Raw genomic sequence first — 54794 nt, forward strand, 5'->3', positions numbered from 1 at the left:
TTGCGTAAAATGCGTCAGGGCCAGCGCTTCAAAGCGCGGCTCAACGAAAGGCCCAGCGGCCAAATCCATTGCAGCCAACTTTTGCAACAAAATCGGCCCTTTGCTGACCTGCGGCACGCAGCCGGTCGAGGACCGCTTCTGACCCAAAGCAGACTCAAATTAACGCTCACTTCGTGCCCGGTTCATCGGATCTGAAGCTTTTACGCAATCGCCGCAACCAAAGCTAAACCAAACACGTAAGCGAGAAATTCACCCGCTACTTCTACCCAAGGTCGCGGGAAAGGCGGGAGATCGCCATCAACATCGGACTTTGGGTAAACGCCTCTTCGCGTTTTTCAGCGCGAGGCAATGCCTGAGGCAATGCCTGATGTACTTCCTCACTGCCTGCTTGATCGTAGGAGCCCTGAGTGCCCACGTATCGTCTCGTGGTCCTGGAACTTGTTGCAGGACTTTCGGTTGGCCAGCGCTACTCAGCGGCTCGCGGCGCGGCGGCGTGCGCTTTGCCGGTGCTCTGCTTGGGATTTTTTCTGCTGCTGATGCTTCTATTAGGTCGCGTTCTAGGTTCGCAATTTACTGCCGTCACAGCGGACTGTTTGGTATTACTCGTTTCGATTTTTGCCGGGTTGTTTATCGGCGTATTTGGTGTCATCGCCGCGACGGACCGTCGTTGATATGATCCCGCAAAATCGCGCAGGCGAATGAAAGCTCATTAATGGGCACCATTTCCGCGATGCTGGTGATCACTACGTTCGTTCTAGGGTTTGTCGCAACCGTCCTGTGGGGGCCAGATTTCGAATGGCTTGGGCGGGATGTCGAGGATGCCTACATCTTCAAGATGGTTGGCATCGGACTGGTCGTGTTCTTCTTAATCGCAATCACCTTCCACCTCATCTGAGGTCCTACAAACTGGACGGTGTTGCGCCTCAACGTCAGCTTCTGGCCGATTTCGTTGCAAAAGTCGGCTGTGAGCGATGGATGGTTCGGCGATTTCGCTAAGGACGACCGGCTTGATGCGCCGGCCCTGACGCTCTCTACGCAACTGGAACGCTACGCAGTGCACAGAGCCCGAGCGGGTGGCGGACGAGCGCCCAGCGACGCCAGCCGCCGCAGGTTCTGGGCGATGCTGCCTTGGAAACCTCAGGAAGCAGACCTCGCGACACTCTGAGCCAATGGAGGACTCCGCACGGTTTTCCCATGCTGACCGACACGACATAGGTTCAGGCGGCTCCTCGGCTAGGCGATCAAATAGAAGGTGGTTGCCAGCGCCGCGGCGAGGACCGCGAGGACGCGAAGGCGTGTCTGAATCTCAAAAATGCGACTGGAAGATTGGCGCTACTCCCTCATACTCCGTCATTGCGAGCGCAGCGGAAGCAATCCAGTCTGCCGCCGCGCGGGGATTCTGGATTGCTTCCGCCTTCGCTAAAGCTTCGGCGGACAAGTCGCTGCGCTCGCAATGACGACGTGGAGAGAACGTGCCTCACGCTCCGCTCTCGTGCCCCGGACGCAGCGCAGCGTCCCTTCGACGGTGCGCTGCAGAGCCGGGGCCCATCTCGCCGCATTACGCCGTGTCGCCCCTGGGTCCCGGCTCTGCGCAGCAACGCTGCGCGCTGCAGCGCGTCCGGGACACGATTGGCTCACGATGACCAGGAGCAACCGAACTCTAAGCTTTCAATATCACCGTCCCGCGGGTGCAGACATCGCGCAGTTGGAATAGCGCGACCAGTCGGGCCCGGTCGGCTGCGACGGCCAGAGCGCGGCGTTGGAGTCGCGCACCGACTGGGTGATGGGATGGGGCTGCGCCTTGCGGACATGACGGCGGTCGTTCGCCGCGGCGGTCTGGATGGTGGCGGCGGCAATCAGCGTCGCGCCGAGAATGATGAAAGTCCTTTGCATTGTTTCTTTCTCCCGTGACGACGCCCGGCTGTGAGATGTGTGTTTTGTGTGGTCGCCGTCGCGGCTGACATGGCGACGCGCCCAGCCGATATCAGCGCTCGCGACATCACATTGGGGCGAGCCAATTTTCTAGCCTCGGCTAAATATTCGGCAATCGCGCCCGTAGCCCCGATGGACTTGACCTGCGCAATCCGGTTCAATGGACCAAATCTGGTTTCAGGCGACAATGATGTCGAAATATCTGCTGGTCTTTCTGCTGATCGCCTCGCCGGCCGTGGCGCAGGTCAAGCTGACCCCAAAAACATCGGCGGCGCATCCGGACCCCTGCGCGCCGATCGGGCGGACCGCGGACGGCAAGCTGGTCTACTCCATGAAATGCGAAAATCTGCCGGTGCCGCCTCCGCCGCCGCAGGCGGAACTGAGGGAGGCGCCGCAGCCCGCCGCCGAGCCGGAGCCGGAGACGCGGCGGAGTGGCGTTTTCGGCTGGTCCTACGACCGCAGGTAAGGGGCCGCGCCCCTTGCGCGAAGCCCGACGGAGTGCTCTTTGCCTGAAAATTCCCCGTGGGGCCACCGCCCCCGATCCAGAGAGATGAGATGACCAAACTCGTTATCCGCGCCGGCGACTTCACCTTCGATGCCCGTTTCGAGGAGCAAGCGGCGCCCAAGACTGTCGCCGCGTTCCGCAAGGCGCTGCCGTTCGAAAGCCACATCATCCACGTGCGCTGGAGCGGCGAGGGCGTGTGGATGCCGCTCGGCGACCTCGATTTCGGCGTCGGCTACGAGAACCACACCAGCTATCCCGCACCCGGCCAGATCATCCTCTATCCCGGCGGCATCAGCGAGACCGAGATCCTGATGGCCTATGGCGGCGTGCACTTCGCGAGCAAGATGGGCCAGCTCGCCGGCAACCATTTCATCACGCTGACCTCCGGCCTGGAGAATCTGGCAACGCTCGGCAAGAGCGTGCTGTGGAAGGGCGCGCTGCCGATCCGCTTCGAGGAAGTCTGAGTGACTGGTACCCGCTACCCGCGCGATCTCCGCGGTTACGGCCGCAACCCGCCGCACCCGCAATGGCCCGGCAACGCGCGGGTCGCGGTGCAGTTCGTCGTCAATTTCGAGGAGGGCAGCGAAAACAACATCCTGCATGGCGACCCTGCCTCGGAAGCGTTCCTGTCCGACGTGCTCGGCGCGCAGCCTTGGCCCGGCCAGCGCCATGCCAACATCGAATCGATGTTCGAATATGGCTCGCGGGCCGGCTTTTGGCGGCTGTGGCGGATATTCAGCGAGCGGAAGTGGCCAACCACCGTGTTCGGTGTCGCCACAGCGCTGAAGCGCAATCCGGAAATCGTTGCTGCCATGAAGGAGGCGGGCTGGGATATCGCCAGCCACAGCCTGAAGTGGATCGAGCACAAGGACATGACCGAGGCGCAGGAGCGCGCGGAAATCGCGGAAGCGATCCGCGTCCACACCGCAGCGACCGGCTCGCGGCCGCTTGGCTGGTATACCGGACGCTCCTCGATCAACACCAACCGTCTGTTGATGGAGGAGGGCGGCTTCCTCTATCTCAGCGATTCCTATGCCGATGATCTGCCGTATTGGGTCAAGGGCGCGAGCAGCAAGCAGCTCGTCATTCCCTATACGCTTGACGCCAACGACATGCGCTTCATCAATCCGCAAGGCTTTGCCGAAGGCCAGCAGTTCTTCACCTATCTGAAGGATGCCTTCGACGTGCTCTATGCCGAAGGCGAGAGCGCGCCGAAGATGATGTCGGTCGGCCTGCACTGTCGTCTCGCCGGCCGCCCCGGCCGCGCGGCGGGGCTGATCCGCTTCCTCGACTACGTCGGCAAGCACGAGCGCGTCTGGGTGCCGACGCGGTTGCAGATCGCACAGCATTGGCACGACAAGCACGCGGGCCTTGCCGACGATGCTTTCGAGATCGGATAGGGAAGCAATGTCACAGATCGCCTTGTCTGATCTCAATGCCGCGAGCTTCGATGATTTCGTGGCCGTACTTGAAAACGTGGTCGAGTACTCGCCTTGGATTGCCCAAGAAGCCGCGGCGCGCCGTCCGTTTGCCGGCATCAATTCACTGCTCGACGCGATCAAGGCGGCGATCGCTAGCGCTGAGCCCGAGGTGCAGCTGGCGTTGATACGCGCGCATCCCGACCTCGCGAACAAGTCCCAGCGCGCAGCGGGACTTACGCCTGACTCGACTGCCGAGCAGAGCAGCGCTGGTCTAGACCGTCTGTCGGACACCGAATATGCGGCCTTCGAGCGGGCGAACAATGCGTATCGCGAAAAATTTGGTATCCCCTATATCGTCTGCGCGCGCCGGCACACCAAGGATTCCATTCTGCGTGACTTCGAGTCGCGACTGCAGAACATTGCCAAGACCGAGACACGCCGTGCGCTCGAGGAAATCTCCCGTATCGCTGCGCTGCGGCTGGACCAGCTCGTCAGTGCTGACGACAAGCTGAAAGTGCACGGCTGGCTCTCGACGCATGTGCTGGACAATCACGCCGGCAAGCCCGCGCCGGGCATTCGTGTCGAACTCGTCGAGCTCGCCAAGCTTGGCGAAAGCCGCGTGATCGCGCGCGCCGTCACCAACGCGGATGGCCGCACCGACCAGCCGCTGATCGGCGGGCGTCCGCTGCCGATCGGCCGCTACGAGCTCCGGTTTAGCGTCGCCAAATATTACGCCGAGCGCAACGTGCAGCTCACCGACCCGCCGTTCCTCGACGAGATCCCGCTGCGGTTCGCGATCAGCGAGCCGGAAAGCCATTACCACGTGCCGCTGCTCGTCACGCCCTGGAGCTATTCGACCTACCGCGGCAGTTAAACATGTTGCGCGGATGAGACGACTGCTGCTGCATCCGCTTCCGCCGCAGCACCGCCGCTCAACCCGTTGAAGAAGGCGTTGAGCAGCACCGAGACGATCGCACACAGCAGGATGCCGGACTCCAGCAGCGGCTGGAGATCGTGCGGCAAATTCCTGAAGAAACCGGGTGCGGCGAGCGGGATCAGCCCGAAGCCGATCGAGATCGCGACGATGAAGAGATTGTAGCGATTGTTGCGGAAGTCGACCGAGGTGAGGATGCGTGCGCCTGTCGCGGCGACCATGCCGAACATCACGAGGCCGGCGCCGCCTAGCACGACCAGCGGCACGGCCTCGACCAGCGCGGCGAGCTTCGGCAACAGGCCGAGCACGAGCATGATGCCGCCGCCCGTGACCGTCACCCAGCGCGAGCGCACGCCGGTGACCGAGACGAGGCCGACATTCTGCGAGAACGACGTGTATGGGAAGGTGTTGAAGATGCCGCCGAGCAGCGTGCCGACGCCGTCGGCGCGCAGGCCTCGGCTCAGGGCTTCGCGGTCGACCGTCTTGCCGGTGATGTCGCCGAGCGCCAGGAACATGCCCAGTGATTCGATCATCACCACGACCATGACGACGCACATGGTGATAACTGGTACCAGGTGGAATTGCGGCATGCCGAAGCGGAACGGGATCACGAGCGCGCCCCAGGACGCCGCAGCGACCTTGTCGAAATGCATCACGCCCAGGATGGTCGCGAGCACGGCGCCGGCGATGATGCCAAGCAGCACGGAGACGTTGGCGAGGAAGCCGGTGCCCCATTTGATCAGGCCGAGAATGAACAGCAGGACGAACAGCGAGATGCCGAGCCCCTGCAACTGTCCGTAGGCCGGATTGGGAAAACTACCGACGACGCCGTCGACCACCTTCGTCAGCGTCGGCAGGCCGCCGCCGGCCCAGTTGATGCCGACCCGCATCAAGGAGATTCCAATGACGAGAATGATGCTGCCGGTGACGACGGGCGGGAACAACGGCAGCAGCCGGCTTACGAACGGCGCCGCGACAATGCCGAACAGGCCGGCCGCGATCACCGAACCGTAGATGCCGAGCAATCCGATATCCGGCGCACTCGCCATCGACAGCATCGGACCCACGGATGCGAAGGTCACGCCCATCATCACGGGCAGGCGGATGCCGACGCCAGCAAAACCGAGGCATTGCACCAGCGTCGCAAGTCCGCAGGCGAACAGGTCGGCGCTGATCAGGAAAGCGACATCCTCCGGCGGCAGCTTCAGCGCGCGCCCGATGATCAGGGGCACCGCGACCGCGCCGGCATACATCACCAGCACATGCTGAAGCCCGAGCGCGAGCAGACGTGGAACCGGCAGGACTTCGTCGACGGGATGGGCTTCGCTGCTCATGGATCAATCCCCCGAAATATGCCTATCCGAACTTATCGTGCAGCGCCGGAAACAGCCGGTCCGGCTTGAAGGGCGGCGCCGTGAAGCGGATGCCGGTGGCGTCCGCGATCGCGTTGCCGAGGGCGGCGGCGACCGGATTGTACGGACTCTCGCTCATCGACTTCGCGCCCAACGGTCCGATCGTGTCGGATGTCTCGGCGAAGAAGACCTCGGTGCGGGGCACGTCGGCGAAAGAGGGCAGGTGGTAGTCGCGGAATTTGGGGTTGGCGACGCGGCCGTCCGCGTCGATCACCATCTCCTCGTAGAGCGCGGCACCGAGAGCCTGCGCGACGCCACCTTCGACCTGACCGCGGCACTGCATGGGATTGGCGACGACGCCGGCGTCCGCCGCATGCACGCTCCTGAGAATCCGGAGCTCGCCGGTGCCCTTGTTTACGGCGACGCGAAAGCCTTGCACGTTGAAGCCGACCGAACGCGGCGTGCCGCCGGAATTGCCGGCGCCTGCGAACGGCTGTCCGCGTTCGCGCGCGAGCTTGGCCAGCTCCACAAAGGACATCCGCCGCACGCCACTGACGACGGCTTCGCCCTCGAGCGTGCAGCTGCCGACGTCGCAGAGCCATGCGCCGGCGGCGGCCGCCTTCAGCTCGGCCGCAAGCTGCATGGCTGCGGCATGCGTCGCCTTGCCGGCGACGAACATGCCGGCGCTGCCATAGGCGCCGGTGTCGTGGCCGCCATGGGCGGTATCGGACTGGCGCAGGCGGATGCGGTCGACGGTGGTCGCAAGCGTGGTTGCCGCGATCTGCCGGTGCACGGTGCTGGTGCCGTTGCCGAATTCGGCGGTGCCGACGGTGAGGTCGAAGCCGGCGTCGTCGTTGAGCGCGATCCTCGCATCTGCAAGATGGCCCGCCGGGGGCACCGTATCGATCATGGTCAGCGCGACGCCATCGCCGATCAGCCACTCCGGCGACAGGTCCGGCTGCGGGCCATCAGTCTGCATCGCGCGCTCAACGAGGTCGAGGCACTGGTCGAGCCCGTAGGAGCCGTAGTGCACGTCGTAAAATTCCGACGGCGGTGGCGACACCATGAGGTCGCCGGGCGTGACGACGTTGCGCCGCCGCATCTCGTAAGGGCTGATGCCGAGCTGCTTGGCCAGTTCGTCGATCGCGGCCTCGACCGCGATCAGTGTTTGCGGCAAGCCATAACCGCGAAACGCGCCTGCCGGCACCGTGTTGGTGTAGACCGCGTAGCCGTCGACCCGCTTGTTCGGGCAATTGTATACGCTGATGGATTCGGCCAGCGAGTGGAACATCACGGGGCCGGCGTGATTGCCGTAGGCGCCGGTGTTGGAGAGCACGTCGAGCTGAAGCGCGGTGAGCTTGCCGTCCGCGTCTGCACCGGCCTTGACGTGGACCCGCATCGGATGCCGCGTCGAGGTCGCGATGAACTGCTCCTCGCGGGTGAGCTCCAGCTTCACCGGCCGTCCGGTCTTGAGCGCGGCGAGCGCCAGAATGTCCTCGACGAACATCTCCTGCTTGCCGCCAAAGCCGCCGCCGACGCGCTCGCAGAAGACGCGAACCTTGTCCATGGGAAGCTCGAAGATATCGGACAGCGCGCGCCGGGTCAGGAACGGCACCTGGGTCGAGGTGCGGACATTGAGCACGCCGGAAGCATCGAGCCAGGCGAGGCCGCCATGGGTCTCCAAAGCGGCATGCTGCACACGATGGCTATGGAAGGTGCCCTCGAAGGTGACGGCGGATGTCGCGAGCGCAGCCGCCACGTCGCCGAATTCGCCATGCGTCTCCGCGGCGAGGTTGCGCTGGGCGTCGGCAACGCGGTTCGCGGTGGTGCGATCGGGATGAATGACGGGTGCATCCGGCGCCATCGCCTGCTCCGGATCGACCAGCGCGGGCAAAATCTCGTAGCTGACCTTCAGCCGGCGGCACCCTTCCTCGGCGGCGGCTTCGCTGTCTGCGACGACGGCGGCGACCTTCTGGCCGATGAAGCGGACGATGTCGTCGAGGACACGGGTGTCCTCGGGATCCATCCAGTCCTTCTCATGCCGCGCGGTCGACATCAGAGTGGTTGGCGCATCCTCATGCGTCAGCACGGCGTGCACGCCGGGAACGCTCAGCGCTTCCGACGTGTCGATCGCGACGATCCCCGCGTGGGCGTGCGGTGAACGGAGCAGCTTGATATGCAGCAAGCCGTCGATCTGCGTGTCGAACGTGTAGCGCGCCTTGCCGCGCACGACATCGGGGCCTGCTGGCGCCGGCAGGTTGCGGCCGAATGCGGCGCCGGCCTCGACGCTCTCCTCAATATTGGTCTTGCCGAGCAACGCATCCTCGATCGAATGATACCCGGTGCAGCGGCAGATATTGCCCTTCAGCGCCACGCCGAGATCGGTGCGCTGCGCCTGGTTCAGCGAGGCGCAGGTCAGGATCATGCCGGCGGTGCAGAAGCCGCATTGAAAGCCCTGTGCATCGAGGAAAGCCTGCTGCATCGGATGCGTGCCGCCGTCTCCGCCGAGACCTTCGATCGTGGTGACGGCGCGGCCTTCGGCACGGAACGCCGGGATCAGGCAGCTATGCACCGGCTCGCCGTCCAGCAGCACGGTGCAGGCGCCGCAATCGCCGGCGTCGCAACCCTTCTTCACGCCGAAATGGCCCAGCTCGCGCAGGAATGTGCGCAGGCACTGGCCCGCGCGAGGGCTCTGCGAAAACGGCTTGCCGTTGACCTCGAAGCTCATGACGGCGGTGCTCCGAGGAGTTCGTCGCGGATCTCCTCGGCAAGCCGCAGTGTCATGTGCTTGCGCCAGAGCGGCTTGCCGTGGATGTCGGTGTGGTACAGATCGTCGGTGATCTGCTGCGCGATGGCGTCGCGAAGCGCTTTCGCGTCGGGGGCCTTGCGAAAGGACAGCCGGATCGGCCGCACCGTCGACGCGGTGACCGTGAGCGCCAGCGTGCCATCGGCATCCAGACTGCCGATCAGGAGTGCCGCCGAGCGGCCGACCGGCGCCAGCGAGATCTGGCGGAAGGCCGTACGACGCTTCAGCGCGGCGATCGGAATATCGATCTGTCGGAGCAGGTCCCCCGGCGCCAGAAGGTTGCGCTGGTTGCCGGTGACGAAGTCGACGACGGGCATCATCTGTTCGCCGCCGCCGGCCTTCCAGATGGTGCAGATGCCCTCCAGCGCAGCCGTGAGCGAGATCATCGGTCCCGCCGGCAGCGACATGCAGAGATTGCCGCCGACGGTCGCCGTCTTCCAGATCTTGAACGAAGCAAGGAAGGCGCGACAGCACTGGTTGATCAGCGGCGCCGCGAACCAGTCTGGTGGGCAGGCGAATCCATCGAGCTGCGCAACGGTGCAGGTGGCCGCGATGCTGAAATGGCTCTCGGTGACCGTCAGTGCCGGCCACTTGAGGTCGGTGAGATCGATCAGCCGAGTCAGGTGAACTTGCGGCTCCGAGAACAACCAGGTGCCGCCCGCGAGCCAAGCATCACCTGGCGTCCAAACGGGCAGCTGCGTGCGCGTTTGCGGATGGGCGACCGCTGTGATGGTATTCAAGTCCATGGCGACGCCAACGCTTCCAACGAGTGAATCGAGCCAGGAGAAAGTCTTGCAAGACGAGCGCCAAGTCGCAACAACAAGTCGCAGCAAAAGCGCCATCAGGCCGGTACCTGCCTTGCAGGCCTGTCGTCAGCGGATGTGAGGAGGAGCAGGTTCATGAACGACGCAAAGCCGATCTGGATCAGGGATCCCCTGGCTATCCTCGCCGATGGCGCCGAGCGCGGGATCGTGGTGAAAGGCGGCCAGATCATCGAGCTGGTGCCGGCCGGCGCTGCGCCCGCAACCGCTGACGTCGCGGTGTTCGATGCCGGCGACCACGTCGTGCTGCCGGGCCTCATCAACACCCACCACCATTTCTACCAGACGCTGACGCGGGCGCTGCCGGCGGCGATGGACCGCGAGCTGTTTCCCTGGCTCCAGGCGCTCTATCCGGTGTGGGCGAAGCTGACGCCAGATGCGCTCGATCTCGGTGTCACGGTGGCGATGTCCGAACTGCTGCTGTCGGGCTGCACCACCACGACGGATCATCACTACGTATTTCCGGCAGGGCTCGAAGACGCCGTCGATATCGAGGTGGCGGTGGCCAGGCGGCTCGGCGTGCGCGTGCTCCTCACGCGCGGCTCGATGAACCTATCGCAGCGCGACGGCGGTCTGCCGCCCGATAGCGTCGTGCAGGATGAGGACACCATCCTCGCGGACAGCGCGCGCGTGGTCGGCAAGCACCACCAGCGCGGCGCGGATGCGATGGTGCAGATCGCGCTCGCACCTTGCTCGCCCTTCTCGGTGTCGACGTCCCTGATGCGCGCCACCGCCGATCTCGCCGACAAGCTCGACGTGCGCCTGCATACACATCTTGCCGAGACCGAGGACGAGAACAGGTTCTGTCAGGAGATGTATGGCTGCCGTCCGCTCGACTATCTCGAACAATGCGGTTGGCTCAATGCGCGGACGTGGCTCGCCCACGGCATCTTCTTCAATGCAGACGAGATGAAGCGGCTCGGAAGAGCGAAGACGACGATCAGTCATTGCGCCTGCAGCAATCAGCTCCTGGCCTCCGGCTGCTGCCCGGTCTGCGAGATGGAGGAGGCCGGTGTCGGCATCGGCATCGGCGTCGATGGCTCGGCCTCGAACGACGGATCGAACCTGATGCAGGAGGTACGGGCCGCGTTTCTGCTGCAGCGGGCGCGCTACGGCGTCACGAAGGTCAGTCACAGGGATGCGCTGCGCTGGGCCACCAAGGGCTCGGCAGCCTGCGTCGGTCGGCCGGAACTCGGCGAGATCGCGGTCGGCAAGGCGGCCGATCTCGCGCTGTTCAGGCTGGACGAGCTGCGCTTCTCCGGTCACGGCGATCCCCTGGCCGCACTGGTGCTGTGCGGAGCGCATCGGGCCGACAGGGTGATGGTGGCCGGAAAATGGGCCGTGATCGACGGCGCGATCCCCGGCCTTGATGTGGCAGACCTCATCCAGCGCCACAGTTCGGCGGCGCGGGCCATGCAGGCCGGATAATATCCACGCAAAATAAAAAATACAAAGAGGGGGCGACCACAAGTGCCGGGTGCTTCTGGCCACCCCCTCCGAACCTGTTCCGGGAGGAGCAGGTGATCTAGGCAAAGCAAGAAGCGTGCTACTTGCCCGGCAGCTTGTCGTCGATGCCTTTGACATAGAAATTCATGCCGAGGATCTGGCCGTCGTCGAGATTGGCGCCGCCCTTGCACTCGACAGGTTTGCCGTCCTGCCCAAGGACCGGGCACTTGAACGGATGCAGCTTGCCCGCGGTGATCGCGGCCTGGGCATCCTCGGCGATCTTCTTCACGTCGTCAGGCATGTTGGTGTAGGGCGCCATCGCGAACATGTGGCTGTCGAGGCCGCCCCAGCTGTCCTCGGATTTCCAAGTTCCACCGAGCTCGGCCTTGACGCGGGCGATGTAATAGGGACCCCAGGTGTCGAGGATCGAGGTCAGCTGGGTCTTCGGCCCGAACTTGATCATCTCGGAATCCTGGCCGAAGGCGAGCTTGCCGCGTTCGCTGGCGATCTGCATTGCCGCCGGCGAATCCGTGTGCTGCATGATGACGTCGGCACCCTGGTCGATCAGCGCCTTGGCGGCGTCGGCCTCCTTGCCCGGGTCGAACCAGGTGTTGGCCCAGATGATCTTGACCTTGATGTTCGGGTTGATGGTCTGCGCGGCGAGGATCGTTGCGTTGATGCCGGAGACGACCTCGGGAATCGGGAACGAGCCGATATAGCCGAGCACGCCCGACTTCGACATCTTGGCCGCGATCAGGCCCTGGATGTAGCGGCCCTGGTACCATTTGGCCGAATAGGTCGACATGTTCGGATTGCGCTTGTATCCGGTCGCGTGCTCGAAATGCACGTTCGGATATTTCTTCGCGACCTTCAGCGTCGGATCCATGTAGCCGAACGAGGTGGTGAAGATCAGCTTGTTGCCGGCGCGGACGAGCTGCTCGATGGAGCGCTCGGCGTCCGGGCCTTCAGGCACGTTTTCGAGAAAGGTGGTCTCGATCTTGTCGCCGAGTTCCTTCACCAGGGCCTGTCGTGCCTGCTCATGCTGATAGGTCCAGCCGAGGTCGCCGACCGGGCCGAGGTAGATAAAACCGACTTTCAGCTTGTCGGCGGCGGAGGCTGCACTGACGCTCCCGGCAAGCAAGAGCCCGGCAGCCAGCGCAAGAAGTGATTTCCTCATCATCAATCTCCAAACATCAGGGGAAAGCCACGATCCGCAACGTGTGCGCCCCATCGCACACGGCGCGGAAATGAAACGTTAGCGGTCAGGCACGAACACGGTGCCGAGCGCAGCCGGTGCGGTCGATCCGCCCGTGCGCGCACGGGAGAGCAGGACCAGAACGATGACGGTCGCAAGGTAAGGCAGCGCCGACATCAACTGCGAGGGAATGCCGACGCCCCAGCCCTGCGCGTGCAGCTGCAGGATCGTCACCGCGCCGAACAGGTAGGCGCCGACCACGAGGCGGCCTGGCCGCCAGGACGAGAACACCACCAGCGCCAGTGCGATCCAGCCGCGACCCGCGGTCATGCCCGGAATGAAGAAGGGCGTATAGGCGAGCGGCAGATAAGCGCCGGCAAGCCCGGCGCAGGCGCCGCCGAACATCACGGCGATGGTTCGGATCCGCAGTACGGGGTAGCCGAGTGCATGCGCAGAAACGTGGTTGTCGCCGCAGGCGCGCAGGATCAATCCTGGCCGTGTGCGGTACAGGAACCACCAGACGCCGACGACCAGCGCCAGCGAGAAATAGACGAAGGCGTCCTCGCCGAACAGCACGCGACCGATAAGCGGAATATCCGTGAGACCGGGAATGTTGAGATGCATCGCCGGCGTGATGCGCTCGCCGACGAAACCGGCGCCGATCAGGCCCGAGAGTCCGACGCCCAGGATGGTCAGCGCCAGCCCTGTCGCAACCTGGTTGACCGCAAGCCCGAGCGCCATCAACGCGAAGACCAAAGACATCAACGTGCCGGCGACGATGCCGAACAGTGCGCCGATGAAGATCGAGCCGGTCAGCCACGCACCTGCAAAGCCAGACGCGGCGCCGATGATCATCATGCCCTCGACGCCGAGATTGAGCACGCCGGAGCGCTCGGTTACGAGCTCGCCGGTCGCCGCAATCAGGAGCGGCGTCGAGGCGGCGAGCACTGCGAGAATGATCGCTTCAATGAGTTCCACGAGCCACCTGTCGGTTCGGGAAGACCAGCTTGAAGCGATAGAGAATGAGGGAATCGCAGGCGAGCACGTAGAACAGCAGGATGCCTTGAAATACCTTGGTGACGTCCAACGGAATCTTCATCGCGATCTGCGCCTGCTCGCCGCCGATAAAGGTCAACGCGAGAAAAAGGCCTGCAATTAATATCCCAAGGGGGTTCAACCGGCCGAGAAAGGCGACGATGATCGCCGTAAAACCGTAACCCGGCGAGATGCCGGGCTGGAGATGCCCGACCGGACCCGCAACCTCGATGATGCCGGCGAGGCCCGCCAGCGCGCCCGAGACGGCGAAGGTCAGGATGATCAACTGGTTGGAATTGAAGCCGCCGAACCGCGCGGCGCGGGGCGCCGCACCGACCACGCGAATCTCGAATCCCTTGATGGTGCGCCCGAGCAGGATCGCCACCGCGGCGACGACGAGAAGGGCGATGATGGAGCCGAGATGCAGCCGGCCGCCTTCGATCAGCAGCGGCACCGTTGCCACCGGATCGAACTCGGCCGTGGTCGGGAAGTTGAAGCCGTGCGGATCGCGCCAGGGGCCGCGCACGAGATAGTCGAGGAAGAGATCGGCGACATAGACCAGCATCAGGCTGGTCAGGATCTCGCTGGCGCCGAACTTCACCTTGCAGATTGCCGGGATCAGCGCGTAGAGCGCGCCTGCGGCGGCGGCGAGCACCAGCATGACCGGCAGCACCCAGGCGCCGGCGTCGGTGCCCTGCGTCTTCACCGCAATCCAGCTTCCGGCGACTGCACCGATCAGGAACTGCCCTTCGGCGCCGATGTTCCAGGCATTGGCGAGATAGCAGAGCGACAGCCCGATCGCGATCATCACCAGCGGTGTCGCCTTCACCGCGATTTCCTGGAGCGAATAGCTGTCGGTCAAAGGCGCGATGAAATACGCGTGCAGGGCGAGCAGCGGATTCTTGCCGAGGATCGCGAACAGGATGACCATGGTCACGATCGTGAGGCCGATCGCGATCAGAGGAGAGATCAGGGCGATCGTGTTGGAACGCTCGGCGCGCTTCTCAAGCACCAACTGCATGCGCGGCCTCCTTCGGTTCCAGCGTGCTGCCGCCCATCAACAAGCCGAGTCTTTCGCGCGTCGCCTCGCTGGTGGGGAGCGGCGCAGATAGATGGCCATGGAACATCACGGCGATGCGGTCGGCGATTTCCGCGAGCTCGTCGAGGTCCTGGCTGGTCACGAGCACGGCGGCGCCTGCCGTCGCGAGATCAAGCAGCGCCTGGCGGATGACGGCGGCCGCGCCGGCGTCGACGCCCCAAGTCGGCTGGCTCACCACCAGCACTGCGGGATTGCGCAGGATCTCGCGTCCCACGATGAATTTTTGCAAATTGCCGCCGGAGAGGGATGCTGCTTCCGGATCGCGCTTGGCCTTGCGGACGTCAAACGTCTTGGTTGCGCGGTCGACAGTCTTCAGAGTGGCCGCAGTATCGATGAAGCCGTGATGAACCATGCCGCTGGCGGCGTGGCCGGTGAGCAGCGCGTTCTCCGAAAGCTTCATGCGCGGCGCCGTGCCGTGGCCGAGCCGCTCCTCCGGAACGAAGGCCGCGCCGAGTTTGCGGCGCTGCGTGATCGAGAGATGGCCGGCAGCAAGGCCTTCGATCACGATCGTGCCGGGATCCTTCGAGAGGCGTTCGCCGGACAGCGCGGCGAACAGATCGTCCTGGCCGTTGCCGGCGACCCCGGCGATGCCGAGGATCTCGCCGCCTTTCAGCTCGAACGAGATGTGCTCGAGCCGCACGCCATGCGCCTCGCCGGGGGCGAGCGAGAGGTCGTTGACGACGAGGCGCGGCACGGTGGTCTGCCGGCCGGCGGCCGCCTTCACCTCCTTGATCTCGCCGCCGACCATCATGCGCGCGAGCGAAGCGGCGGTCTCAAGCCTGGGATTGCAGGTCTCCACCTTCTTGCCGCCGCGCAGGATCGTTGCCGTGTCGCACAGGCGCTTCACCTCTTCGAGCTTGTGGCTGATGTAGAGGATGGCGCGACCTTCGACCTTGAGCCGCTCCAGCACGACGAAGAGCTGGTCGGCTTCCTGTGGCGTCAGCACTGCGGTGGGCTCGTCAAGGATCAGGAATTGCGGATCCTGCATCAGCGCGCGAACGATTTCGATGCGCTGGCGCTCGCCGACCGACAATTGCCAGACCTCGCGTTTGGGATCGAGCGGCAATCCATAAGTCTTCGACACCTGCTCAAGCCGCGCCGACATGTCCTTGAAGGATTCTTTCCCGTCGAGGCCGAGTGCGACGTTCTCGGCGACGGTGAGATTGTCGAACAGGGAGAAATGCTGGAACACCATGCCGATGCCGCGGCTGCGCGCTTCCGAGGGACCGGACTGCACGATCGGCTGGCCCTGCCAGCAAATCTGGCCGGCGCTGGGCTGGATCAACCCGTAGATCGCCTTGACCAGCGTCGACTTGCCGGCGCCGTTCTCGCCGAGCAGCGCGTGGATTTCCGTTGGCCAGATGTCGATGTCGATGGAATCGTTGGCGAGGAAATCGCCATAGCGCTTGGTGAGCCCGATCGTCCTGAGGAGCGGGGACTCGCCGGAATGCAGGCTGTTAGCCGTGGGATCCAACATTCGCTTATGCGCTTGCATGGGATGAAGTGCCTCAATACTGAGCTAGTTTGAACCGTCGCGTAAGGTGTGAAAAAGCGTCATCCCTTGCTCAACGCTTCGGCAGCCAGGTGGTGTCGGCGAGTCGCGGCTCTCGCAGGCGGCGATCGTCCTCAAAGGCCCCCCGAACAGCCTTTGCAGTGCCGGCTTGCGCGTGACGCCTGTTGCAAATTTGTGACGGATCAAACCAAATCGGAACCCGCTATGCAGGCTTGATGTGAAGTTGAGCAGAGACGCGCCATCACGCGTATGCATTTGCGAACACCGCGACAGTCGCTTCCGCCCATTCTGTCTGCCTTGCCCGATCGACATGAAAAGCCGAGCGAAATCAAATGGGATTATCCGGCAATGGCCGCTCTCGCCTGACCGCGTGGCGGTGAGGTTGGCCTTCCAAATCCGCCGGTGAAGCGCAGTGCTCTGTGCAAACAAGCGGCATGCCTTGAAACAAGTTGAGGCTTCTCACTCCTGGAGATCGGCGCAAGTGTCGCACCCAAGGGACGTTCATTTTTACGTGTCCAAACTTGGGGGTATTCGGATGTCGTTTCGTATGAAGGCAATTGCGGCGGCGGCGCTGTCACTTGCTACGCTCGCTACCGGTGGCCTGGCTCAGGCAGCCGACTTGCCGGTCAAGGCTGCCAAGAAGGCGGCGGATCTTCCGTTCTTCCTGGTGATCGACGACCGCGTCACCTTCTCCTATATCTTCAATGCGTCGCAGCCCGGTGCGTTCACCAACACCAACGGCGTGATCAACCCCAAGACGACGAAGCAGGTCTACTCCTTTACCCACTTCGATGCCTGGACTTACGGCACCAACTTCTTCACCATCTCGATGTTCAAGTCGGACCACAACGATCCGGCAGGCCCGTGTACCGCCACAGGCGTGGTCGTGTCGCCGGCTGCAGGCTTCGCAGCGACGCCGACGAGCTGTGCCGGCGCGACAGAAATCTACGGTCTTTTCCGTTCGACCTTCGGCTGGAACGAGATCTTCAACACCAAGGCCTTCACCCAAGGCCCGCTGCATAACATCTCGTTCGAGGTTGGCATGGATGCCAACACGGAGAACCGGTATTTCGGCGCCGCCAAGCGCGACGTTGTCGCCGGTCTGCAGTTTGCCTTCGATCTTCCCTACAAGGGCTACTTCAACGTCGCGCCGCTGGTGTACTGGGAGTTCGCCAACCACAACTCCTTCTCGCAGTGCGGCGCCGGTTGGTCCGCGCCGTGTATTGCCGACGGCAACACGTCGTTCAAGCCGACCTGGGCGATCGAAACCAACTACTATATGGACCTCGGCTTCCTGCCGCAGAACATGCAGTATTTCTCGATCAGCGGCCGCGCGGCGTGGTACGGCAAGAAGGGCACCGACACCGAGCCGCTTCCCGCCAGCGTTGCCAACAACGTCTATCCGACTAAGGTCGAGTTCAATTCCGAGCCGATCCGCCTGACCCTCGATGCCTCGAAGGCGATTTGGGGTGAGAAGTACTCGCACTTCGTCGACGTCTGGGTCGCCTATCGCTACTGGCAGAACAAGTTCGGCCTCGATCACAACAATGCCTTTGCGTGCACCACTTTCGTTGGTGGTACGAAGGTGAGCACCGGATCCTGCACCGAGTCCTCGCTCTACTCGGGTATCACGGTGAAGTTCTAACCACCTGACATTCTTCAGGTGAATGACGATGACACCGCGTTAAACCTCCGCGGCGTCATCTTCGTTTGTGGGATGGGCTGGGTACCTTCCGGCGGCCCTTCGGTGAGCGGCGCAAGGCCCGCTCGGCGGCCGTCTACTTCGTCCACACGCCGTCGTGCAGCGCTTCGGCCTCGTCTTCGAGCAGCGGCCCCGCAACGTCTGTCGGCCGCTGGCCCCTGGTAAAGACCTCGCGACAGGGCAGGTTGAGCGTCGGGTTCTCCGGATGATCGCCGGTGATGTCGCGCAGGCGGTGCTCGCTGAGGCCATAGACGACACGGCCGAAGCCGGCCCAGTAGATCGCGCCGGCGCACATCGCACAGGGCTCGGCGGAGGAATAGAGCGTGGCCCTCGCCAGAACCTCGCGGCCGAGCGTGCGGCAGGCCTGCGTGGCGGCGAGGCGCTCGGCATGCGCGGTGCCGTCGTGATCCGGCCTGTAGCCGTTCTCGGCTTCGATCAGGACCTTGCCTTCGGCATCGACGACGATGCAGCCGAAGGGATGGTTGCCGTGGGTGAGGGAACGGCGGGCGACCGCAAAGGAAAGGCGGAGGAAGTGCTCGTCGCGCTCGGACCCGCCGCTCATCGATCTTCCCTGGTCAATGCCCCGCCATATGCCGGCCGACCACGGTGAGATCGGCTTCGCTGGTCCGTGCTTCATACACGAATTCGCCGTGGAACATCACCACCAGCCGATCGGAGAGTTCAAGGAGTTCGTCGAGGTCCTCGCTGACCAGCAGCACCGCGGCGCCGCGGTTGCGTGCGGCCATGATCTCGGCATGGATTTGCGCCACCGCTGCGAAATCGAGCCCGAAACAGGGATTGGCCGCGATTAGCACCTCGACGTCGCCGCCGAGCTCGCGGGCCAGCACGGCGCGCTGCACGTTGCCGCCCGACAACGCCGAGATCGGCGTGTCGGGCGTGCGGGTCTTGATCTTGTACTGGGCGATCTTCTTCCTGGCGTCGACGCGGAAGGCGCCGCGGTTGAGCCACCAGCCGAGGCTTGCAAAGGGCGCGCGGTCGAACTCGCGGAAGGCGATGTTGTCGGCGACGCTCATGCCGCCGACACAAGCGTTCTTCAGCGGCTCCTCGGGCAGGAGTGACATATTGTGCCGCCGCATCTCCTCGCGGCTGGCGTGATAGGGATCGCCGGCGACGCGGATCTCGCCACTCTCGGCTGCGCGCTGCCCGGCCAGCACCTCGACGAGCTGGCGCTGGCCGTTGCCGGAGACGCCGGCGATACCGACGATCTCGCCGGCACGGACCGTGAGGGAGACGTCGTGCACGGCGATGGCGCCGGCGTCGTCGAGCGCGCGCATCTTCGCCAGCTCCAGCCTCGCCTTGCCGGCTTCACCGGTGCGCGGCGGCTGTACCGTCAGCTCCTCCGCGCCGATCATGGTGCGCGCCATCGCGTCCGGCGTCAGTTCGGAAACCTTGCCGGCGCCGGCGAGCTTGCCGCGGCGCAGGATCGTGACGTCGTCGGCGAAGGCCATGACCTCACGGAACTTGTGCGTGATCATCAGGATGGTCAGCTCGCCCTTGACGACCATGTCACGGAGCATGCCGAGCACCTCGTCGGCTTCCGCCGGCGTCAGCACTGATGTCGGTTCGTCCAGGATCAGGAAGCGGCGCTTCAGGTAGAGTTGCTTGAGGATTTCGCACTTCTGGCGCTCGCCTGCGGAGATGTCGGAGACCTTTGCGCTGAGCGGCACCTTGAATGGCATCCGCGCGAGAAAGGCCTCGAGGTCCTTCAGCTCGCGGGACCAATTCACCACGGCCGGCACGTCATCGCGGGCCAGCACCAGATTCTCGGCGACTGTCATCGCCGGCACTAGCGTAAAGTGCTGGTAGACCATGCCGAGGCCGAGCGCGTGGGCGTCCTTCGGATTGCCGATCGCCTGCTCGCGCCCGCCGACCAGAATGTCGCCTTCGGTGGCGTGATAGTAGCCCATGATGCATTTGACGAGGGTCGACTTGCCGGCGCCGTTCTCGCCCAGCAGCGCATGGAACGAACCCGGCCGCACTTTCAGCGCGACATTGTCCAGCGCCAGGAAATCACCGAAGCGCATGGTCATGGCAATGGCATCGACGCCGAAGGCGCCCGATGGCGGCGGCGTTTCGCCGACAATCACGAAATCGCTCCGATGAAAGCGTCGGACGTCGAGACCGCGCCGAACACGCCGCCCTGCATCTTGATCATCTTCAGCGCGTGCTCGTGGTTGCTCTTGTCGGTCGCACCGCAGCAATCGTGCAGCAGTACGCATTCGAAGCCGCGGTCGTTGGCCTCCCGCATGGTGGTGTGAACGCAGACGTCGGTGGTGATCCCCGTGAGCACGATGTTCTCGATGCCGCGGACGCGCAGGATCAGCTCTAGATCGGTGGCGCAGAACGAGCCCTTGCCGGGCTTGTCGATGATGGGTTCGCCGGGCAGCGGCGCCAGTTCCGGAATGATGTCCCACCCGGGCTCGCCGCGCACCAGGATGCGGCCGCACGGGCCGGGATCGCCGATGCCGGCGCCGATCTGCCGCGAACGCCAGCGCTTGTTGGCGGGCAAATCCGAGAGATCGGGACGGTGGCCCTCGCGGGTGTGGATGATGTGAAAGCCTTGGCTCCGCATTGCCGTCAGCAGTTTCTTGATCGGCTCGATCGGCGCCCGCGTTAGGGACAGGTCATAGCCCATCTTGTCGACATAGCCGCCGACGCCGCAAAAATCGGTCTGCATGTCGATGATGATGAGCGCGGTATTCTCGGGACGGAGGTCGCCGTTGTAGGGCCAGGCATAGGGCTCGGACTTGATGGTGCGCTCGGGCATGATTTGGCTCTCTAGCGAGTGATCGACAATTCGGCCGGGGCTCCGGTCAGCGTGCGCTTCGGCGAGCAGGTGATGATCATGATCGCCAGGGTCAGGATGTAGGGTGCGGCGTTGAAGAGGTGGTAGCCGGAGGTGACGCCGACCGATTGCAGCGCCGGGCCCAGCGCCGCGGCGCCGCCGAAGGCGAGCGAGGCCCACAGACACAACAAGGGGTCCCAGCGCGCGAAGATTACGAGCGCCACGGCCGTGATGCCCTGGCCCGAGGACAGGCCCTCGTTCCAGCTTCCGGGATAGAACAGCGACAGGAACGAACCGCCTATGCCGGCAAGGAAGCCGCCGACCATGGTCGCGCGCAGGCGGATCAGCAGCACGGAGTGGCCCATCGCACGCGCGGCATCCGAACTCTCGCCGGCCGTGCGGATCAGGAGGCCCCAGCGCGTGGTCCGGAAGGCCCAGTAGAGAATTGGCGCGAGTGCGACGCCGATCAGAAAGAGCACGTTGACCCGTAGTGCCGCGCGCACCTGCGGAATGTCGCTCCACCAACCGAAATCGATCGCGGGTAAACGGGGGGCGGTGGGCTCGATCAGCGGCTTGCCGAGATAGAAGGCAAGCCCGGTGCCGAACAGCATCAAGGCGATGCCGACCGCAATGTCGTTGACGCGCGGCAACGAGCAGATGCCGGCATGCAGGGCGCCCAGAAGCGCGCCGGTGATGCCAGCGGCGAGCACGCCCAACCACGGCGATCCCGTGAGGTAGGAAATGCCGTAGGCGCTCATCGCGCCCATCACCAGCGTGCCTTCGAGCCCGAGATTGATGCGGCCAGAGCGCTCGGTGATGCATTCGCCGAGGCTCACGAACAGGAACGGCGTCGAGACGCGAATGGCGCCGCCGAGCACGGCGAGCGGGACGGTCCAGAGTCCGATCGAGCCGTCTGCCATTTCAGGACTTTCCCTTCAGAAACCCGATGCGGCCGTAGAGCGCATCGCTCGCCAGCACGAAGACAAAGATGATGCCTTGCAGCACCAGCACGGATGCATCCGGCAATCCGAGGCGGCGCTGCAACAGCCCGCCGCTGGCGCTGATACCGCCAAGCAGGATCGCGACGGGGATAATGGCGAGCGGATTGTGCCGCGCCAGGAAGGCGACGAGAATCCCTGTGAAGCCGTAGCCTGCGGCGAGGTTGGCGTTGGTGCGCCCCTGCACGGCGGCGACCTCGACCATGCCGGCAAGGCCCGCGGCGCCGCCGGCGAGAAAGCAGATGGTCAGGATCAGCTTGCTGACATTGAGGCCGACGATCTTCGCAGCGCGGATGTTGCCGCCGGCAACGCGCGCGGCGAAGCCAAACACGGTGTGATAGATCAGGATATAGGCGGCGATCGCGGCGATCAGGCCGAACACCAGACCCCAGTGCACGTCGGTGCCGGGAATCGATCCGATCATGTTGGCCGCACCGATCTCGCGCGTCGACGGCTTGTTGAGGCTGGCGGGGTCGCGCATCACGCCTTCGACGAGATGGTTGAGGACAGCGAGCGCGATGTAGACGAGCAGCAGGCTCGAGATCGTCTCGTTGACGCCGCGATATTGCCGCAGCGCGCCCGAAAGCATGATCCACAGGCCGCCGCCGATCACGCCGGCCATGACCATGGCGATTTGCACGATGAGCGGCGGCATGCCCTGAAGCACCAATGTCGCGCTGGTTGCCGACAGCGCACCGATCAGGAGTGCGCCTTCGCCGCCGATGATGACCATGCCGAGCTGCGCGGGCAGCGCCGTGCAGAGTGCGGTGAGGATCAGCGGCGCCGCGCGCGTCAGCGTGTTCTGCCACGAGAACCAGGTGCCGAACGCGCCGTAGTACATGTAGAAATAAAGGTCGAGCGGGCTCTTGCCGAACATTGCGACGAAGATGCCGAAGACCCCGAGCGCGCCGACCAGCGCTACGCCCGGGATCAGGACATATTCGATCGCTCCGCCGTGACGTTGCAGGAATCCCGCGTCGGCGGCCGGGGCAACCGTCCCGACCGCTTCAACGGGATCCGCAGCTTCCGTCGTCACGAAGTCGCCCCGACCACGCCCTCCACGAGGTAGTCCATCTTCTCGAGCTCGGGATCCTTCTGGCCGCGATCAGTGCCGGCCGCGATCACCGTCTTGCCCTTGTTGTCGACCAGCCCTCCCTTAAAGATGGCGTAGCCGTCACCGGACAAGAACTTGGCTTTGACGTCGTCGGCGTGCTTGCGCGCCTCGGCGGAAACTGCTTCGCCATAGGGTGAGGTCTTGACGATCTCTTCCTTGAGGCCGCCGCGATAGAAATTCGGAATGCTCTCGCCGGCGGCGATCATCTTGACGAACTTGGGGTACAGCGCTTCCCAGTTCCACTCGGCTCCCGTGAGATACGCCTTCGGCGCGAGCGGCGACTGGTTGACGTGATAGCCGCACACCATGGCGCCCCGGCGCGCGGCGTTCTCGACCATGGTCTTCGGGCCGTCGACGTGACAGGTCAGCACGTCGACGCCCTGGTCGATTAGGCTGTTGGTGGCCTCGGCTTCCTTGACCGGCATCGACCAGTCGCCGGTGAAGATGACCTGCGTGGTGGCCTTGGGATTGGCAAGCCTCGCACCGAGCGCGAATGCGTTGATGTTGCGCAGCACCTGCGGGATGGGTTTTGCGGCGACGAAGCCGAGTTTGCCGCTCTTGGAGCTATAGCCGGCGACGATGCCCGAGATGTACTGGGCTTCATCGATATAGCCGAAATAGCTGCCGGCGTTCTTCGGGTCCTTGTCGCTCCAGAGGCCGCCGCAGTGCTCGAAGTGCAGCTTCGGGAATTTCTTGGCCATCTTGACCATGTGCGGATTGTAGTAACCGAACGAGGTCGGGAAGAGCAGTGTGGCGCCGTCGAGATTGATCATGGACTCGATCGTCTTCTCGACCGCGTCGGTCTCTGGCACCTTCTCTTCTTCCACGACCTTGAGGCCGGGAATCTTCTTCAGCGCCGCGGCGCCCTGCGCATGCGCCTGGTTGTAGCCATAGTCGTCGCGCGAGCCGACATAGATGAAGCCAATGGTCGTCTCGGCCGCGAAGGACGGGCGGGCGCCGGTCGCCGCGCCGAGGGTGAGGGCCGCACCACCCTGCAACAAATGACGTCGTGAGATCCTGCCAAATTCCATTGCTTGCTCCCCTTGGCGGATGCACCGCCTCATCTCGCGCTGCGCCGGTCTGGCGGAGCCCGGGATGGATTGTCGCAAGCTTCGTGCCAGAGGTTGCCGAGAGAGTGCGTCCAACTAACGCATTGAGAATAAAAATTTATTTTACGAATTCTGATCCTGACCAGGAAATCAGCAGATGAAATTGTAGGCAGTATTTTGTAATTGTATGCAATGGAGTTAAGCAGTCTTAACCAGCGCGGACGTGTGCATGACGAGGGCGGGTGGTCTGCCGGCGAGCCGCATTCATGCTAACCACGCGCTGATTGGAACGGTGTCGGCAGCCTGGTTTCGCTGGCACCGAACTTGAATCGATTATCGCCCGGATTGCCGTCCCTGCGGTCCCAAGAGATGGAAAGCTCGCCGAGATGGCTGCTGGTAACGCCGTTCAGAATGGTTCGCTCGGCGAAGAGATCGTGCGAGGGATCAATGAGCTCGCGGCGATCTCGGAAGAAGGCGACAAGCTCACCCGCATCTTTCTGACCAGCAAGCTGCGCAAGGCTGCGGACCTCATCTTGAGCTGGATGCGCGGCGCCGGCATGAGCGTGCGTCTCGACGCGATCGGCAATGTCTGCGGGCGTTACGAAGGCGAGCGCCCGGGCGCGCCTTGCCTGATGCTTGGCTCGCACTACGACACCGTGCGCGATGCGGGCAAATGGGACGGGCCGTTGGGCGTGATCACGGCGATCGCTTGCGTCGCCGATCTCAACCGCCGCGGCAAGCGCCTGCCGTTCGCGATCGAAATCGTCGGTTTTGCGGATGAGGAAGGGGTGCGCTTTGCCTCGACCTTGCTCGGCAGCCGCGCCGTGGCCGGCACTTTTGACGAGAGCGTCCTCAACACACGCGACCGCGATGGCGTGTCCATGCGCGATGCGCTGGTGCAGTTCGGGCTCGACCCCGATCATATCGGCGCGGCCGCGCGGGCCCGGCGCGAGCTGCTTGCCTATCTCGAGCTGCACATCGAGCAAGGTCCTGTGCTGGAAGCGCAAAATCTGCCCGTCGGCGTGGTCACCGCGATCGCGGGCGCGACACGGCTTGCCGCGCGGCTGACCGGCATGGCGGGGCACGCGGGCACGGTGCCGATGGCGCTCCGGCGCGATGCGTTGGCGGGCGCGGCCGAATGCATCGGCGCGATCGAGCAGTTTTGCCGCACCGACGAGGATGGGCTGGTCGGCACCGTCGGCTACATCCAGGCGAGGCCCGGCGCGACCAATGTCATCCCGGGCGAGGTGTCGTTCACCATCGACATGCGGGCACCGACCGACATGCACCGCAAGCGCGCCGTTGCCGATGTCGTCAGGCAGATCGAAGCCATCGCAAAGCGTCGTCAATTGACGCTCCAGCTCGACGTCACCCACGAGAACCGCACCGCGCCTTGCGCTCCCTGGCTGAAGGACCAGATCGCGCAGGCAATTCAAGCGGAAGATTTGCCCGTGTTCGAGCTGCCGAGCGGGGCCGGGCATGACGGCATGGCCATGATCGACATTGCCGATGTTGGCATGATCTTCGTCCGCTGCCGCGGCGGCATCAGCCATCATCCGGACGAGCATGTCGAACTCGCCGATGCCGACGCCGGCGCGCGGGTGTTGCTGCGGCTGATCGAGAACTTTCGGCCGCGGAAAGGCTAAACTGACCCGCAAGTCACGGGATAGAGACACGAATCAGACAGGTCTAGAGCCGCGACGGCCTCCCGCCGGACCACGAGACACCATTCGACGGCGCCTATGAACAGCGGCATCTCTTTTCCATCCCATCGCGAAAACCGGTTTTACCAGGGTGTGGCGGCGACCTTCGTCGCCAACGCGCTTCAGGCGGTGAACTTTCTCGGTGATCGATTCCTGAGGCGGTCACATCATCCGTTCACGGCCATCGAGGACCTCTACCGGCACTCGATGGACAGCGCCTTTTCGTTGACCGAGTCGTTTCTCGTCACCGGCGCACCGCACGCATCTGCGTACTATCCGCGCGACTTCGCCTGGTTCTATCCCGACGTCCTCGACCCCGAGACCATCATGGATTCGCAGGATGCGGTGCGGCGGGCTCGTCTGCTCGAAAAGAGCGTCCGCCTGCTGCTGGAAGCGGTTCGCGCCAATATCGTCACGACGACCATCGTCCCGGCGGGGCGCTTTCGGTATCTCGGCGTGAACTATTTCTCGCGCCCCTCGGATACGCTGCTCGGCATTCTGGCCGGCCTGCAGCAGATGATCTCTGCCGAGGAGAGAGCGTCATCCTTCCTGGCGATGTCGCAATGCGCGCATGCCGGTCGCCTGCTGCTGGCCGAATATGGCGGTGATCTGAAGCGCGCGATCCTCCAGCTCGCAAGCGAGCTAGAGCCGTTCAATGAGGGCGACACGAGGTGTTTGCTGTGCGATGCCAGTGCTCCGCGCTCCGCGGCAACCGACACGCGCGCCGAGCGCAGGCGTTTCGTCACCAATGCCTGCGTCTACACGACGTTCGTGTGGGGCGTGCAGCTCGGAATCGTCGACGAGAACGAGCTGAAGCGGCTGCTCGGACGCGACCTGGCGCAGTACAAGAGGGACCTGCTCGGCCTGTTCGGCAAGGGTGGCTATATCAGGCATTCCCTGGACGGCCCCACGGGCTCGCCGGTGTTCTCGGTCGCGCTGGATTTCGTCAGCGTGCATCTGGGCTTCTGGGATATGAGCGAGCCGGCCGAGCGCGCGCTGTTCGCGGCCACGGCGGATCTGATCATCGGGGAGCCACGCTTTCGCATCCCCGGCACATTCCACTTCCTGGTGTCCGCGGATAATCCGCGGAACAAGATGATCCACAAGGTCGCGGCTCCCGCCTACCAGGGGCGTTCTTCCTGGCCGACGTTCAACGTCGAGTTCGCGGATCGCATGCTGGACTATGACGAATTCTCGGGGAGCGATACCTACCGTTCCTGTGCCCAGGGAATTCTGAAGGACATTCGCACCGCGACCGAAGTCCACGGCGGCTATCAGGAACTGATCTCGGAACAGGGCCTGAAATATCGCACCTGGGCCTACAAGGGCGCCGTGGCCCACTCCTGGTTTCCGCGTTTCCTCTCCGTCTGGAGGAGGGCGCACGGAACGCCGCTCCTCCAGTGGAATGACTGAGCGGAGGGGTTATCCCGCCGTCACGTCCACAAGCTCGCCGCCGCCGAGGACCTTGGCCGCCTTGGCGCGGTCGAGGTCGCCTTCCCAGGCGGCCACCACCACGGTCGCAACGCAGTTGCCGGTGAGGTTGCCGACCGCGCGGGCCATGCCGATGAACCAGTCGACCGACAAAACCAGCACGAGGCCGATTGCCGGAATGCTCGGCACGGCGTTCAGCGTCGCCGCCAGAATTACGATCGCGGAGCCCGGCACGCCATGCGCGCCCTTCGAGGTGATCAGGGAGACGCCGAGCACGAGCAGGAGGTCGCCGAAGGACAGCGGCGTGTTGGTTGCCTGCGCGATGAAGACGACTGCGAGCGTGAGGTAGATCGAGAAGGCGTCGAGGTTGAAGGAATATCCGGTCGGGATCACGAGGCCGACGACGGAATCCTTCACGCCCATCCGCTCCAGCTTCTTCATGATCTGCGGCAGTACGGCGTCGGACGAGGCGGTCGCGAGCACGATGGTCAATTCCTCGCGCAGGTAGGCGAGGAATTTGAGGATGTTGATGCCGGCGAGCGCCATCACGCCGCCGAGCACGCCCAGCACGAAGATGCCAACCGAGACGTAGAACAGCGCCACCAGTGAGACCAGCTGCTTAAGGGAGCCGACACCGTATTTGCCGACGGTGTAGGCGACTGCGCCGAGCACGCCAAGTGGAGCAACGCGGACGATAAGCCCCATGACGCGGAACAGCACGGTCGAGGCGGCATCGATCATAGACGTGACGAGCTTGCCTTTCTCGCCGCCGACCAGCGCGAGACCCACGCCGAACAGCACGGCGAAAAACAGCACCTGGAGCACGTCGTTGCGCGACAAGGCGTCGAACGAGGTGCTCGGGATCACGTTGAGGAGGAAGGAGCCGATGCCGCCGCCCTGCAGCTTGTGGGCGTTGTCGGCATAGGTATTGAGCGCCTTGGCGTCCAGCGTCGACGGGTCGATGTTCATGCCGTGGCCGGGGCCGAAAGCGTAGGCCAGGATGAGACCTACTACGAGCGCAACTGTGGTCATCACCTCGAAATAAATCAACGCTTTGACACCGACCCGTCCGACCTTCTTGAGGTCGCCCGCGCCGGCAATGCCGTGCACGACGACGCAGAACACGATCGGCGCCACGATCATCGAAATCAGCTTCAGGAAGGCGTCGCTGAGAATCTTGAGGGAAATGGCAAAATCCGGGACGGCCACGCCGAGGATGATGCCGAGGATCAACGCGGCGAGGACCTGGACGAACAGCGATGTGTAGAGCGGTTTTCGCTCGGCGGCCGGGGCCGCGGCAATGGTCGACATGATGACTCCCCCGTTTTGACGACGTCTCGATCGTCAAAAGGAGCAACTAGCGTGCCAGATTGTCGCGGGTTTCGCTGAGGAGGAGGTCTATTTGGTCGCTTTTGCGGTGCGACCGGACACCCGCACCGGCCCCGGGGGCCGTTCTAGGTGCCGTCGGTCACGTGGACGGGCGATTTTGCGGTCGTTCCGCACGCGGGTGGCGTGTCACGCCGCGAGATCCAGCAGCCGACACGATCCGCGTACCAGCACCTTGCGTCCATTCGGCGTCATGACCGGCACGCCGTCGCTGACGACGACAAGACCAAGCTTGACTAGGCTCTCGATGAGATAGGCCTTCGCAAGACGACCGTTCGACACCGGGTTGCGAAGCGCCTTCAGAACCTCCCATTGGTCCGGCGTAAGATCGAAGTCGATGTCGTTGCTCATGTTGCCTCAAGCCGTGGTGCCGTTCGTGCGCCTCTGTTAGAGGCGCTGCATGAAGACCGTGCGACGACAATGAGTCGGGAATTCGGTGAGGCGTTTAGAACTTCTCTTCACAAATTGCTGCATGCCATTGCGTCACAAGAGTTAAGATCGCTCGATCATGATTATAGTCCCGCGCCTCGATCACATATTGATGATGTGCGTTTGATGCTGGTCCGCGAACTACCGCGCTGCACGGGCAGCGCTGCTGTCCCATTCTGCGTCGCAATATGCACAGAAATCATGGGACGAAGGGTTCGGGATTCTGTTACGCTGATCGCGCGGAATGGCTTCACACGCCAGGAGTGGAGTGCATGAACAGGCTGGTCGAAATTCGCAGTCAAGAATCCCTGTGCCGGGAGCGCGCCGCGCTAGATTTCCAGCGCCGGGTTTTCTGGCTTGCGCAAGCTCAAGAATGGGAGCAGCGCGCGCTTGACGAGATCGCCTATCATTTCCGGGAGTGCAATGTGGCTCATACGGAGCTGGCGCGAAACTGACGCCGGCTGTGGGTAGGGCCTACTGATAAGTCGCCACGATATCGGACACCGCGCGCTCAAGCTGCTGCGCGGTGGCGCACTGACGCACCACGCTGCAGAAGGTCGCATAGCGCGGCATCTCGGAATCGCCAAAGCCCCAGGCGAGACGTCCTTCTGGATTGAGCCACACCAGCCGCTTCGAGCGCTCGGAGATGCGGCGCAGGATGTCAGCGCGCGGATCGAGATTGTTGCTGCGGGCATCGCCCAGCACGATCACCGTAGTCTGCGGCGTCAGCGCGCTCATGAACTCCTTCTCGAAATCGGCCAGCGAGGAGCCGTAGTCGGAGGAGCCGAAGCCGACCTTGGACATGATCTCGGCCATCGCCTCTTCCGGCGATTTCGTTTCGAGGATGTCGCTGACTTCGATCAGATGCGAGGAGAAGGCGAAGGAATGGACATCGTCGACCACCTCGTGCAGCGAGTGGATCAGGAGCAGGAAGAAATCCGAGACCTGCGCGACCGAGCCGGAGACGTCGCAGAGCGCCACGATCTTCGGCCGGTCGCGATGCTTGCGCTTCCACGCCGTGAGAAAGGGGATGCCGCCCCAGGCCGCGTTGCGGCGCAGCGTGCGGCGGACGTCGAGATGACCGCGCCGTTGGCGCTTGCGTGGTTTCGAATAGCGCTCGCGCAGGCGCCGCGCGATCTGGCGGATGAGGGCGCGCATTTCCGCGACATGGCGCCGCTCGATGCGGGCAAGCGGCGCGTTGCGCAGAATCTCATTGCGGAGGTTTTCGGCCTCCTCGCGGGCATAGAGCGCAAGCCCCTGCGCGACGGTGTCGCGAACGGCTTCGCGCAAGGCATCGAGCGCGGCGCGAAGCCGCTCGGCCAGCGCCGGGTTGGTCGCGGTCAGCTCGTCGAGATCGTCGCGTAGTCGCTGGAGCCCCATGGCGTCGAGGATGCGGCTGGAAAAGATGCCGCGCTGGGTGGAGTATCGGATGTCGGACAGCGAGGCCGCACCTGAGGCGCTGGCGATCGCGGCGCTGATCGCGTTGCGATCCTGCGACAGCAGCATTTGCGCGAGGGGGCCCAAATCTGCGGGAGGCGAACCGCCGTTCGCATCGCTGGCCTCGCCGGACGACGGAGATTGATCCGCGTCCTCCGAAACATCGTTGCTGTTGGCTTCAGATTGTTCCTGCCGCGGCTCGGGCTGACTGAAGAACAGATCGAAACAGTCACCCAGCGCGAGCTTTTCGTCCTGCGACTTGGCGAGCGTCAGAAGGAGCGCATCGCGCAGGATGGTCCGGTCGGAAACGCCGACCTGCGCGACCGCGCGCATCGCGTCGATGCTTTCGGCAGGCGAGACATGGACGCCGGCGCCCCGTGCCGCACGGAAGAAACGATGAATATTTTCGCGCATCGGCGTCAACCGAAGACGTTGGATCGTGCTGCCTTGGCAATGAAGGTCGTGATCTGAGGCTGAGCCGCCTCGATGTCGGCCTCGTATTTCAGGAGCACGTTGAGCGTGTCCTTGACGATCTCGGTGTCGAGCTCCGAGGCCTGCAAGAGCACCAGCACGCGCGCCCAGTCGATGGTCTCGCTGACCGAAGGCAGCTTCTTCAGGTCGAGCGAGCGGATTTCGTGGATGAAACCGACCATCTGCCGCCGCAGCGTCTGCGAAATGTTGGGGACGCGGCTCTCGACGATGCGCTCCTCGAGCCGCTGCTCGGGGAAGCCGATGTGCAGATGCAGGCAGCGCCGCTTCAGGGCGTCGCCGAGATCGCGCTCGCTGTTGGAGGTGAGGATCACCGTTGGTGGCGTGATCGCGGAGACGGTGCCGAGTTCTGGGATCGTGACCTGGAAATCGGAGAGAATTTCCAGCAGCAACGACTCGAATTCCGCATCCGACTTGTCGATCTCGTCGATCAGGAGCACGCAGCCGCCCGGCTGCTCCAGCGCTTGCAGCAGCGGCCGCGGCTCGACGAACTCCTTGGAGAAGAACACGTCACCGAAATCGTGGAGTTGATTAAGTGCAGCGTGCAAAGTCTGCGCGCCGCCAAGGACTTCGCCGAGCTTGTCCTTGAGGATCTGCGTGTAGAGAAGCTGCTTGGCGTATTTCCATTCATAGAGCGCCTTGGCCTCGTCGAGGCCTTCGTAGCACTGCAGGCGGATCATCTTCAGGCCGCGCCAGGCCGCGATCGCCTTGGCAAGCTCGGTCTTGCCGACGCCCGCGGGGCCTTCGACCAGGATCGGCTTCTCGATCTGCTGCGATAAATAGACAGCGGTCGCGATCTGCCGGCTCGCGATGTAGCCTTGCGCGGCGAGGCCGCTCTCCACTGCCTCGATCGCTGTCGAAGGCTTCTGTTCAGCCACGAAAAGGCGCTCCCAAAGGTCTTGTTTGAGGCTTGTTCTGCCTGCGTTCACGGCAAAGAACAAGCCTCGTTTGGGAGAGGCCAGACCCGCGCGAGTGGGCGTTTTTTCCGCTCAGCGCAAATAGTCGGGTGGCCACCGGCCGCGCGATCAGTGCCGCAGCAACTCCGGCTTGCGGATCGTCTGTCTGACCTCGGCGCCGCAATCGGCGCATTCGTAGACGAAGTCGATCTTGGCAAGACTCCAATGCGGTTCGACCTCGCGCACATACATTGGAAGGAACCCCATGCATGCAGGGCAAATCACAGGCGCGATTTCGATATCCTGATGATGCTGTACATAAGCTGGCATCTCGGCTCTCCTTCGCAGACGACCTCCAAACCCGCGCGAAGGCTACTGCCGGCCGGCGCAAGGCCGACATCAACTCTTTCGAACAGAGGCGGAACGGCGGAGGTTTGTCGTTCGCTGTGACATTCTTGTAACGTCTCTGTACTGTGACGGGCGGACCAAATACCTATTTCAAAGCCCGATCCGGTATTCGGACTTCGACCTCAACGATAAGGGAGTAACGGCCATGACGCATGCCATTCGCTTTCACAAGACTGGTGGTCCGGAAGTGCTGGTCTGGGAGGAGGTCAGTGTCGGCAAGCCCGGACCGGGCGAGGCACGAATCCGCCATACCGCCGTCGGTCTCAACTTCGTCGACATCTACAACCGTTCGGGCCTTTACCCGGCACAACTGCCGAGCGGGCTTGGTAGCGAGGCTGCTGGCGTCGTCGAGGAGGTCGGGGCGAGTGTCACCGATCTGAAACCGGGCGATCGCGTCGCCTACGGCGCCTCGCCGCTCGGGGCCTATTCCGAGGCGCGGCTGATCCCGGCCGACCGACTCCTGAAGCTGCCGGACGGTATCGATGACAAGACCGCGGCGGCGATGATGCTGAAGGGGCTCACCACGCAATATCTGATCCGGCAGACCTATCGCGTGAAGGCCGGCGACACCATCCTGCTCCATGCGGCCGCCGGTGGCGTCGGCCTGATTCTCTCCCAGTGGGCCAAGCATCTCGGCGCGACCGTGATCGGCACCGTCAGCAACGACGAGAAGGCCAAGCTCGCCAAGGCGCACGGCTGCGACCATGTCATCATCTACAGCCGCGAGGATTTCGTGACGCGCGTGGACGAGATCACGGGCGGCAAGAAGGTGCCGGTGGTCTACGATTCCGTCGGCAAGGATACGTTCCTGAAGTCGCTCGACTGTCTCGCGCCGCTCGGCGTCGCCGCGCTGTTCGGTGCGTCATCCGGCGCCGTCGAGCCGCTCAATCTCGGTTTGCTCGCGCAGAAGGGCTCGCTCTACGTCACCCGGCCGACGCTGTTCACCTACGCCGCGAAGCGTGAGAGCCTGGTCGCGATGGCAGGCGAGCTGTTCGACGTCGTCAAGTCCGGCGCGGTCAAGATCGAGGTGCACCAGACCTATCCACTGAAGGACGCGGCCAAGGCGCATGCCGATCTCGCTGGGCGCAAGACCACGGGATCGACCGTTCTCACGGTGTGAACTCCGGACGGGGGCGTGGTGCGGGTCGCTTGGGCCTGCGTCACGTCCGCTCGTGCTTGCGCAGATCGCGGGCGTGATCGAGGCGCACGGCCTGGACGTCGACTTCTTCGGGCGGGATCCGGGGCAGGGCAGCCTCAGCGAGGATCGTCTCGGTCACGTCTTCAACCGAATTCTCCACGATCTCCTGGATGAACGAGATGTTCCGATATTCACCTGAGGCGACGCGGGAAATGACCTCGCGCCTGGTGATTTCAGGGTCGACGACCGCCTCGCGGCCGCGGCGCCCATAGTCGATCATCACGACGAAATACTGCATCAAAGAATCCTGCCGTGCCCCATGGTCGGGCACGGCGGAGTATTTCCGAAAAACGGAATCAAGTCAAGGCAAATTTCGAAAAAACGGAAATTGCTGCCTACTTGCTCCTCTTGCGAGGGCGCGCCGACTTGGCGCGCAGCCGCTCCAGCTGGCCCTTGGGCATGGACAGGCAGATCTCGCCGACCCACTCCAGTTTCACGCCGACGATCTGCTTGGCATTGAAGCTGGTGAGATTGACGACGGAGGGGGATTTGCCCCGCTCGATGGTCTTCAGATAGCGCTCGCCGGTCTTGAGCCGGACCACGGCCTCCTCGCCGTAGAAGCTCGACAGCGGATGGCGCTGGTCCTTGTAGACCACGATTACGTCGCCGCTCTCGTATTTGGGCAGCATCGAATCGCCCACGATCTCAAATGCGATGGTCTCCTCCATGATCGGAAAGGGCAACGCGATGTCGCCAAGGCCTTCGGGGGGAACCTGCTCATAATCCGGCTCGATCACGGCACCGGCCCCGACGCGGCCCATGATCGGCGCGAGATTGAGCTCGAGATATTCCATGATCGGAATGATTTCCGAAGCCTTCACCAGGCGTTCGCCGCCCAGGATCTCCGAGACAGCGCCGGGGCGAACGCCCATGGCAGCCGCCAGACCGCCCTTGCTCTTGCCCGTCTTTTCCAAGCCCCGTTCGATCATTGCCGCGTCCAACATGTGATTCCCTCGATTGTCCGTCGTTCCGCCTCTTGTAATCCGAAATTCGGAATTGATGCAATTATGAATATCAGAATTATCGCTTGACTTGGGCTTCGGAATACCGGAATGTTAGCTCCGCCTCGCGATCGTGCGATCGGAGGAGGCGCATCACAGGACAGCAGCATGGAACCGGGCCATTGGCCGTCGGAGCACTCCGACGCGCTTCGCGACTATTTTCTCAAGGGAATGTCTTATGCGGAGATCGGAAGACAGATTAACGCAAGGTTTGGAACGGCTTACACGCGCAACGCGGTGGTCGGCCGCGCCAAGCGGCTCGGGCTGATCGCGCCGGTGCGGACGACGAGCCCGTCGATCGTGCCGGTGCTACCGTCTGGAGCCTGTTTCCTCCCGCACCGTCCCGCGTTACTGAATCTGCCGCCGAAATCCGCGATGAGGCCTGCCGCGCCGGTCAAATTGCGCTGCGTCGGCGTCCAGCCGCGCCTGGTCCGTTGGTCAAACTCGCCAGCGAGGACTGTCGCTATCCCTATGGCGGCGACAAGGACGGGGAGGAGATTACCTTCTGCGGCCATCCGCGCGAGCCGGGCTCGAGCTATTGCACGCCGCATGCGCGCCTCACGTGCCGCGCCGGAGCCGGCTCCGCGCGCGTCGCCGGCCCCGTCGTGCTGAGGCTGGTTTCCGCCGCCTGATCCCACGACCGCCCGTTCAATCGTCAATTTCGCAAGGAATATCCGAGTGGCACGTGTCCGACGCAACAGATCCTACAAATTGGCGAGTGTCTACGACCGACGTTCGCGTGAGATACCGTTCAATGCGGAGGTGGCGGAAGTCGAGGTGGACAATCCGCTGGCGCTCGACCCCGGCGAAAAGATCATGGCCGTGCGGTCGATCCGCAGCGATCCGCTCGGCCGGCTGCACGCGCACCGTCAGATCGACGAGGCGCAATATCGCGGCGGGCGCGCCTTCCAGAACGATTGGGAGAGGGCCGAGCGAGGCCTTCAGGCAATCGACCCAACACGCGAATATGTCGATGGCGCGCGCACGCGCGAGCCGGTCACCGAGAGCCAACGCCAGGCGGTGCTGCGGCTGAACCGGGTCGAGCGCGAACTCGGCACCGACGGCGCCGCGCTAGTGCACGACGTGTTGGTGCTGGGCCTGACCATGGACGAGATCGGCCAGCGTCGCGCCGTCCGTACGCAGCGCTGGACCGACTATTTTGCCCGACGTTTTCGTGAATGCCTGGATCGGCTGGCGCTGATCTATGGCTTTGCGACGGAAACGGGGACACGGCGTGCAGGGCAAGGCAGATGACAATGGCGCTCCCGCGACCGCGGTCGCGGGAGCGCCGGCCTGCTGCTTAGGGATGCGGAAGGATCTGGTAGGTCGTGGTATAGGGCTCCACGCGCAGCGAGGCGTTGGCCAAAAGCCCTATTCTGGCGGTCGGCGCTTGCTGTAATTCGCCGTTCGGACCGCGATGCACGTTGTATTGCCAGACGGTGAGATCGCCCTTCTGTGCCAGAGCATGTGCAACGGCGCTGGCATCGTTGCCGCCGAGCGCCTGAAGCTCCTCTGTCGACAATCCGACGACGATTTCGTCCTTGATGGTGACGATCTTGAACAGGTTCATCCTGGTTTCCTGCGCCCATGCGCCTTGTATCGAGAAGGTGAGAAGCGCGACTGCGGCGCCCTTGATGAGATCGCAGCGGGAAAGCATGCCGTCGTCCTTTGGTGCTGGGGCGCCGGAATCGATCAATGCATCGGCCATGGCGCCCATAATCTGCGTGACTGTTTCGCCATCGCTTTGTCGTTTGCTCCTCGAAAACGGTTCACGGCCAGAAACAAATGCGGCCGCGCCGTGGTTGCCGATCCATGGCGCGAAATCGACGTTTATTTCGTCGACGATACAACCGCCGATGCCGGACTCAACCATTACGTGTATACGCTGATGAAGCGCAATTTCGCGTTCACCAATGTCCATTCACATCCGAAAGAAGACGAAACGCAGCGTCGATTGACGGCGATCGAGACTGTATGCCTGATCGATGACGCTTCTTGACGCAGGTGGGTGACGGCGGCCTATATTCCTGTTATCCGGAATTGCCGTGGCGCGATGCAGACGAAGCATCGCTGCGCCAACCGTTAGGCTTGCCGGATGAGTTGTTTCTTGACATAATTGCAACCTGTTCAGGTGTGCCCGCTTGCACACGTAGCTCGGCGTGCGAACCCACCGGGCTGCCCCGGCCGAAAGTGCGCCATCGCCATAACATCCGATTATGGCATCCGGTTCTAGCGTTCGGTTCTTAGTCGGGACCTCGATGTTCGATCACGAAGTTCGATGCTTGTCATAGGTGCGAGATGAAGAACCTCAATTTCGCAGCTGAGCTGCACCTCAAGCTCGGCGCGCCTGCAAGCGGCACCGTCGAAAGCCTGCGCCTGCTGCGTGCGTTTCTGAAGCTCGCGCCCCGGCAGCGTTTCGAGGTCATCAAGCTCGTCGAAGACCTAGCCACCGAAGAAACCCTTCCCGAACACCCCCTGTCCTGAGCCGGCCTGCGCGCCGGCCTTACGCCTTGCCCCTCGTTTGCCGGCCAGAGCCGGCCGCCGGGCATGTCTTCCCCCGGCTGGACGCTGGCAGGCGATCCGGCAAGTGTGGTATTCAGTTCAGAAAACGGGAGGAGTGCGACCATGATCGAACCGAAGCTCGAAGTTCCGGCCGAACTGCGCGACCTGGCCGAGAAGACGATTGACCAGGCGGAAAAGGCATTCGGAATGTTTTTCGAAGCCGCCACCAAATCGATGACCACCGTTCCGGGCGCGGGGGCGGACGTGTCGAAGCAGGCGCTCGCTTTCACCGAGCAGAACATGAAGTCGGCGTTCGAGCATGCTCGCAAGCTCGTCCATGCCACCGACCTTCAGGAGGCGATGCGAATCCAATCGGATTTCCTGCGCAGTCAGTTCACCAGTGCCGGGGACCACATGCGGCAGATGACCGGCAGCCTCATGCAGCCGGGGAAGGGCAAGTCCTGACTGTCGGTGTGTTTACGGCGCGTCCACAGATTGGACCTGCGCCGCGTGGATATCCGCACGTCGATGCGGGTACCGGTCCATGATGGGCCGGCGAATGGACCTCATTCACAGCCCATCATCCTTCTGCCGATCCCTGTCGGTTCTCCGGCAGGGATTTGCATTTGTCGCAAGTGTCTCGACCGATCGGCCGCTCTGCTAACGCAGCGATGCGATGTAGGCCGCGATGTCGCCGGCTTCAGTCCGGCTCAAGGGGAAATTCGGCATCTTCGGGTGCGGATCTAGCAAGAAAAAGGCGAGCCTTTCCGAACTGAAGTCGGGCCTGCGCGCAACGGATGCGAAAGAGGGGACGTCGGCGCTCGCCTGGGTCTGGCCGTTCGCCACGACATGGGAGCTGGCGCACCAACGCCTCGCAAGGTCGGCGCCGTGATCTGCATCGGCGGCGAGAGCGGACGACGTGCCCATGCTCGAGGCCACTGCAACCAGCAGGCAAATTCGTCTTAAATGCCGGTGCATGGGGAACCCTGTGTGTTGTTGGATCGCGACGCCGTCCTCATCCGCAACACGAACCCGGAAACTGCGAGAGGTCGATGCGGGCGATGATCGACCGCAGCAGCTTTCGGGCCGAACGATAGAGATGCCGGGCGAATCTCGGCGTCCTTCCCGCGGGCAGGACAAAGCTTGTCGTATCGAGTCTTTTCGTATCAAGGCTTTCGATGGAGTGCGACACGTGCCTCTCCGAGATGGCGAGGCCCTTTCTATCGTGGCCGGCCCGCGGCAGCCTTGATCTGCCGCAAAGGGGCCGGACTAATAGTCGCCGGGGTTCATGATCATCGGGCTTCGTGTATCGGCCGGGGCGAGCGCGCTGCTGGCGCTGTCGCGCAGGAAGCGGTCGAGTGTTGCCTGGATCTTCTCCTTGACGGCATCGGGACCGCGATCGCTCATCTCGGTATGCTGTGCGCCGGTGTGGATAATGTCGATGCCGCGCGCTTTGGCCTCTTCCGGCGTCGGCAGCACGCCGGGATCTGTTACGAAATGCGGATCCTTCGAGCGGAACGACAGGATCTTCATGTTGTCGCTAAGCACGAAAGGCACCCGCAGATTGTCGAGCGTGATCACTTTCGACACCAGCTCCGGGTGTTGATGGGCGACATACATCGAAACGTCGCCACCGTTGGAATGCCCGACGAGCGTGATGTGGTCGTAGTCGGCGTTCTCTTGCCGCCGCTTCAACTCGCCCAAGGTGAAGAGGATGTTGGCCTCGCAGCGGATATAGACCTCGCGCCGGCCGACATATTGCTGGCCGGCCTTGGTCATCAGCGGCGGATCGCTCGGCAGATCCTGCTGGATGCTGGCGACGAGATAACCGCGTGCGGCGAGCACGTTGGCGAGGAAGGAATATTCGGTGGCCTTGACGGTATTGCCGTTGCTGATGATGGCGAGCGGGAGCTTCCAGAGGCCGAGATTGGCCTTGGTCTCGTAATCGCGCCGTACAGCGATTTCGACCGCAATCGGCCGCTGGCGCGCGGCGTCGAACAGGGTCAAAACCTCATGGCGGATCGCGAACCGGCTGACGACGAAATACTGGCCGACGCCGAGGACGCAGAGAAACGCCAGAACTGCAAACACCCTTTTCATGGTTCCGTCTCAAATCACTTTTGACTGAACATGGCCATCGGGAAATCCCGGATCGAGCGATCGTGAGTAGGTTACGGGATTAAATTTAGGCAAGTCTGTGAGCCACGCCCCAAAAAGGGCCGCATGCCACAGTGCGAAGGACAAGGGGTTTACAGACAACCGCCCTTGCCACGTTCGGAGCACAGCCGCAACGCGCTTGACAGGGTAAACAGGAAGCGCGAGCTGCGGCGCTCGTTGTCGGGCGCCCGGTAGCTCAGGGGGACGGCCACGCCGAGATCGGCCTGGAAATCGTCCGGCAGGAAGAACCGCACGCCAGCTCCGGCCGAGGTCAGCGACAGGCCGTCGCTGAGGCGGTAACCGTCGTTCCAGACGGCGCCGGCGTCGCCGAAGGCATAGAGCTGATAGCCGGTCCAGTAGCGGAAATTGAGCTTTTGGTCGAAGCGCAGTTCGAGCGAGCCGGCAAGACCGTTGTCCCCGCTGATCTCTGCTGCGCCATAGCCGCGGCCGAAGGCAGCGCCGCCGAGATAGAATTGCTGCGAGGTGAACAGCGGCCGTGACGCCGTCTGGCTCGCAGCGGAGAGCTTGAGCGACCAGACGTCGTTGAGTGTCTGGTAGCGCGTGAACCAGAGGTTCAGCACTGAAAAGTTCGATGACGCGCCATCGCGCGACAACAGGTCGTCGTTGAAATGCGAGGCACCGAAGATGTCGAGGCCCTGGCGGTAGGTCAATGTCGCGAAATTGGTGGCGCCCAAATGATCCTGGAGCCGGTAATCGGCGGTCAGGCTCGCGGTCCTGATGTGGTCGTTGTACCAGGGGCCATAAAGGTCATGCTCGGACACATTGCTGAAGGTCATCGCCGTAGTCAGGGTCAGCGAGGACAATTGCGACTGCAATGGGACGATGCTGGCACGCAGCTCGAACGCCTCGGTCGTGGTGATGTCGCTGTCGAGGCGGCGGGCATCGCCCGGCCTGACCGCGCTGTACAGGACGGACCCGCCGAGACGCACGCCGTCGACGCCGACGGGTGCATCGTAGGACAGCCGTGCGAAGCCGAGCTGGCGGGGGTCGTTGGCGATGGTCGACAGGTTGACGGCCAGCGTGTCGCCGGGCGTGAGATAGGAGTTGAACGCGCCGGTCGCGTAGGTCTGCCACGGACCGACTGATGATGAGCCGAGATTGTCCAGACCGAATGAGGAGAAGACGTGCCAGGTCTTCAAATAGACGATGAGGCGGAAGCGGCCGGATGCACCGCCGATCTCCTCGAGTGCGGTATCGGTGATCCGGACGCCAGGTCTGCCGTTGATGAGAAAGAGCTGGCGTTCCAGCGTTGCCAGGCGCGATGGTTGCTCCGCCAGAACCGGCCCAAGCATCGGTCTCACGCCGAACTGCTCGGCGCCGTCGCCTTTCAGCTCGGCCTGCACGATGGCGCCTTCGACCACCCGGATCCGGAGCAGACCGTCGGCAATATCCTGCGGCGGCACGATCGCACGGCTCAAGTGGAAACCATCGGCGCGGTAGAGATCGCTGATCGCGCCCGCGATTGCGGCGAGATCCGCCTGCGAAACCTTCTTGCCGACATAGGGCTGGTAGACCGCGGCGATCCGATCGGGGGAAACGGCCCGGGCTCCGCTGACGTTGATGCCGCGCAGCACGAACTGAGGCTTGGTATCACCGCCGGTGTTGGGCTGGTCGACTGTTGGTAGCCTGACCGGAGGACGGCTCAGCGATTCCCGCTCGGTTTGGTTTTCAAAATATTTTTCTGGTTGGCGCGGATCGAAGCCCGGCTGGTTCGCCTGTTGTGAGAAAGCCTGAGGAACTCCGGCGAAAAACGGTGCCAACACCACCATTGTGGTAACGAGATGCCGCTTCTCAACGCGCGCGACGCGGCTGCCCCCGTAGTTTGACGGAGATGTGCCCCTCATGCGGTAAGAGTTCGTTAGCCCCATGATTTTTCATAGTTTTTTATGGTCAATGAACCGTTAACGCGACCACTCCCCTGGCCGCTACCCGCTAATCCTATGTTGAGTGATTTCGGATACCCCTCAGGACTGGCTGTAACGCGGACTGAGGATCGTCATGCTGAACAAGATTGGAATGCAGTGCGCCTTCGTGGCTGCGCTGATCCTGGGAACGGCTTCCGCCGCATCCGCCGCGGACGACGGCGTCTGGTCGGTCGGCAAGGCCACCGGCGAGGTCTGGGTCGCCACCAGCGGCGCGCAGCAGGTTTCGTTGAACCAGCAGGAGGCACTCAAGCCCGGCGACACCATTCGCACCGGACGTAACGGACGCGTGCTGCTCGTCCGCGGCGAGGAAACGATCCTGATCTCTCCCAACTCAGTGCTCGGCTTGCCGACGGAGAAAAAGGACGGTCTCTCGACCACCATCATCCAGCAGGCAGGCTCGATCCTGCTCGAGGTCGAGAAGCGCAACGTCAAGCATTTCGAGGTCGAGACGCCCTATCTCGCCGCCGTCGTCAAGGGAACGCAGTTCAGCGTCACCGTGAACGCGGGCAGCACCAAGGTCGGCGTGCTCCGCGGCCAGGTCGAGGTCTCCGACTTCAAGACCGGGCAGATCGCCCAGGTCCTGCCCGGGCAGGCCGCCACCGTCTTCGAGCATGGCAAGCCAGGCCTCTCTCTGAGCGGCTCCGGAACGTTCAATCCGATCGAGCACGGCAAGCCGCGCGCCTCGAGCATCGAGCGCGTCCCCGTGCCGAAATCGGGCCTGTCGGCCCCGCGGAACGCAGCGAACGGCCATGCGATCCATGCGCTCGGTCCGATTGACAAGGGCACCAAGGCGACCGCCACGCCCAAGGAATCGCATCAGGCGGCCGGAGCTCACGCCCCCAAGGGCGGTGCTGCAAAGCCCGGCGTCGTGCGCATCTCGAGCTCGCTCGGCGAGGTCAAGCTGAACGTCCACAAGGTCACGCGCGGGCTCGCTCACGGGGGCGTTGCTCCCGGGCAGGTGCGCAACGCGCATGCCAGCACCGAGACAGTCTGGAGTGACTCGAAAGCGAGCACGACGGCATCCAACAGCACCGTCCAGACTGCGGTGACGACAAGTGGTGCCGTAACGGCTGGCAGCAGCAGTTCGTCAAATCCAGGCGCCGCGATCGCCGCAGCGGCCGCCAACGGAAACGCTGGCGGCAACGGCAACTCCGGCAACGGCAATTCCGGTAACGGCAATCCCGGCAATGGGAATTCCGGCAACGGCAACGGTAATGGCAACGCCGGCGCCACCGGTAACGGCAGGGGCAACAACGGCAACGGCAATGGCGGCGGCAACGGCGGCAATGGCCACGGCAATGCCTTTGGCCACAACAAGCACTGAGGCGATTTCTTAGCGGATGAGGGGGCGTACCAGCAGAAGCCGGTGCGCGGGAGGATCGGAGTGAAGCGCTATCGTCCGCATATTCTAGTCGTGATCGCGCTTGCGATCGTGCTGTCCACGGGATGGCATGGCGCGGTTCGCAACGCGCTGACCGACCTGCGGTTCGCCTGGCAATCGCGTGCCGCGAGCGGCAATGTCGTCGTGGTGGCCATCGACGCGCCCTCGATCGAGCAGATCGGGGTATGGCCCTGGCCGCGCCGGCTGCACGCGGAACTGTTGCACAGGTTAGAGGCCGCGGGGGCGCAGGACGTTGCGTTCGACGTCGATTTCAGCTCGCCATCCGATCCGGCGTCCGACGAGGCCTTCGTCAACGCACTGCGTGAGGTCGGCGGCTCGACGATCCTGCCGTCCTTCAAGCAGCCGACGCCGAATGGCGGCGCAGCTCACATCAATCGCCCCCTGAAGCCGTTCAGCAACCAGTCGTGGCCGGCGCTGGTCAATGTCGCGATCGAATCCGACGGGCTCGTTCGCCGCTATCCATTCGGCGAGAAGCTCGGCGACGCCTTGATGCCGTCGATGGCCGTCGTGCTGGCCGGACAGGACGCCAATCGGCGGCCTCCTTTCCTGATCGATTTCAGCATTCGGGCGGGCTCCGTTCCGAGTGTCTCGTATGTCGACGTGCTCCGCGGCAACACGGCTACTCTCGACAAGCTGAGAGACACGAAGGTCATCATTGGTGCGACGGCGCTCGAGCTTGGCGACCGCTTCAGCGTTCCAAATGGCCGCATCATCTCCGGACCCATCCTCCAGGCGCTGGCAGCGGAATCGATCCTCCAGAGCCGGATGCTGCGCTGGACTTCCGATACCGGCATGATCCTGGGTCTCGCCGTGATCTGCCTGCTGATGGTGTTTTCGTGGCGCCGCTTCGGACCGGGGATTCGCGTCGCACTCCTGATCTCGGCCGGGGCAGCCTTCGAGATGGTTGCGGTCCTCGTGCAGGCAAGATGGCCCTTCATCATCGACACATCGCTGTTCCACATCGCGATTGTGGCTTATCTGACGGCAATCGCACTCGACGAAATTGATTTCCGCGGTCTCTTGGGGCGCATCGCCGAAAGCCGCTTTCATCGTATCGCGATGTCGCTCGGCGATGGCCTCGTCTGCACCGACGAAGGTCAGCTGATCACCGTGTGGAATCCCGGCGCCAGTGCGATCTTCGGCTATATGCCCGCCGAGATCATCGGCCGCCCGTTCGAAACGCTGTGCGCCGTGTCGGTGGACGGTGACGCGAGGTCGTCCATGCGCGACGCCGCGCGCCAGGCACTCCTGGTCCCCGGCGGAGCGGTCGTCGTTGAATTCGAAGGGCGGCGCAAGAACGGTGAAACTTTCCCGGTCGAGGCGAGCTTCTCGGGTTGGCAGGGAACGGACGGCTTCCAGTACGGAGCGATCCTGCGCGATATCTCAGTCCGCAAGCTGGAGGCCGAACGCGTCAGATATCTCGCCGAGTACGACGCGCTGACCGGTCTTGCCAACCGCAACACGCTGCATGCAGGATTGGTCGGCATGATCGCGGATGCGGGGCAGCGCCCTTGCGAGGTCGCGCTACTCGTCATCGGGCTCGACGGTTTCCAGAGCATCAACGACATGCTCGGTCATGCCGCCGGAGATCTCGTGCTGCAGGCGGTCGCTGGCGGCTTGAAGGACCAGGCGGGCGACGGCGCTATCGTTGCCCGGCTCAGCGGAGACGAATTCGCCATTGCGCGCAAAGGCGCCGATGGCGACGAGCCGATCGCGGACTTCGCCGAGCGCATTGCGCGCGCGTTCGAAGCGCCGCTTGCGACCGGCACGCGGCAGCATCGCGTCAGGATCAGCATCGGCGTCGCCGTCCATCCAGAAGGCGGGCACAACGCCGACGATCTCCTGAGCAACGGTCATCTTGCGCTGACCAAGGCAAAGCTGACGCGGCGCGGCGGTTATGTGGTCTTCGAGAGCGCGATCCGGGAGGAGCTGGAGAACCGGCTGACGCTGGAGGGTGAATTGGCGCTCGCCGCGGATCGCGGCGAGTTCGAACTGTTCTACCAGCCCCAGGTTCGCCTGATCGACGCGAGCCTGGTCGGGGCCGAAGCTCTCATCCGCTGGCGGCATCCCGTGCGCGGCTACGTTTCGCCGGGAGAGTTCATGCCGGTGGTCAACAGCTCAGCGCTGTCCGAGCGGATCGGAAACTGGGTGATGGAGACCGCCTGCCGGCAAGCACGCGCCTGGGAATTGTCCGGCGACAGAGTGCGCGTCGCGATCAATTTGTCGCCCTCGCAGCTCCACTCCGGCGATCTCGCACATTCGGTTGCGGGGATGCTCGAAGCGACGGGGCTCACGCCGTCGCTGCTCGAACTCGAGGTCACCGAAAACATTCTGCTTCACGACGAAGCCCGCGTGCTCGACATGTTCAAGCGCATCCAGCAGCTCGGCGTCCGCGTCCTGTTCGACGATTTCGGCACTGGCTATGCGAGCCTGAGCTATTTGAAGAAGTTTCCGCTCGATGGACTCAAGATCGACCGGTCGTTCGTGCTCGGTCTGCTCGCGAACTCCGACGATGCCGCGATCGTCGGGTCGACCATCGGCCTCAGCAAACAGCTCGGACTGACGGTCGTGGCCGAGGGCATCGAGAACCGCGCTACGGCCGATTTCCTGGTGAGCATGGGATGCGAGGAAGGGCAGGGCTATTTCTTCGGCCGTCCGATGCCGGCGGAAGCATTCGAGCGGCAATTCCTCGCGGTCGAGTGCGCCGCCGTTAGTGCCGCCTGAACGGGTCCGCTCGATCTCTAGCGCCGACGCGCGACCGCGACGCCGAACAGGAAAGCCACGAACAGGCAGGCAAGCGGTGCTTCGCGCGTGATCGCGGCGACGGTCGCGAGGGGCTTGCCCGGCTTTCGAGCTTCGTCGATAGCGGAGGTCATGCGGTCGACAGCTGCATGCAGGCCACCTGCGACTTCACCGATGGTGCGGGATACGTCCGTCGCGGCATCGATGGCGCGCTCGGCCATGCCGGGATGTGAGGTGGACTGCGGGATCTCCGTGCTCAAGTGCGCAACCTCCAGGTGATCATGTGTTGGCGGAGGCCGATACCTTTGGCTATCCGCGCGAGCGCTCGTTCTGAACAGCGGGTCGGACGACCTTTGGCTATCCGCGACAGGCGCCGTGGTCTTTACGGCGGGTACCGGCCTTGGATGAGCAATTCGGCGCGCGGGCTTTTGTTCCGAGAGGATGCGCCCTGCGCGGACCTTCCCGTGAAACGACGGATGCGAATCTCTGTTAGGCTGGCTCAATCTTGCTGATCTCAGGAGACAGCTGTGACCGATCGAACCACGACGGATCGAGCCCGGCGCATCGCCTTGCTCGGCGCTCCCATCGACATGGGGGCTTCGCAGCGCGGTACCCTGATGGGTCCTGCGGCGCTCCGCACCGCCGGCCTTGCGACACTGCTCGAGAGCCTGGATTTCGAGGTCGTCGATTACGGCGATCTCTCCGTGGCCGAGCTCCGGGACCTCGCAGACGTGCCTCCCGACAAAGCCAATCACTACCGCGAAATCCAGCGCTGGACGCGCGTGCTGAGCCATAGAGGCTACGAGATCGCGAAAACCGGCGCGCTGCCGATTTTCCTCGGTGGCGATCACACGCTGTCGATGGGATCGGTGAATGCCATGGCCCGTCACTGGCAGGAGCGCGGACGCGAGCTGTTCGTGCTCTGGCTCGATGCCCATGCCGACTACAACACGCCGGAAACGACGATCACCGCCAACATGCACGGCATGTCGGCGGCATTCCTGTGCGGCGAACCTGGCCTCGACGGATTGCTCGGCGATGATCCGCGCGCCTCGATCGATCCCGACAGGCTCGACCTGTTCGGCGCGCGCTCAATCGACAAGCTCGAAATGGAGTTGATGCGCACGCGCCGGATCAGGGTTGTCGACATGCGCCAGATCGACGAGTTCGGCGTCGCCGTACTGATCCGCCGCGTCATCGAGCGCGTCAGGGCCAGCAACGGCGTACTGCATGTCAGCTTCGACGTCGATTTTCTCGACCCCTGCGTCGCACCCGGCGTGGGCACGACGGTGCCGGGCGGAGCGACCTATCGTGAGGCGCATCTGATTATGGAGCTTTTGCACGATTCCGGCGTGGTCGGATCAGTCGACATCGTCGAGCTCAATCCTTTTCTTGACGAGCGTGGCCGCACCGCACGCACCGCGGTTGAACTGATCGGCAGCCTGTTCGGCCAGCAGATCGCCGACCGGCCGACCCCGAGCAATGCGATCGCGCCGGGCGAGTGACGGAGGAGCCGTTGTGCGTTGCGAAGAAGAGAATTGCCGTCGCGCCCGCCAGATTTAGATCAGTCGCGGTCGAAATCGCCTGTTTTTGAAACAGGAACGAATTGCAAATGCCCGTCGCAGAATGTTTCATGCGGGTCGCGCTTCAGCCGAGGATCCGCAAATGAGCCGCACGTTCGATGCCGACGACAAATCGGCGGGCACGACTCGCCGTCACTTTCTGCACACCAGCGCGGCGGCTGCGGGTGGTACCGTCCTGGGCGTCGGCGCATCGGCTGCCGCCGGCACCGACAACCTTCCGCCAAATGTTCCCGAATGGATGAGGGCGCCGGGCGAGCCGACGGGGGGCCAGCGCTATGGCGCGCCATCGCCGTTCGAGAAGGGAGTCGTGAAGAACATCTCGAAGACTCTCAAGCAGTACATCTCTGCGTCCAGCCGGACGCCGTTGCAGGAGCTCGATGGCATCATCACGCCGAACGGCCTGTTTTACGAGCGTCATCACGGCGGCGTTCCGACCATCGATCCGGTCCAGCACCGGCTGATGCTGCACGGGCGGGTCGAGCGCCCGCTGATCTTCACAATGGATGATCTCAGGCGTTTCCCGTCGGAATCGCGCGTCCACTTTCTCGAATGCTCCGGCAACCCCGGCTACAGCAAGCCTTACGGCAAGACAGCGTCAGATCTTGTGGGTCTGGTGAGTTGTGCGGAATGGACCGGGGTCAGCCTCAAGCTGGTGCTGCAGGAGGCCGGGCTGAAGCCGGAAGCCAAATGGGTCGTCGCCGAGGGTGCCGACGCGGCTGCGCTGACGCGCAGCATCCCGATCGAGAAATGCCTCGAGGACGCCATGCTGGTCTACAGCCAGAACGGGGAGCGGCTGCGTCCACAGCAGGGCTATCCGCTGCGGCTATTGCTGCCGGGCTTCGAGGGCAACATGAGTGTGAAGTGGCTGCGGCGCCTGCATGTAACTGCGGAGCCGGTTTATTCGCGCGAGGAGACCTCGAAATACACCGACCTGCTGCCGGATGGCACCGCGCGTGAATTTTCTTTCTACATGGAGGCGAAGTCGATCATCACGCGGCCCTCTGGCGGCCAGCGTCTGGGCGCGCCCGGCTTCCACGAGATCACGGGCATCGCCTGGAGCGGGCATGGCAAGATCGCGCGCGTCGAAGTGTCCGTCGACGAGGGAAAGAGTTGGCAAACCGCGCAATTGCAGGAGCCGGTGCTGACGCGTGCCTTGACACGCTTTCGCTTGCCCTGGCAGTGGGACGGCAAGCCTGCCGTGATCCAGAGCCGCGCCATCGACGAGACCGGCTATGTGCAGCCGACGCTCTCCGAGTTGCTCGCGGTGCGCGGCGAGAACTATTTCTACCACAACAACGCGATCTGGCCTTGGCGCATCGCGGCCGACGGCGAGGTGACCAATGCGCTGGCGTGAGACTTGCGGCATTGCTATCGTCATCGTGCTGTGTGCGTTCGCGAGCGGGGCGCAAGCACAAAGCCTGTACGGCATCGGACGCCCCGCGACGGCTGCGGAGATCGCGGGCTGGAATATCGACGTCGGAGGCGACGGCAGCAATCTGCCGAAGGGAAGCGGCTCGGTCGGCCAAGGGCGCGAAGTGTTTGCCCAGCAATGTGCATCATGCCATGGCGACAAGGGCGAGGGCGGGCTGGGTGACCGGCTCGTCGGTGGACAGGGCACGATCGCAACGCCAAAGCCGATCCGCACGGTCGGCAGCTACTGGCCGTATGCGCCGACGCTGTTCGACTACATCCGCCGTGCGATGCCGCAGAACGCGCCGCAATCGCTCAGCGATGAGGAGGTTTATGCGGTGTCCGCGTACATCCTGAACCTGAACGGGCTGGTTGGAGCGGATGTGACGCTCGATGCCAAATCGCTTGCGGCTGTCAAAATGCCGAACCGCGACCGGTTCGTCGGCGATGCGCGGCCGGATGTGAAACACTGAGCGCCTTGTACCGTCAGGTTCCACTTGGAACTTGCCTGGGCCAGGAGCGGAACTCGCGGGGCCGAATTGAATTAACCTGCGATAGGATAAATTGGATGGGTCCTTCGATGGCAACGGATCGCTTCGCAAATTCCATGTCTTCGGCGCTTCGCCATCCCGGCGTGATCGCGTTGATTGTGGCGGCGGTGACGATTGCCGCGATGCTCGTCGTTGATCATGGGCCATGGAATCGCGCCAAGACGCAGCCTGCTCACGTTGCGATGTATGCAACCACGGGAGAAGCTGCGCGCGCCGTAGGTGCCAAGATTCTCCCGACCGAACCGAAATCATTGATTGAGCCGGCGCGGCCGGGGCCAAAGACCTCCCCGACCGTCAATCCGATAACGCCGTAAGACGCTCTAATTCTTGCGACCGTAGTTGAGGAGCCCGCCGCTGGTCTTCGGCGGGTGCGCGCGAAGGGCTTCCTCGTTCGGATCGGTGCCCCAGCCGGGCCGGTCCGGAATGACCAGATGGCCGTTCTGAATTTCCGGCTCATGTGTGAACAGCTCGCGGTCCCACGCCAGGCGATCGATATCGATCTCCATGATGCGAAGATTAGGTACGGCGGCGCAGAAATGCGCGTTCATCATCGAGCAGAGATGACCGTAGAAATTATGCGGCGCAACGTTCACTTCGAACGCTTCAGCAGCGGCTGCGATCTTCATCGACTGCCAGACGCCGTTCCAGGGCGTGTCGATGATCGCGACGTCCATGGCCTGTTCTTGGAAATAGGGCAGGAATTCGCGCAGGCCCAATAGCGTCTCGCAGGACGAGATGGGGTGCGGGCTTTGCCTGCGGATGTAACCGAGCGCTTCCGGGTTGAAACTGTCGATCTCGATCCAGAACATGTCGAGGTCCGCGATGGTGCGCAGGATCTCCAAATAGCCCTCGGTCTTGGCGTTGAAGTTGCAGTCAAGCAGGATGTCGACGTCAGGGCCTGCACCGTCGCGGATCGCTTCCAGATGCATGCGCAGGTCGCGCAGGATTTTGCGATCGACGTTGATCTCGGGGGCGAAGGGCGAGCCGAAGCCCGGCCGCCAGCCGGTCGGCTTGCCGTCATCGTAGGAGAAGATGTTGGTCTTGAGCGCGGTGAACTTCTTCTCGCGCACCTCGCGTCCCATCGCCTTGACACCGTCGAGGTTCTCGATCGGCGGCTTGTACCAGGACGGATGATTGATCCGCCACGTTGCGCAATGCGACCAATAGACCCTGACACGGTCGCGGATCTTGCCACCGAGCAGTTCATAGCAGGGCACACCGAGACACTTCGCCTTGGCATCGAGCAGCGCATTCTCGATCGCGCCGAGCGCCTGCGCCACCACGCCGCCGGCGGCGGGACGTGTGGCCGCGAACAGTTCGGCGTAGATGCGCTCGTGCCGGAAAACGTTCTGCCCGACGACGCGGGCAGACAGGCGCTGGATCGCAGCGCCGACGCCGGGCGAGCCGAAGCCTTCGTCGAACTCGCTCCAGCCGACGATGCCGTCTTCGGTCGTCAGCTTGACGAAGTGGTAGTTTCTCCAGCCGGCATCGCAGGCGAGAATTTCGAGATTTGTTGCTTTTGATGATTTGCTCATGTCGCTCCCTGTTGCCCGGCTGGGCTTTTTCTTTGGCCGGCCCGCAAGCCCGGCTCAAGCCACAATTGTTAGGCTAACGGCCCTGCGCAGTGAAGTCCGGCGAGGTGCGCGGGCAAGCCTGTTCCGGCCGTTCTAGCGGAAAGCTCCGTCAAATCCGGTGGGGACAGCCATGATCTTTCCCGGGATCGTCGTGAAAAGGGACCATGCTGTGACGTTTTTGGCCGCAATCGGGATCGACCCTCCGGCCATGAAATTTCTGGCTGTGATTTCGATCCTGGCGCTGCTCACGATGGGTGGCGCCGCCATTTCCGATCAGTTTCTGACGGCCGATCAGCACGCCGCGCACGGGGTGGAATAGCGCGGCGGGCGGAGACGTTTTTTGTCTTGGGGGAGACAGCGATGCTTTCGATCGACCAGTTCCTGCGCTTCATCAGCGTGCCGGCCGTGTTCGCGGCCCTCATCATCGCCTCGCAGATCTCGGCGGCCCTGTCGCAAAGTTAGTCAGCCGATCACGGACGAGCCGAGCAGAGCGAGCACGGCCAGCGCCATCAGCGCGGTGCCGAGCCAGCCCAGCGCGATGAGCCATGAGCGGCCCTTGAAGCGACCCATGATCGCCTTGCTCGAGACGATCAGCATCATCATGGCCATGATCGGAACGGCGACGATGCCGTTGAGCACGGCGCTCCAGACCAGCATGTGGATCGAGTCGATGCCGGTGAACCCGAGCCCGAAGCCGATCGCGGTCGCCGCGGCGATGATGGTGTAGAAGCCGACCGCCTCGTCGGGCTTCGCCTCCAGCGTCGCGCGCCAGCCGAAGATCTCCGCCACGCCGTAGGCGGCCGAGCCCGCCAGCACCGGAATTGCGAGCAGGCCGGTGCCGATGATGCCGGTGGCGAACAGGGCGAAGGTGAAGTCGCCGGCGAGCGGCCGCAGCGCTTCGGCGGCCTCCGTCGCCGAGTTGATGTTGGTGACGCCATTCGCGTGCAGCACCGACGCGGTGGTGAGGATGATGAAGAAGGCGATGCCGTTGGAGAGCAGCATGCCGGAGAGGGTGTCGGCCCGGATGCGTGCCAGCTCCGGACTGCCGCCGCGCTTCAGCTCGCGCAGCGGCTTGTCGCGCTTGCCCTGGTTCATCTCCTCGACCTCCTGCGAGGCCTGCCAGAAGAACAGATACGGGCTGATCGTGGTGCCGAGCACGGCGACGACCATCAAGAAATAGTCGGCGCTGACATTCGTCTTCGGCCACACCGCCGCGAGCAGCGCCGTGCTCCACGGAATCTGCACGGTGAAGGCGGTCGCGACATAGGCGAACAGCGCCAAGGTGAGAAATTTCAGCACCGGCGAATAGCGCCGATAGGGCAGGAACACCTGCAGCAGCGTCGAGCCCGCCGCGAAGATCAGCGCGTGCTCGTGGTTGAGGCCGCCGATCACCAGCGACAGCGCCTCCGCCATCGCGGCGATGTCGGCGGCGATGTTGAAAGTGTTGGCGGCGACGAGCATGCCGACGAGCGACAGCACCGCCCAGCGCGGCGCGATCTGCATGACGTTGGCGGCCAGCCCCTTGCCGGTGACGCGGCCGATCCGGGCGCTGACGAGCTGGATCGCGATCATGAACGGCGTGGTCAGAAACACCGTCCAGAGCAGTCCGTAGCCGAATTGCGCGCCGGCCTGCGAATAGGTGGCGATGCCCGACGGATCGTCGTCCGCCGCCCCGGTGACGAGACCCGGCCCCAGCCTCTGCAACAGCGTCGGCGCGGATTTCGTGGGGGTGAGGGCACTGTCGGTCATGGCGGGAGGGACCTCGGTCGGGGCGCGTCCTTCACAAATGCCAACGAGGGAACAAGGTTCCCGGGCGAGCGGGAGCGGGCGCCTCGCTCATTTCTGATAAAGCTAATCGCCCTTTGACTCGTCGGGCAAAACACCTGTATAAGTACATGATCGAAGAATACGCTGCCCGCTTTAGCGCGCATCCCGAGCGCGACCGGGCGGCCGTCGCGCAATCCGACAACCCCGCACGTACACCGGCGAGACGCTTGTCCCCTGAGCAAGTGCCGTCGGGACTATTTGATGCTGACGAACATGCCCCAGGCGCCGGCCAGCACGGCGCCGGAAAAGACGATCAGGGGATTGTCGCAGAACGCACTTCCATAGGTGCACATGGTGACGCCGAACGAGCCGATCTCGTGATGGCTCGCGGAGTAGAACAGTCCCGACAGCACCAGCAACGCGGCGGCGACGACATACATCGACGATCTCTCCGAGCTATCCCCGTTGCGTCTGTCGCAAGGGAGACGTTCCAGCATGGCGCGAACCCATTGCATCCTGCCGAATCCGCCCTGCTGCATTTGAACTAAAGTCGATCTTTCCCGCGAGATGCTGTCGTCGTCTGCTGCAGTCCGTGCGCAATCTCGACGAGTGATCGGAACTGGACCATCTGCGCGGGAACTCCTGGACGTGCTCTTCATTAAGGAACATGAACAGTTGGACCAACTGAGGGGAGTGGCCCATGGGAGCCGAGCGGATGCACCCTCCGCGGTACTGGCGGATGCGGGCGGAAGAATTCCGCACCAAGGCGGATAATTGCGAATATCCCGAGACGCGGGACGTGCTGCGCAAGGTGGCGCAAAATTACGACGAACTGGCCCGCCGCGCCGCGCGCATCTGCACACTCGAGAGCCTGGACGAATTGCGGGGGGGGACCCGCCAACAGCAAGCCGGTTTGATCGTTCAGGACAAACCCGCTTGATCGTTCAGGATGAAGCCGATAATCGGCGCGCGCGATCATGGGGCGTCTAGGCCCTCAATTCTATTCGAAGCGCACCCGGGTGATTGGAACGAATGTCCACTTTGGTACTTAGGAACTCAGTCCTCCAACGAGGAATGAGATGAGCAGCGAACAGCAAGCAGGCCCGGCAACGTGGCCGGATCACCAATACAAGTCGGGGCCGGCATGTCCCAAATGCGAGAGGGGCACGCGCTGCCTGACGTCGATCTTCGACGTGAGGTGCGATTGCTCGATCCTGATCTATCGGTGCGATTCGTGCCGCGAGGAAGTCTGGATCTGAGCGAGCACTGTCGCAGGCCCTGGTCCATCCGCGGGATGGCGCGCTGCAGATCGCGCTGCAGATCGCGCCGCGGATCTCATGGCAATGTCGGATAGGAACTTCGTCTGTTTCGCGCGCTTGTCGCCTGCACCGACCACGCAGGCGAGACCGCTTCCGACCATGCAATCACGCTACCCGTTGTTGAAGAAGTGGACAGCGGAAGAGCACGAGCGGCTGAAGGCGCTGGCCGAAGCCGGCTGGCGGCCGGACGAGATCGCGAGCGAGCTTGGTCGCAGCGAAGCGGCGGTGAGGGTGCGAGCCTGGCAGCACGGCATCGCGCTGCGCCTCGTCACGCAGAAGCGCAGATCCTGAAAAAGCAACTTGCGGCTTTCGTCAGCCGGCGACGGCGACATCCATCTGCTGAAGTCCGCGGACCGGCGGCAGCGACATGAACCCCGGTTTTGCGAAATAGTAACCCTGGAACAGCGCGATGCCGGCGGCCCGCAAGGAAGTGAGCTCGGCCTCGCTCTCGACGCCTTCGGCCAGCACGGTGATGTCGAGCTCGCGCGCGATCGCGGCCACCGCGGAGACGATCGCCTGCTTGGGGTGGCTGAGCTGGATGTCTCTCACCAGCTCCATGTCGATCTTGATCAGGTTCGGCTGCAACCGGGCCAGCAGGCTGAGGCCGGCATAGCCCGCGCCGAAATCGTCCAGTGCGGTCCAGAACCCGAAGGCCTTGTAGGTGCGGACGATGTTTTCAATATGCGCGGGATCGGCGATCCGCTCGTTCTCGGTGAATTCGAACATCAAATTCGATGTCGGGAAGCTCGCGCGGCGCGCGGCCTCCAGCGATTTCTGGATGCAAGCGCGCGGCTCGTACACCGCGTTCGGCAGGAAGTTGATCGAGAGCCGCGCCTCCGGGTCCTGGAACAGCGCGCCTGCGGTTTCGATCGCCATCACGCGCGCGGCCTGGTCGAAGCGGTAGAGCTGATTGTCGGTGAGCTGGCTGAGAACGCTGTGCGCGCTTTCGCCGTTCGGCCCGCGCACCAGGGCTTCATAGCCCCAGATGCGGTGTTCGACGACGTTGACGATCGGCTGAAACGCCATCTTGAACTGGAACGGGAGCTCGGTCCTGTCGGCACATCCCGCACACTTCACAGCCATCACGCGAACCCCACGCCCTCTCAAACGCCGCGGGAAAAATTAGGTCGCAGACGTTAAAGAACAGCGAAGAGCAATAGAAACCTATTCCGCTGTCCCGCGTTTGCGCGCATGGCAAACCGAGATACCAGGCTGCGGCCGATGTGTGCCGCGTGCAACAAGCCCATGACCTTCATCGACGCGGTCAGCTCACCCGAGGGGGCGATTGCCATCTTTCGGTGTTCCGGCTGCAACAAGCTGTCCTGGGAGAAACCCAGCCGAGACCAGAACCAGGCGCGCTCGGGTTGAATTTGCGCGGGCGGAGAAACGGCCCCAGCCCGGGGGGCGAGCTGAGGCCGTTGGGAGGTGCCGGTCGTGCATCCGGACCGACGCCCGAATAACTTCTTCATCCCAAAAGCTGTTCCTAATTTCCTGGCCCGCCATGGCGCGCCCGCGACGAAACACGCCTGAAACAGTGCTGAAACCAGATTGTCTCGAACGCCCCGCCGGCTGTGCCAGACCAACCTAGCGAAAAGGAGATCATCATGATCCAGGTTGGTTCGAAGGAAGAAGTCGCGTTTTTGCTGGCGCTGTTCGGCACCCACACCCAGCCGGTCAAGCGGCCGGCGAAATCGCGGCAGGCGTGAGGCGCTGATCCCATGCCAGGCTTGGCCGA

Annotated in this window: 55 protein-coding genes and 1 pseudogene (1 of these 56 running past the window's edge); 26 read left to right on the plus strand and 30 right to left on the minus strand. The window is 63.5% G+C overall.

All coding sequences use genetic code 11. The features are described from left to right. Positions 1-407: 407 nt before the first annotated feature. A complete protein-coding gene (locus ABIB66_RS09665; protein WP_354210272.1) occupies positions 408-671 on the plus strand; it encodes a hypothetical protein in 264 nt (87 codons plus the stop codon). Positions 672-712: 41 nt separating this feature from the next. Continuing rightward, positions 713-895: a hypothetical protein gene (locus ABIB66_RS09670; protein WP_354210271.1), complete on the plus strand. Its 183-nt coding sequence runs from the start codon at positions 713-715 to the stop codon at positions 893-895. A 779-nt stretch (positions 896-1674) separates the two neighbouring features. On the opposite strand, the gene ABIB66_RS09675 is transcribed toward ABIB66_RS09670, so the two are convergent. Further along, the gene (locus ABIB66_RS09675) at positions 1675-1893 is read right to left on the minus strand and encodes a hypothetical protein (protein ID WP_275169729.1); all 219 of its coding nucleotides are present in this window, start codon (positions 1891-1893) and stop codon (positions 1675-1677) included. Between the two features lie 226 nt (positions 1894-2119). On the opposite strand from ABIB66_RS09675, the gene ABIB66_RS09680 reads away from it, so the two are divergent. From ABIB66_RS09680 to uraD, 4 genes are all read left to right on the plus strand, one after another. Continuing rightward, positions 2120-2398 (plus strand): hypothetical protein, encoded by a 279-nt coding sequence (locus ABIB66_RS09680; protein WP_275169730.1) that lies wholly within the window; start codon positions 2120-2122, stop codon positions 2396-2398. A gap of 89 nt (positions 2399-2487) precedes the next feature. Beyond that, a complete protein-coding gene (locus ABIB66_RS09685; protein ID WP_007601448.1) occupies positions 2488-2901 on the plus strand; it encodes a DUF3830 family protein in 414 nt (137 codons plus the stop codon). After that, positions 2902-3837 carry an allantoinase PuuE gene (gene puuE / locus ABIB66_RS09690; RefSeq protein WP_354210270.1) on the plus strand — a complete coding sequence of 312 codons (936 nt, stop codon included), beginning with the start codon at positions 2902-2904 and terminating at the stop codon, positions 3835-3837. It begins immediately after the preceding gene. Between the two features lie 7 nt (positions 3838-3844). Continuing rightward, a complete protein-coding gene (gene uraD, locus ABIB66_RS09695; RefSeq protein ID WP_354210269.1) occupies positions 3845-4732 on the plus strand; it encodes a 2-oxo-4-hydroxy-4-carboxy-5-ureidoimidazoline decarboxylase in 888 nt (295 codons plus the stop codon). On the opposite strand, the gene ABIB66_RS09700 is transcribed toward uraD, so the two are convergent. Genes ABIB66_RS09700 through ABIB66_RS09710 form a run of 3 tightly spaced genes read right to left on the minus strand, consistent with a single transcriptional unit; the run spans position 4729 to position 9696 of the window. Then, the gene (locus ABIB66_RS09700; protein WP_354210268.1) at positions 4729-6126 is read right to left on the minus strand and encodes a nucleobase:cation symporter-2 family protein; all 1398 of its coding nucleotides are present in this window, start codon (positions 6124-6126) and stop codon (positions 4729-4731) included. The two genes, uraD and ABIB66_RS09700, sit on opposite strands and share 4 nt — an antisense overlap. Positions 6127-6148: 22 nt before the next feature. Continuing rightward, positions 6149-8872 carry a molybdopterin-dependent oxidoreductase gene (locus tag ABIB66_RS09705; RefSeq protein ID WP_354210267.1) on the minus strand — a complete coding sequence of 908 codons (2724 nt, stop codon included), beginning with the start codon at positions 8870-8872 and terminating at the stop codon, positions 6149-6151. After that, on the minus strand, positions 8869-9696 hold the full coding sequence (locus ABIB66_RS09710) for an FAD binding domain-containing protein (RefSeq protein ID WP_354210266.1): 828 nt from the start codon (positions 9694-9696) through the stop codon (positions 8869-8871). Before ABIB66_RS09710 ends, ABIB66_RS09705 begins: the two co-directional genes overlap by 4 nt. A 153-nt stretch (positions 9697-9849) precedes the next feature. Between ABIB66_RS09710 and ABIB66_RS09715 the strand changes: the two genes are divergently transcribed. Beyond that, positions 9850-11199: an 8-oxoguanine deaminase gene (locus ABIB66_RS09715; RefSeq protein ID WP_354210265.1), complete on the plus strand. Its 1350-nt coding sequence runs from the start codon at positions 9850-9852 to the stop codon at positions 11197-11199. A 118-nt stretch (positions 11200-11317) separates the two neighbouring features. Here the strand turns inward: ABIB66_RS09715 and ABIB66_RS09720 are convergent, their stop codons facing one another. The 4 genes from ABIB66_RS09720 to ABIB66_RS09735 form a co-directional block, all read right to left on the minus strand. Further along, positions 11318-12394 (minus strand): BMP family ABC transporter substrate-binding protein, encoded by a 1077-nt coding sequence (locus tag ABIB66_RS09720; RefSeq protein WP_354210264.1) that lies wholly within the window; start codon positions 12392-12394, stop codon positions 11318-11320. A 78-nt stretch (positions 12395-12472) separates the two neighbouring features. Beyond that, the gene (locus ABIB66_RS09725) at positions 12473-13390 is read right to left on the minus strand and encodes an ABC transporter permease (protein WP_275169741.1); all 918 of its coding nucleotides are present in this window, start codon (positions 13388-13390) and stop codon (positions 12473-12475) included. Further along, on the minus strand, positions 13377-14468 hold the full coding sequence (locus tag ABIB66_RS09730; protein ID WP_354057646.1) for an ABC transporter permease: 1092 nt from the start codon (positions 14466-14468) through the stop codon (positions 13377-13379). The genes ABIB66_RS09725 and ABIB66_RS09730 overlap by 14 nt, the downstream gene beginning before the upstream one ends. Further along, the gene (locus ABIB66_RS09735; protein ID WP_354254736.1) at positions 14452-16023 is read right to left on the minus strand and encodes an ABC transporter ATP-binding protein; all 1572 of its coding nucleotides are present in this window, start codon (positions 16021-16023) and stop codon (positions 14452-14454) included. The genes ABIB66_RS09730 and ABIB66_RS09735 overlap by 17 nt, the downstream gene beginning before the upstream one ends. Positions 16024-16594: 571 nt before the next feature. On the opposite strand from ABIB66_RS09735, the gene ABIB66_RS09740 reads away from it, so the two are divergent. Next, positions 16595-17704 carry a hypothetical protein gene (locus tag ABIB66_RS09740; RefSeq protein WP_354210262.1) on the plus strand — a complete coding sequence of 370 codons (1110 nt, stop codon included), beginning with the start codon at positions 16595-16597 and terminating at the stop codon, positions 17702-17704. Positions 17705-17837: 133 nt separating this feature from the next. Here ABIB66_RS09740 and ABIB66_RS09745 read toward each other — a convergent pair whose 3' ends face one another. From ABIB66_RS09745 to ABIB66_RS09770, 6 genes are read right to left on the minus strand one after another with little or no spacing between them, the layout of a single operon-like run. After that, the gene (locus ABIB66_RS09745; protein WP_354210261.1) at positions 17838-18323 is read right to left on the minus strand and encodes a nucleoside deaminase; all 486 of its coding nucleotides are present in this window, start codon (positions 18321-18323) and stop codon (positions 17838-17840) included. Positions 18324-18336: 13 nt separating this feature from the next. After that, complete coding sequence (locus tag ABIB66_RS09750; RefSeq protein WP_354210260.1) at positions 18337-19869, minus strand: ABC transporter ATP-binding protein; 1533 nt, start codon at positions 19867-19869, stop codon at positions 18337-18339. Continuing rightward, on the minus strand, positions 19866-20549 hold the full coding sequence (biuH, locus tag ABIB66_RS09755) for a biuret amidohydrolase (protein WP_354057654.1): 684 nt from the start codon (positions 20547-20549) through the stop codon (positions 19866-19868). Before biuH ends, ABIB66_RS09750 begins: the two co-directional genes overlap by 4 nt. 11 nt (positions 20550-20560) lie before the next feature. Beyond that, on the minus strand, positions 20561-21487 hold the full coding sequence (locus ABIB66_RS09760) for an ABC transporter permease (RefSeq protein WP_007601468.1): 927 nt from the start codon (positions 21485-21487) through the stop codon (positions 20561-20563). A 1-nt stretch (position 21488) separates the two neighbouring features. Beyond that, positions 21489-22601: an ABC transporter permease gene (locus ABIB66_RS09765; RefSeq protein WP_354210259.1), complete on the minus strand. Its 1113-nt coding sequence runs from the start codon at positions 22599-22601 to the stop codon at positions 21489-21491. Then, positions 22598-23710: a BMP family ABC transporter substrate-binding protein gene (locus tag ABIB66_RS09770; protein WP_275169753.1), complete on the minus strand. Its 1113-nt coding sequence runs from the start codon at positions 23708-23710 to the stop codon at positions 22598-22600. Before ABIB66_RS09770 ends, ABIB66_RS09765 begins: the two co-directional genes overlap by 4 nt. A 404-nt stretch (positions 23711-24114) precedes the next feature. Here ABIB66_RS09770 and ABIB66_RS09775 point away from each other — a divergent pair, with 404 nt between their 5' ends. Both ABIB66_RS09775 and ABIB66_RS09780 read left to right on the plus strand, forming a co-directional pair. Continuing rightward, positions 24115-25374, plus strand: a complete 1260-nt coding sequence (locus tag ABIB66_RS09775) for an allantoate amidohydrolase (RefSeq protein WP_354210257.1) — start codon at positions 24115-24117, stop codon at positions 25372-25374. 96 nt (positions 25375-25470) lie between these two features. Further along, positions 25471-26844: a hypothetical protein gene (locus tag ABIB66_RS09780; RefSeq protein WP_354210256.1), complete on the plus strand. Its 1374-nt coding sequence runs from the start codon at positions 25471-25473 to the stop codon at positions 26842-26844. A 9-nt stretch (positions 26845-26853) separates the two neighbouring features. Here ABIB66_RS09780 and ABIB66_RS09785 read toward each other — a convergent pair whose 3' ends face one another. Next, positions 26854-28173: a dicarboxylate/amino acid:cation symporter gene (locus ABIB66_RS09785; protein WP_354210255.1), complete on the minus strand. Its 1320-nt coding sequence runs from the start codon at positions 28171-28173 to the stop codon at positions 26854-26856. Between the two features lie 204 nt (positions 28174-28377). Next, entirely contained in the window at positions 28378-28599 is a 222-nt protein-coding gene (locus tag ABIB66_RS09790; protein ID WP_275169757.1) for a helix-turn-helix domain-containing protein, read from the minus strand. A 350-nt stretch (positions 28600-28949) separates the two neighbouring features. Between ABIB66_RS09790 and ABIB66_RS09795 the strand changes: the two genes are divergently transcribed. Continuing rightward, positions 28950-29132, plus strand: a complete 183-nt coding sequence (locus tag ABIB66_RS09795) for a hypothetical protein (RefSeq protein WP_354210254.1) — start codon at positions 28950-28952, stop codon at positions 29130-29132. Between the two features lie 19 nt (positions 29133-29151). Here the strand turns inward: ABIB66_RS09795 and ABIB66_RS09800 are convergent, their stop codons facing one another. The 3 genes from ABIB66_RS09800 to ABIB66_RS09810 all read right to left on the minus strand — a co-directional run bounded on the left by ABIB66_RS09800 (position 29152) and on the right by ABIB66_RS09810 (position 31829). Then, a complete protein-coding gene (locus tag ABIB66_RS09800; RefSeq protein ID WP_354210253.1) occupies positions 29152-30528 on the minus strand; it encodes a vWA domain-containing protein in 1377 nt (458 codons plus the stop codon). A 5-nt stretch (positions 30529-30533) separates the two neighbouring features. Next, the gene (locus tag ABIB66_RS09805) at positions 30534-31481 is read right to left on the minus strand and encodes an AAA family ATPase (protein WP_007601482.1); all 948 of its coding nucleotides are present in this window, start codon (positions 31479-31481) and stop codon (positions 30534-30536) included. 147 nt (positions 31482-31628) lie between these two features. Then, entirely contained in the window at positions 31629-31829 is a 201-nt protein-coding gene (locus tag ABIB66_RS09810; protein WP_007612817.1) for a hypothetical protein, read from the minus strand. A 223-nt stretch (positions 31830-32052) separates the two neighbouring features. On the opposite strand from ABIB66_RS09810, the gene ABIB66_RS09815 reads away from it, so the two are divergent. Then, positions 32053-33027, plus strand: coding sequence for a quinone oxidoreductase family protein (locus ABIB66_RS09815; RefSeq protein ID WP_354210252.1), 975 nt, complete (start codon positions 32053-32055; stop codon positions 33025-33027). A 40-nt stretch (positions 33028-33067) separates the two neighbouring features. On the opposite strand, the gene ABIB66_RS09820 is transcribed toward ABIB66_RS09815, so the two are convergent. Both ABIB66_RS09820 and ABIB66_RS09825 read right to left on the minus strand, forming a co-directional pair. Then, entirely contained in the window at positions 33068-33343 is a 276-nt protein-coding gene (locus ABIB66_RS09820; protein WP_275169761.1) for a hypothetical protein, read from the minus strand. A gap of 97 nt (positions 33344-33440) precedes the next feature. Then, positions 33441-34049 carry a S24 family peptidase gene (locus ABIB66_RS09825; protein ID WP_007601486.1) on the minus strand — a complete coding sequence of 203 codons (609 nt, stop codon included), beginning with the start codon at positions 34047-34049 and terminating at the stop codon, positions 33441-33443. Positions 34050-34277: 228 nt separating this feature from the next. On the opposite strand from ABIB66_RS09825, the pseudogene ABIB66_RS09830 reads away from it, so the two are divergent. Both ABIB66_RS09830 and ABIB66_RS09835 read left to right on the plus strand, forming a co-directional pair. Next, positions 34278-34738: pseudogene (locus tag ABIB66_RS09830) on the plus strand (GcrA family cell cycle regulator). A gap of 46 nt (positions 34739-34784) precedes the next feature. Then, positions 34785-35360, plus strand: a complete 576-nt coding sequence (locus ABIB66_RS09835) for a hypothetical protein (protein WP_354210250.1) — start codon at positions 34785-34787, stop codon at positions 35358-35360. A 46-nt stretch (positions 35361-35406) separates the two neighbouring features. Here ABIB66_RS09835 and ABIB66_RS09840 read toward each other — a convergent pair whose 3' ends face one another. After that, entirely contained in the window at positions 35407-35763 is a 357-nt protein-coding gene (locus ABIB66_RS09840; RefSeq protein WP_007612800.1) for a hypothetical protein, read from the minus strand. 641 nt (positions 35764-36404) lie between these two features. Here ABIB66_RS09840 and ABIB66_RS09845 point away from each other — a divergent pair. Together ABIB66_RS09845 and ABIB66_RS09850 are read left to right on the plus strand one after the other, a co-directional pair. Next, the gene (locus tag ABIB66_RS09845; protein WP_007612798.1) at positions 36405-36590 is read left to right on the plus strand and encodes a hypothetical protein; all 186 of its coding nucleotides are present in this window, start codon (positions 36405-36407) and stop codon (positions 36588-36590) included. Between the two features lie 141 nt (positions 36591-36731). Further along, positions 36732-37073: a phasin gene (locus ABIB66_RS09850; protein ID WP_007601491.1), complete on the plus strand. Its 342-nt coding sequence runs from the start codon at positions 36732-36734 to the stop codon at positions 37071-37073. Between the two features lie 195 nt (positions 37074-37268). On the opposite strand, the gene ABIB66_RS09855 is transcribed toward ABIB66_RS09850, so the two are convergent. From ABIB66_RS09855 to ABIB66_RS09865, 3 genes are all read right to left on the minus strand, one after another. Continuing rightward, positions 37269-37586 (minus strand): c-type cytochrome, encoded by a 318-nt coding sequence (locus tag ABIB66_RS09855; protein ID WP_354210249.1) that lies wholly within the window; start codon positions 37584-37586, stop codon positions 37269-37271. Between the two features lie 291 nt (positions 37587-37877). Next, entirely contained in the window at positions 37878-38708 is an 831-nt protein-coding gene (locus ABIB66_RS09860) for an alpha/beta fold hydrolase (protein ID WP_085384826.1), read from the minus strand. 149 nt (positions 38709-38857) lie between these two features. Then, on the minus strand, positions 38858-40654 hold the full coding sequence (locus tag ABIB66_RS09865; protein WP_354210248.1) for a ShlB/FhaC/HecB family hemolysin secretion/activation protein: 1797 nt from the start codon (positions 40652-40654) through the stop codon (positions 38858-38860). 130 nt (positions 40655-40784) lie between these two features. Here ABIB66_RS09865 and ABIB66_RS09870 point away from each other — a divergent pair, with 130 nt between their 5' ends. Both ABIB66_RS09870 and ABIB66_RS09875 read left to right on the plus strand, forming a co-directional pair. Beyond that, a complete protein-coding gene (locus ABIB66_RS09870; RefSeq protein WP_354254737.1) occupies positions 40785-42035 on the plus strand; it encodes a FecR family protein in 1251 nt (416 codons plus the stop codon). Between the two features lie 60 nt (positions 42036-42095). Continuing rightward, positions 42096-44837 (plus strand): EAL domain-containing protein, encoded by a 2742-nt coding sequence (locus tag ABIB66_RS09875; RefSeq protein WP_354210246.1) that lies wholly within the window; start codon positions 42096-42098, stop codon positions 44835-44837. A 17-nt stretch (positions 44838-44854) separates the two neighbouring features. Here ABIB66_RS09875 and ABIB66_RS09880 read toward each other — a convergent pair whose 3' ends face one another. Beyond that, on the minus strand, positions 44855-45115 hold the full coding sequence (locus ABIB66_RS09880) for a hypothetical protein (protein WP_354210245.1): 261 nt from the start codon (positions 45113-45115) through the stop codon (positions 44855-44857). Between the two features lie 267 nt (positions 45116-45382). Between ABIB66_RS09880 and rocF the strand changes: the two genes are divergently transcribed. From rocF to ABIB66_RS09900, 4 genes are all read left to right on the plus strand, one after another. Further along, positions 45383-46360 carry an arginase gene (gene rocF / locus ABIB66_RS09885; RefSeq protein ID WP_354210244.1) on the plus strand — a complete coding sequence of 326 codons (978 nt, stop codon included), beginning with the start codon at positions 45383-45385 and terminating at the stop codon, positions 46358-46360. 160 nt (positions 46361-46520) lie between these two features. After that, the gene (soxC, locus tag ABIB66_RS09890) at positions 46521-47792 is read left to right on the plus strand and encodes a sulfite dehydrogenase (protein WP_354210243.1); all 1272 of its coding nucleotides are present in this window, start codon (positions 46521-46523) and stop codon (positions 47790-47792) included. Continuing rightward, positions 47779-48321 (plus strand): c-type cytochrome, encoded by a 543-nt coding sequence (locus ABIB66_RS09895; protein ID WP_354057692.1) that lies wholly within the window; start codon positions 47779-47781, stop codon positions 48319-48321. The genes soxC and ABIB66_RS09895 overlap by 14 nt, the downstream gene beginning before the upstream one ends. A gap of 95 nt (positions 48322-48416) precedes the next feature. After that, positions 48417-48713, plus strand: a complete 297-nt coding sequence (locus ABIB66_RS09900) for a hypothetical protein (RefSeq protein ID WP_354210274.1) — start codon at positions 48417-48419, stop codon at positions 48711-48713. A gap of 6 nt (positions 48714-48719) precedes the next feature. Here the strand turns inward: ABIB66_RS09900 and ABIB66_RS09905 are convergent, their stop codons facing one another. Beyond that, a complete protein-coding gene (locus ABIB66_RS09905; RefSeq protein WP_354210242.1) occupies positions 48720-49934 on the minus strand; it encodes a mandelate racemase/muconate lactonizing enzyme family protein in 1215 nt (404 codons plus the stop codon). Between the two features lie 169 nt (positions 49935-50103). On the opposite strand from ABIB66_RS09905, the gene ABIB66_RS09910 reads away from it, so the two are divergent. Next, a complete protein-coding gene (locus tag ABIB66_RS09910) occupies positions 50104-50292 on the plus strand; it encodes a hypothetical protein (protein ID WP_275169774.1) in 189 nt (62 codons plus the stop codon). Between the two features lie 143 nt (positions 50293-50435). Here ABIB66_RS09910 and ABIB66_RS09915 read toward each other — a convergent pair whose 3' ends face one another. Both ABIB66_RS09915 and ABIB66_RS09920 read right to left on the minus strand, forming a co-directional pair. After that, complete coding sequence (locus ABIB66_RS09915) at positions 50436-51722, minus strand: NRAMP family divalent metal transporter (protein WP_354254738.1); 1287 nt, start codon at positions 51720-51722, stop codon at positions 50436-50438. Between the two features lie 272 nt (positions 51723-51994). Then, the gene (locus ABIB66_RS09920) at positions 51995-52180 is read right to left on the minus strand and encodes a hypothetical protein (protein ID WP_354057702.1); all 186 of its coding nucleotides are present in this window, start codon (positions 52178-52180) and stop codon (positions 51995-51997) included. 260 nt (positions 52181-52440) lie between these two features. Here ABIB66_RS09920 and ABIB66_RS09925 point away from each other — a divergent pair, with 260 nt between their 5' ends. Together ABIB66_RS09925 and ABIB66_RS09930 are read left to right on the plus strand one after the other, a co-directional pair. Next, positions 52441-52680 (plus strand): hypothetical protein, encoded by a 240-nt coding sequence (locus ABIB66_RS09925; RefSeq protein WP_354210240.1) that lies wholly within the window; start codon positions 52441-52443, stop codon positions 52678-52680. Between the two features lie 478 nt (positions 52681-53158). Continuing rightward, positions 53159-53350 (plus strand): hypothetical protein, encoded by a 192-nt coding sequence (locus ABIB66_RS09930; RefSeq protein ID WP_354210239.1) that lies wholly within the window; start codon positions 53159-53161, stop codon positions 53348-53350. Positions 53351-53371: 21 nt separating this feature from the next. Here the strand turns inward: ABIB66_RS09930 and ABIB66_RS09935 are convergent, their stop codons facing one another. Continuing rightward, positions 53372-54142: an EAL domain-containing protein gene (locus tag ABIB66_RS09935; RefSeq protein ID WP_354210238.1), complete on the minus strand. Its 771-nt coding sequence runs from the start codon at positions 54140-54142 to the stop codon at positions 53372-53374. Positions 54143-54777: 635 nt separating this feature from the next. Here ABIB66_RS09935 and ABIB66_RS09940 point away from each other — a divergent pair. Next, a protein-coding gene (locus ABIB66_RS09940) for a hypothetical protein (RefSeq protein ID WP_007612758.1) crosses the window boundary here: on the plus strand, positions 54778-54794 show its 5' portion. 232 nt of this gene lie beyond the right edge of the window; 17 of the gene's 249 nt are visible here — the first part of the coding sequence; its start codon is at positions 54778-54780; the stop codon falls past the right edge of the window.

This window comes from Bradyrhizobium sp. F1.13.3 (assembly GCF_040548265.1).
Classification (GTDB): Bacteria; Pseudomonadota; Alphaproteobacteria; order Rhizobiales; family Xanthobacteraceae; genus Bradyrhizobium.

What these genes read in the sequence shown, in the direction of transcription:
- ABIB66_RS09735 (WP_354254736.1), bottom strand. Translation starts at nt 16,023, where the DNA reads ATGTTGGATCCCACGGCTAACAGCCTGCATTCCGGCGAGTCCCCGCTC.
- ABIB66_RS09705 (WP_354210267.1), bottom strand. Translation starts at nt 8,872, where the DNA reads ATGAGCTTCGAGGTCAACGGCAAGCCGTTTTCGCAGAGCCCTCGCGCG.
- ABIB66_RS09870 (WP_354254737.1), top strand. Translation starts at nt 40,785, where the DNA reads ATGCTGAACAAGATTGGAATGCAGTGCGCCTTCGTGGCTGCGCTGATC.
- soxC (WP_354210243.1), top strand. Translation starts at nt 46,521, where the DNA reads ATGAGCCGCACGTTCGATGCCGACGACAAATCGGCGGGCACGACTCGC.
- ABIB66_RS09800 (WP_354210253.1), bottom strand. Translation starts at nt 30,528, where the DNA reads ATGCGCGAAAATATTCATCGTTTCTTCCGTGCGGCACGGGGCGCCGGC.
- ABIB66_RS09810 (WP_007612817.1), bottom strand. Translation starts at nt 31,829, where the DNA reads ATGCCAGCTTATGTACAGCATCATCAGGATATCGAAATCGCGCCTGTG.
- ABIB66_RS09785 (WP_354210255.1), bottom strand. Translation starts at nt 28,173, where the DNA reads ATGTCGACCATTGCCGCGGCCCCGGCCGCCGAGCGAAAACCGCTCTAC.
- ABIB66_RS09770 (WP_275169753.1), bottom strand. Translation starts at nt 23,710, where the DNA reads ATGGAATTTGGCAGGATCTCACGACGTCATTTGTTGCAGGGTGGTGCG.
- ABIB66_RS09930 (WP_354210239.1), top strand. Translation starts at nt 53,159, where the DNA reads ATGCAATCACGCTACCCGTTGTTGAAGAAGTGGACAGCGGAAGAGCAC.
- ABIB66_RS09925 (WP_354210240.1), top strand. Translation starts at nt 52,441, where the DNA reads ATGGGAGCCGAGCGGATGCACCCTCCGCGGTACTGGCGGATGCGGGCG.
- ABIB66_RS09730 (WP_354057646.1), bottom strand. Translation starts at nt 14,468, where the DNA reads ATGCAGTTGGTGCTTGAGAAGCGCGCCGAGCGTTCCAACACGATCGCC.
- uraD (WP_354210269.1), top strand. Translation starts at nt 3,845, where the DNA reads ATGTCACAGATCGCCTTGTCTGATCTCAATGCCGCGAGCTTCGATGAT.
- ABIB66_RS09850 (WP_007601491.1), top strand. Translation starts at nt 36,732, where the DNA reads ATGATCGAACCGAAGCTCGAAGTTCCGGCCGAACTGCGCGACCTGGCC.
- ABIB66_RS09815 (WP_354210252.1), top strand. Translation starts at nt 32,053, where the DNA reads ATGACGCATGCCATTCGCTTTCACAAGACTGGTGGTCCGGAAGTGCTG.
- ABIB66_RS09780 (WP_354210256.1), top strand. Translation starts at nt 25,471, where the DNA reads ATGAACAGCGGCATCTCTTTTCCATCCCATCGCGAAAACCGGTTTTAC.
- ABIB66_RS09760 (WP_007601468.1), bottom strand. Translation starts at nt 21,487, where the DNA reads ATGGCAGACGGCTCGATCGGACTCTGGACCGTCCCGCTCGCCGTGCTC.
- ABIB66_RS09685 (WP_007601448.1), top strand. Translation starts at nt 2,488, where the DNA reads ATGACCAAACTCGTTATCCGCGCCGGCGACTTCACCTTCGATGCCCGT.
- ABIB66_RS09790 (WP_275169757.1), bottom strand. Translation starts at nt 28,599, where the DNA reads ATGAGCAACGACATCGACTTCGATCTTACGCCGGACCAATGGGAGGTT.
- ABIB66_RS09935 (WP_354210238.1), bottom strand. Translation starts at nt 54,142, where the DNA reads ATGGCTGTGAAGTGTGCGGGATGTGCCGACAGGACCGAGCTCCCGTTC.
- ABIB66_RS09745 (WP_354210261.1), bottom strand. Translation starts at nt 18,323, where the DNA reads ATGAGCGGCGGGTCCGAGCGCGACGAGCACTTCCTCCGCCTTTCCTTT.
- ABIB66_RS09860 (WP_085384826.1), bottom strand. Translation starts at nt 38,708, where the DNA reads ATGAAAAGGGTGTTTGCAGTTCTGGCGTTTCTCTGCGTCCTCGGCGTC.
- ABIB66_RS09840 (WP_007612800.1), bottom strand. Translation starts at nt 35,763, where the DNA reads ATGCTTTCCCGCTGCGATCTCATCAAGGGCGCCGCAGTCGCGCTTCTC.
- ABIB66_RS09905 (WP_354210242.1), bottom strand. Translation starts at nt 49,934, where the DNA reads ATGAGCAAATCATCAAAAGCAACAAATCTCGAAATTCTCGCCTGCGAT.
- ABIB66_RS09700 (WP_354210268.1), bottom strand. Translation starts at nt 6,126, where the DNA reads ATGAGCAGCGAAGCCCATCCCGTCGACGAAGTCCTGCCGGTTCCACGT.
- ABIB66_RS09675 (WP_275169729.1), bottom strand. Translation starts at nt 1,893, where the DNA reads ATGCAAAGGACTTTCATCATTCTCGGCGCGACGCTGATTGCCGCCGCC.
- ABIB66_RS09895 (WP_354057692.1), top strand. Translation starts at nt 47,779, where the DNA reads ATGCGCTGGCGTGAGACTTGCGGCATTGCTATCGTCATCGTGCTGTGT.
- ABIB66_RS09915 (WP_354254738.1), bottom strand. Translation starts at nt 51,722, where the DNA reads ATGACCGACAGTGCCCTCACCCCCACGAAATCCGCGCCGACGCTGTTG.
- ABIB66_RS09795 (WP_354210254.1), top strand. Translation starts at nt 28,950, where the DNA reads ATGAACAGGCTGGTCGAAATTCGCAGTCAAGAATCCCTGTGCCGGGAG.
- ABIB66_RS09775 (WP_354210257.1), top strand. Translation starts at nt 24,115, where the DNA reads ATGGCTGCTGGTAACGCCGTTCAGAATGGTTCGCTCGGCGAAGAGATC.
- ABIB66_RS09720 (WP_354210264.1), bottom strand. Translation starts at nt 12,394, where the DNA reads ATGAGGAAATCACTTCTTGCGCTGGCTGCCGGGCTCTTGCTTGCCGGG.
- ABIB66_RS09865 (WP_354210248.1), bottom strand. Translation starts at nt 40,654, where the DNA reads ATGGGGCTAACGAACTCTTACCGCATGAGGGGCACATCTCCGTCAAAC.
- ABIB66_RS09710 (WP_354210266.1), bottom strand. Translation starts at nt 9,696, where the DNA reads ATGGACTTGAATACCATCACAGCGGTCGCCCATCCGCAAACGCGCACG.
- ABIB66_RS09910 (WP_275169774.1), top strand. Translation starts at nt 50,104, where the DNA reads ATGATCTTTCCCGGGATCGTCGTGAAAAGGGACCATGCTGTGACGTTT.
- ABIB66_RS09715 (WP_354210265.1), top strand. Translation starts at nt 9,850, where the DNA reads ATGAACGACGCAAAGCCGATCTGGATCAGGGATCCCCTGGCTATCCTC.
- ABIB66_RS09670 (WP_354210271.1), top strand. Translation starts at nt 713, where the DNA reads ATGGGCACCATTTCCGCGATGCTGGTGATCACTACGTTCGTTCTAGGG.
- biuH (WP_354057654.1), bottom strand. Translation starts at nt 20,549, where the DNA reads ATGCCCGAGCGCACCATCAAGTCCGAGCCCTATGCCTGGCCCTACAAC.
- ABIB66_RS09825 (WP_007601486.1), bottom strand. Translation starts at nt 34,049, where the DNA reads ATGTTGGACGCGGCAATGATCGAACGGGGCTTGGAAAAGACGGGCAAG.
- ABIB66_RS09855 (WP_354210249.1), bottom strand. Translation starts at nt 37,586, where the DNA reads ATGCACCGGCATTTAAGACGAATTTGCCTGCTGGTTGCAGTGGCCTCG.
- ABIB66_RS09900 (WP_354210274.1), top strand. Translation starts at nt 48,417, where the DNA reads ATGGGTCCTTCGATGGCAACGGATCGCTTCGCAAATTCCATGTCTTCG.
- ABIB66_RS09680 (WP_275169730.1), top strand. Translation starts at nt 2,120, where the DNA reads ATGATGTCGAAATATCTGCTGGTCTTTCTGCTGATCGCCTCGCCGGCC.
- ABIB66_RS09920 (WP_354057702.1), bottom strand. Translation starts at nt 52,180, where the DNA reads ATGTATGTCGTCGCCGCCGCGTTGCTGGTGCTGTCGGGACTGTTCTAC.
- ABIB66_RS09845 (WP_007612798.1), top strand. Translation starts at nt 36,405, where the DNA reads ATGAAGAACCTCAATTTCGCAGCTGAGCTGCACCTCAAGCTCGGCGCG.
- ABIB66_RS09740 (WP_354210262.1), top strand. Translation starts at nt 16,595, where the DNA reads ATGTCGTTTCGTATGAAGGCAATTGCGGCGGCGGCGCTGTCACTTGCT.
- ABIB66_RS09820 (WP_275169761.1), bottom strand. Translation starts at nt 33,343, where the DNA reads ATGCAGTATTTCGTCGTGATGATCGACTATGGGCGCCGCGGCCGCGAG.